The sequence below is a fragment of the Mycoplasmatota bacterium genome (genome assembly GCA_018394295.1).
In the GTDB taxonomy this organism is placed as follows: Bacteria; Bacillota_I; Bacilli_A; order Haloplasmatales; family Haloplasmataceae; genus JAENYC01.
In genome coordinates, this window is record CP074573.1 from 576,715 (window position 1) to 634,385 (window position 57,671).

60 protein-coding genes and 3 pseudogenes (2 of these 63 only partly in view) are annotated in these 57,671 nt (G+C 28.4%); 47 read left to right on the forward strand and 16 right to left on the reverse strand.

The window, feature by feature from the left end; genetic code table 11:
- From KHQ81_02385 to KHQ81_02400, 4 genes are all read left to right on the forward strand, one after another.
- A protein-coding gene (locus tag KHQ81_02385) for a bifunctional oligoribonuclease/PAP phosphatase NrnA (protein QVK18584.1) crosses the window boundary here: on the forward strand, positions 1-439 show its final stretch. The gene continues 515 nt to the left of window position 1, outside the view; only the last 439 of its 954 coding nucleotides appear in the window; the start codon falls outside the window, past its left edge; its stop codon occupies positions 437-439.
- Between the two features lie 19 nt (positions 440-458).
- The gene (locus KHQ81_02390; protein ID QVK18585.1) at positions 459-1,418 is read left to right on the forward strand and encodes a bifunctional oligoribonuclease/PAP phosphatase NrnA; all 960 of its coding nucleotides are present in this window, start codon (positions 459-461) and stop codon (positions 1,416-1,418) included.
- A 110-nt stretch (positions 1,419-1,528) separates the two neighbouring features.
- On the forward strand, positions 1,529-2,494 hold the full coding sequence (locus KHQ81_02395; protein ID QVK18586.1) for an MBL fold metallo-hydrolase: 966 nt from the start codon (positions 1,529-1,531) through the stop codon (positions 2,492-2,494).
- Positions 2,495-2,526: 32 nt separating this feature from the next.
- On the forward strand, positions 2,527-3,333 hold the full coding sequence (locus KHQ81_02400; protein ID QVK18587.1) for a metallophosphoesterase: 807 nt from the start codon (positions 2,527-2,529) through the stop codon (positions 3,331-3,333).
- A 122-nt stretch (positions 3,334-3,455) separates the two neighbouring features.
- Here KHQ81_02400 and KHQ81_02405 read toward each other — a convergent pair whose 3' ends face one another.
- Positions 3,456-5,180: a hypothetical protein gene (locus tag KHQ81_02405; GenBank protein QVK18588.1), complete on the reverse strand. Its 1,725-nt coding sequence runs from the start codon at positions 5,178-5,180 to the stop codon at positions 3,456-3,458.
- 113 nt (positions 5,181-5,293) lie between these two features.
- On the opposite strand from KHQ81_02405, the gene KHQ81_02410 reads away from it, so the two are divergent.
- On the forward strand, positions 5,294-5,950 hold the full coding sequence (locus tag KHQ81_02410) for a peptidoglycan-binding protein (protein QVK18589.1): 657 nt from the start codon (positions 5,294-5,296) through the stop codon (positions 5,948-5,950).
- 606 nt (positions 5,951-6,556) lie between these two features.
- Here KHQ81_02410 and KHQ81_02415 read toward each other — a convergent pair.
- The gene (locus tag KHQ81_02415) at positions 6,557-7,105 is read right to left on the reverse strand and encodes a hypothetical protein (protein ID QVK18590.1); all 549 of its coding nucleotides are present in this window, start codon (positions 7,103-7,105) and stop codon (positions 6,557-6,559) included.
- A gap of 88 nt (positions 7,106-7,193) precedes the next feature.
- On the opposite strand from KHQ81_02415, the gene KHQ81_02420 reads away from it, so the two are divergent.
- The 3 genes from KHQ81_02420 (at position 7,194) to KHQ81_02430 (ending at position 12,051) form a co-directional block, all read left to right on the forward strand.
- A complete protein-coding gene (locus tag KHQ81_02420; protein ID QVK18591.1) occupies positions 7,194-7,655 on the forward strand; it encodes a signal peptidase II in 462 nt (153 codons plus the stop codon).
- 173 nt (positions 7,656-7,828) lie between these two features.
- Positions 7,829-9,835: an ATP-binding cassette domain-containing protein gene (locus KHQ81_02425; GenBank protein ID QVK18592.1), complete on the forward strand. Its 2,007-nt coding sequence runs from the start codon at positions 7,829-7,831 to the stop codon at positions 9,833-9,835.
- An 11-nt stretch (positions 9,836-9,846) separates the two neighbouring features.
- Entirely contained in the window at positions 9,847-12,051 is a 2,205-nt protein-coding gene (locus KHQ81_02430; GenBank protein ID QVK18593.1) for an ATP-binding cassette domain-containing protein, read from the forward strand.
- A gap of 30 nt (positions 12,052-12,081) precedes the next feature.
- On the opposite strand, the gene KHQ81_02435 is transcribed toward KHQ81_02430, so the two are convergent.
- On the reverse strand, positions 12,082-12,744 hold the full coding sequence (locus KHQ81_02435) for an RDD family protein (GenBank protein ID QVK18594.1): 663 nt from the start codon (positions 12,742-12,744) through the stop codon (positions 12,082-12,084).
- Positions 12,745-12,895: 151 nt separating this feature from the next.
- Complete coding sequence (locus tag KHQ81_02440; GenBank protein QVK18595.1) at positions 12,896-13,741, reverse strand: DegV family protein; 846 nt, start codon at positions 13,739-13,741, stop codon at positions 12,896-12,898.
- 160 nt (positions 13,742-13,901) lie between these two features.
- On the opposite strand from KHQ81_02440, the gene KHQ81_02445 reads away from it, so the two are divergent.
- Both KHQ81_02445 and KHQ81_02450 read left to right on the forward strand, forming a co-directional pair.
- Positions 13,902-14,516, forward strand: a complete 615-nt coding sequence (locus tag KHQ81_02445) for a GNAT family N-acetyltransferase (GenBank protein QVK18596.1) — start codon at positions 13,902-13,904, stop codon at positions 14,514-14,516.
- Between the two features lie 197 nt (positions 14,517-14,713).
- Positions 14,714-15,520: a Cof-type HAD-IIB family hydrolase gene (locus KHQ81_02450; GenBank protein ID QVK18597.1), complete on the forward strand. Its 807-nt coding sequence runs from the start codon at positions 14,714-14,716 to the stop codon at positions 15,518-15,520.
- Here the strand turns inward: KHQ81_02450 and KHQ81_02455 are convergent.
- Positions 15,517-16,371 (reverse strand): DegV family protein, encoded by an 855-nt coding sequence (locus KHQ81_02455; GenBank protein ID QVK18598.1) that lies wholly within the window; start codon positions 16,369-16,371, stop codon positions 15,517-15,519. The genes KHQ81_02450 and KHQ81_02455 overlap by 4 nt on opposite strands.
- Before the next feature lie 124 nt (positions 16,372-16,495).
- Here KHQ81_02455 and KHQ81_02460 point away from each other — a divergent pair, with 124 nt between their 5' ends.
- From KHQ81_02460 to KHQ81_02470, 3 genes are read left to right on the forward strand one after another with little or no spacing between them, the layout of a single operon-like run.
- Positions 16,496-16,936 carry a hypothetical protein gene (locus KHQ81_02460; GenBank protein QVK18599.1) on the forward strand — a complete coding sequence of 147 codons (441 nt, stop codon included), beginning with the start codon at positions 16,496-16,498 and terminating at the stop codon, positions 16,934-16,936.
- 41 nt (positions 16,937-16,977) lie between these two features.
- A complete protein-coding gene (locus KHQ81_02465) occupies positions 16,978-17,811 on the forward strand; it encodes a hypothetical protein (GenBank protein ID QVK18600.1) in 834 nt (277 codons plus the stop codon).
- Positions 17,812-17,822: 11 nt separating this feature from the next.
- Positions 17,823-18,680: a hypothetical protein gene (locus KHQ81_02470; protein ID QVK18601.1), complete on the forward strand. Its 858-nt coding sequence runs from the start codon at positions 17,823-17,825 to the stop codon at positions 18,678-18,680.
- 51 nt (positions 18,681-18,731) lie between these two features.
- Here the strand turns inward: KHQ81_02470 and KHQ81_02475 are convergent, their stop codons facing one another.
- Positions 18,732-20,102 (reverse strand): bifunctional metallophosphatase/5'-nucleotidase, encoded by a 1,371-nt coding sequence (locus KHQ81_02475; protein ID QVK18602.1) that lies wholly within the window; start codon positions 20,100-20,102, stop codon positions 18,732-18,734.
- Between the two features lie 25 nt (positions 20,103-20,127).
- Entirely contained in the window at positions 20,128-21,066 is a 939-nt protein-coding gene (locus tag KHQ81_02480) for a magnesium transporter CorA family protein (protein QVK18603.1), read from the reverse strand.
- A gap of 314 nt (positions 21,067-21,380) precedes the next feature.
- Here KHQ81_02480 and KHQ81_02485 point away from each other — a divergent pair, with 314 nt between their 5' ends.
- The 5 genes from KHQ81_02485 (at position 21,381) to spoIID (ending at position 26,950) form a co-directional block, all read left to right on the forward strand.
- Positions 21,381-22,301 (forward strand): ABC transporter ATP-binding protein, encoded by a 921-nt coding sequence (locus tag KHQ81_02485; GenBank protein QVK18604.1) that lies wholly within the window; start codon positions 21,381-21,383, stop codon positions 22,299-22,301.
- Positions 22,298-23,047 carry an ABC transporter permease gene (locus tag KHQ81_02490; protein QVK18605.1) on the forward strand — a complete coding sequence of 250 codons (750 nt, stop codon included), beginning with the start codon at positions 22,298-22,300 and terminating at the stop codon, positions 23,045-23,047. Before KHQ81_02485 ends, KHQ81_02490 begins: the two co-directional genes overlap by 4 nt.
- 91 nt (positions 23,048-23,138) lie before the next feature.
- Positions 23,139-24,122, forward strand: coding sequence for a DUF1848 domain-containing protein (locus tag KHQ81_02495; protein QVK18606.1), 984 nt, complete (start codon positions 23,139-23,141; stop codon positions 24,120-24,122).
- A 71-nt stretch (positions 24,123-24,193) separates the two neighbouring features.
- The gene (locus KHQ81_02500; protein ID QVK18607.1) at positions 24,194-25,159 is read left to right on the forward strand and encodes a GNAT family N-acetyltransferase; all 966 of its coding nucleotides are present in this window, start codon (positions 24,194-24,196) and stop codon (positions 25,157-25,159) included.
- 84 nt (positions 25,160-25,243) lie between these two features.
- On the forward strand, positions 25,244-26,950 hold the full coding sequence (gene spoIID / locus KHQ81_02505; GenBank protein ID QVK18608.1) for a stage II sporulation protein D: 1,707 nt from the start codon (positions 25,244-25,246) through the stop codon (positions 26,948-26,950).
- Between the two features lie 55 nt (positions 26,951-27,005).
- Here spoIID and KHQ81_02510 read toward each other — a convergent pair whose 3' ends face one another.
- Positions 27,006-27,449, reverse strand: coding sequence for a hypothetical protein (locus tag KHQ81_02510; protein QVK18609.1), 444 nt, complete (start codon positions 27,447-27,449; stop codon positions 27,006-27,008).
- 134 nt (positions 27,450-27,583) lie between these two features.
- Between KHQ81_02510 and KHQ81_02515 the strand changes: the two genes are divergently transcribed.
- From KHQ81_02515 to KHQ81_02610, 20 genes and pseudogenes are all read left to right on the forward strand, one after another.
- On the forward strand, positions 27,584-28,000 hold the full coding sequence (locus tag KHQ81_02515) for a HutP family protein (protein QVK18610.1): 417 nt from the start codon (positions 27,584-27,586) through the stop codon (positions 27,998-28,000).
- A gap of 107 nt (positions 28,001-28,107) precedes the next feature.
- The gene (locus KHQ81_02520; protein ID QVK18611.1) at positions 28,108-29,079 is read left to right on the forward strand and encodes an ABC transporter substrate-binding protein; all 972 of its coding nucleotides are present in this window, start codon (positions 28,108-28,110) and stop codon (positions 29,077-29,079) included.
- On the forward strand, positions 29,079-29,939 hold the full coding sequence (locus KHQ81_02525; protein ID QVK18612.1) for an ABC transporter permease: 861 nt from the start codon (positions 29,079-29,081) through the stop codon (positions 29,937-29,939). The genes KHQ81_02520 and KHQ81_02525 overlap by 1 nt, the downstream gene beginning before the upstream one ends.
- Entirely contained in the window at positions 29,933-30,706 is a 774-nt protein-coding gene (locus KHQ81_02530; GenBank protein QVK18613.1) for an ATP-binding cassette domain-containing protein, read from the forward strand. Before KHQ81_02525 ends, KHQ81_02530 begins: the two co-directional genes overlap by 7 nt.
- 253 nt (positions 30,707-30,959) lie before the next feature.
- Positions 30,960-31,358 carry a hypothetical protein gene (locus KHQ81_02535; GenBank protein QVK18614.1) on the forward strand — a complete coding sequence of 133 codons (399 nt, stop codon included), beginning with the start codon at positions 30,960-30,962 and terminating at the stop codon, positions 31,356-31,358.
- A gap of 142 nt (positions 31,359-31,500) precedes the next feature.
- The gene (locus KHQ81_02540) at positions 31,501-32,460 is read left to right on the forward strand and encodes a 2-hydroxyacyl-CoA dehydratase (GenBank protein ID QVK18615.1); all 960 of its coding nucleotides are present in this window, start codon (positions 31,501-31,503) and stop codon (positions 32,458-32,460) included.
- Positions 32,414-33,529 carry a CoA protein activase gene (locus KHQ81_02545; protein ID QVK18616.1) on the forward strand — a complete coding sequence of 372 codons (1,116 nt, stop codon included), beginning with the start codon at positions 32,414-32,416 and terminating at the stop codon, positions 33,527-33,529. Before KHQ81_02540 ends, KHQ81_02545 begins: the two co-directional genes overlap by 47 nt.
- Positions 33,501-34,481, forward strand: a complete 981-nt coding sequence (locus KHQ81_02550; protein ID QVK18617.1) for a 2-hydroxyglutaryl-CoA dehydratase — start codon at positions 33,501-33,503, stop codon at positions 34,479-34,481. Before KHQ81_02545 ends, KHQ81_02550 begins: the two co-directional genes overlap by 29 nt.
- A 121-nt stretch (positions 34,482-34,602) precedes the next feature.
- Positions 34,603-34,995: a hypothetical protein gene (locus KHQ81_02555; GenBank protein QVK18618.1), complete on the forward strand. Its 393-nt coding sequence runs from the start codon at positions 34,603-34,605 to the stop codon at positions 34,993-34,995.
- A gap of 106 nt (positions 34,996-35,101) precedes the next feature.
- Positions 35,102-35,344 (forward strand): hypothetical protein, encoded by a 243-nt coding sequence (locus tag KHQ81_02560; protein QVK18619.1) that lies wholly within the window; start codon positions 35,102-35,104, stop codon positions 35,342-35,344.
- 1 nt (position 35,345) lies between these two features.
- Positions 35,346-35,630: an acylphosphatase gene (locus KHQ81_02565; protein ID QVK18620.1), complete on the forward strand. Its 285-nt coding sequence runs from the start codon at positions 35,346-35,348 to the stop codon at positions 35,628-35,630.
- 31 nt (positions 35,631-35,661) lie between these two features.
- A complete protein-coding gene (gene hypD, locus KHQ81_02570; GenBank protein ID QVK18621.1) occupies positions 35,662-36,717 on the forward strand; it encodes a hydrogenase formation protein HypD in 1,056 nt (351 codons plus the stop codon).
- Positions 36,718-37,080: 363 nt separating this feature from the next.
- Positions 37,081-38,862 (forward strand): glutamine--fructose-6-phosphate transaminase (isomerizing), encoded by a 1,782-nt coding sequence (gene glmS / locus KHQ81_02575; GenBank protein QVK18622.1) that lies wholly within the window; start codon positions 37,081-37,083, stop codon positions 38,860-38,862.
- Positions 38,863-39,201: 339 nt separating this feature from the next.
- Complete coding sequence (locus KHQ81_02580) at positions 39,202-39,675, forward strand: transposase (GenBank protein ID QVK19529.1); 474 nt, start codon at positions 39,202-39,204, stop codon at positions 39,673-39,675.
- Positions 39,665-40,018 (forward strand): annotated as a pseudogene (locus tag KHQ81_02585) (transposase). The gene KHQ81_02580 and the pseudogene KHQ81_02585 overlap by 11 nt, the downstream one beginning before the upstream one ends.
- A gap of 524 nt (positions 40,019-40,542) precedes the next feature.
- On the forward strand, positions 40,543-40,716 hold the full coding sequence (locus KHQ81_02590) for a DNA-binding protein (GenBank protein QVK18623.1): 174 nt from the start codon (positions 40,543-40,545) through the stop codon (positions 40,714-40,716).
- Positions 40,717-40,728: 12 nt separating this feature from the next.
- Positions 40,729-41,343 (forward strand): helix-turn-helix transcriptional regulator, encoded by a 615-nt coding sequence (locus KHQ81_02595; protein QVK18624.1) that lies wholly within the window; start codon positions 40,729-40,731, stop codon positions 41,341-41,343.
- A gap of 163 nt (positions 41,344-41,506) precedes the next feature.
- Positions 41,507-42,427 (forward strand): ABC transporter ATP-binding protein, encoded by a 921-nt coding sequence (locus KHQ81_02600; GenBank protein ID QVK18625.1) that lies wholly within the window; start codon positions 41,507-41,509, stop codon positions 42,425-42,427.
- Complete coding sequence (locus KHQ81_02605) at positions 42,420-43,169, forward strand: ABC transporter permease (protein ID QVK18626.1); 750 nt, start codon at positions 42,420-42,422, stop codon at positions 43,167-43,169. The genes KHQ81_02600 and KHQ81_02605 overlap by 8 nt, the downstream gene beginning before the upstream one ends.
- Positions 43,170-43,196: 27 nt before the next feature.
- Positions 43,197-43,385 (forward strand): annotated as a pseudogene (locus tag KHQ81_02610) (undecaprenyl-diphosphatase).
- Here the strand turns inward: KHQ81_02610 and KHQ81_02615 are convergent.
- From KHQ81_02615 to KHQ81_02625, 3 genes are read right to left on the reverse strand one after another with little or no spacing between them, the layout of a single operon-like run.
- Positions 43,378-43,890 (reverse strand): Tn3 family transposase, encoded by a 513-nt coding sequence (locus tag KHQ81_02615; protein ID QVK18627.1) that lies wholly within the window; start codon positions 43,888-43,890, stop codon positions 43,378-43,380. The pseudogene KHQ81_02610 and the gene KHQ81_02615 overlap by 8 nt on opposite strands.
- A gap of 3 nt (positions 43,891-43,893) precedes the next feature.
- The gene (locus tag KHQ81_02620) at positions 43,894-44,043 is read right to left on the reverse strand and encodes a Tn3 family transposase (GenBank protein ID QVK18628.1); all 150 of its coding nucleotides are present in this window, start codon (positions 44,041-44,043) and stop codon (positions 43,894-43,896) included.
- Positions 44,009-44,248, reverse strand: coding sequence for a hypothetical protein (locus tag KHQ81_02625; protein ID QVK18629.1), 240 nt, complete (start codon positions 44,246-44,248; stop codon positions 44,009-44,011). Before KHQ81_02625 ends, KHQ81_02620 begins: the two co-directional genes overlap by 35 nt.
- A gap of 861 nt (positions 44,249-45,109) precedes the next feature.
- On the opposite strand from KHQ81_02625, the gene KHQ81_02630 reads away from it, so the two are divergent.
- From KHQ81_02630 to KHQ81_02670, 9 genes are all read left to right on the forward strand, one after another.
- Positions 45,110-45,367, forward strand: a complete 258-nt coding sequence (locus tag KHQ81_02630) for a hypothetical protein (protein QVK18630.1) — start codon at positions 45,110-45,112, stop codon at positions 45,365-45,367.
- A 280-nt stretch (positions 45,368-45,647) separates the two neighbouring features.
- On the forward strand, positions 45,648-46,184 hold the full coding sequence (locus tag KHQ81_02635; protein ID QVK18631.1) for a sigma-70 family RNA polymerase sigma factor: 537 nt from the start codon (positions 45,648-45,650) through the stop codon (positions 46,182-46,184).
- The gene (locus KHQ81_02640; protein ID QVK18632.1) at positions 46,181-47,137 is read left to right on the forward strand and encodes a hypothetical protein; all 957 of its coding nucleotides are present in this window, start codon (positions 46,181-46,183) and stop codon (positions 47,135-47,137) included. Before KHQ81_02635 ends, KHQ81_02640 begins: the two co-directional genes overlap by 4 nt.
- A 95-nt stretch (positions 47,138-47,232) precedes the next feature.
- Entirely contained in the window at positions 47,233-47,649 is a 417-nt protein-coding gene (locus KHQ81_02645; protein QVK18633.1) for a protein-export chaperone SecB, read from the forward strand.
- 124 nt (positions 47,650-47,773) lie between these two features.
- Positions 47,774-50,872, forward strand: a complete 3,099-nt coding sequence (locus KHQ81_02650; protein QVK18634.1) for a PQQ-binding-like beta-propeller repeat protein — start codon at positions 47,774-47,776, stop codon at positions 50,870-50,872.
- Between the two features lies 1 nt (position 50,873).
- Positions 50,874-51,818, forward strand: coding sequence for an ABC transporter ATP-binding protein (locus KHQ81_02655; GenBank protein QVK18635.1), 945 nt, complete (start codon positions 50,874-50,876; stop codon positions 51,816-51,818).
- Positions 51,819-51,827: 9 nt separating this feature from the next.
- The gene (locus KHQ81_02660) at positions 51,828-52,754 is read left to right on the forward strand and encodes an ABC transporter permease (protein QVK18636.1); all 927 of its coding nucleotides are present in this window, start codon (positions 51,828-51,830) and stop codon (positions 52,752-52,754) included.
- Positions 52,755-52,973: 219 nt separating this feature from the next.
- On the forward strand, positions 52,974-53,420 hold the full coding sequence (locus KHQ81_02665; protein ID QVK18637.1) for a transposase family protein: 447 nt from the start codon (positions 52,974-52,976) through the stop codon (positions 53,418-53,420).
- Positions 53,407-54,717: an ISL3 family transposase gene (locus KHQ81_02670; protein QVK19530.1), complete on the forward strand. Its 1,311-nt coding sequence runs from the start codon at positions 53,407-53,409 to the stop codon at positions 54,715-54,717. Before KHQ81_02665 ends, KHQ81_02670 begins: the two co-directional genes overlap by 14 nt.
- A 126-nt stretch (positions 54,718-54,843) precedes the next feature.
- Here the strand turns inward: KHQ81_02670 and KHQ81_02675 are convergent.
- From KHQ81_02675 to KHQ81_02695, 5 genes and pseudogenes are all read right to left on the reverse strand, one after another.
- Positions 54,844-56,399, reverse strand: a pseudogene (locus KHQ81_02675) (IS66 family transposase).
- A gap of 76 nt (positions 56,400-56,475) precedes the next feature.
- Positions 56,476-56,829 carry an IS66 family insertion sequence element accessory protein TnpB gene (gene tnpB, locus KHQ81_02680; protein QVK18638.1) on the reverse strand — a complete coding sequence of 118 codons (354 nt, stop codon included), beginning with the start codon at positions 56,827-56,829 and terminating at the stop codon, positions 56,476-56,478.
- Positions 56,826-57,143, reverse strand: a complete 318-nt coding sequence (locus KHQ81_02685; protein ID QVK18639.1) for an IS66 family insertion sequence element accessory protein TnpB — start codon at positions 57,141-57,143, stop codon at positions 56,826-56,828. The genes tnpB and KHQ81_02685 overlap by 4 nt, the downstream gene beginning before the upstream one ends.
- A gap of 109 nt (positions 57,144-57,252) precedes the next feature.
- A complete protein-coding gene (locus KHQ81_02690; GenBank protein QVK18640.1) occupies positions 57,253-57,654 on the reverse strand; it encodes a hypothetical protein in 402 nt (133 codons plus the stop codon).
- A gap of 1 nt (position 57,655) precedes the next feature.
- On the reverse strand, positions 57,656-57,671 hold the end of the coding sequence (locus KHQ81_02695; GenBank protein QVK18641.1) for a helix-turn-helix transcriptional regulator. Its footprint extends 182 nt past the window's final position; 16 of the gene's 198 nt are visible here — the last part of the coding sequence; the start codon falls outside the window, past its right edge; it ends in the stop codon at positions 57,656-57,658.

The following is a 57,671-nucleotide window of genomic DNA, read 5'->3' on the forward strand; positions in this document are numbered from 1 at the left end:
TGGTGCTGAAGTTTATCAATTTGGATTCGATAAACAAGACTTATATGCTAACTTATATTATAAATCAATTGAAGAGTTAAAATTCACAGGTTATTTGATGGCTAATTTTCAAGTAACAGAAAATGGACTTGGCTATATGAAAATTACCCAAGAAATATTAGATGAATTTAAAGTACCAACTGATTTTGCATCAGGTATGGTAAATACCCTTGCTAATATTAAAGAAATCATAATGTGGATGTTTTTTACTGATGATAAAGAATTAGGGAAAATTAGAACTAGTTTTCGCTCAAGAGGACCTATTGTTAATAAATTAGCAGCGAAATATGGCGGTGGTGGTCATATTTGGGCGAGCGGAACATTAGCTGATAGTTGGGAAACAGTGGATCAAATTATTCAAGAAGCTGATTTATTGTGTATAGAATTTAAAAAACAGTAAAACTTTAGGGAGAGATAAAATGATTCAAAAACAAATAATTAAGTTAATTGAAGAATATGATACAATTATTATTCATCATCACATTAATCCAGACCCTGATTGTATAGGTTCCCAATTAGGATTAAAATATATGATTAATCATACCTATCCTAATAAATTAGTGTATGCCGTAGGAAATCATGCAGAGAGAACGGAATTTTTAGGGGATTTAGATGATGTATCAGATGATACATATTCTGAGGCTTTAGTAATCATTGTTGATGTAGGTGACAAAGCAAGAATTGATGATAATCGCTTTTTAAATGGGAAAGCACTGATTAAAATTGATCATCATCCACAAACTGAAGTTTTCGCTGATATTGAATGGGTAGATACCTCATTTGCTTCTGTCACTGAAATGATAATTGATCTCTATCTTCGTAGCAATAAAAAACTAAAAATGACGGAAGAAGCTGCTAGAGTACTATATGCTGGTACATTAACTGATACTGGAAGATTTTATCATAGTAATGTAACAGCTCGTTCACTTAAATACGGTGCTGAATTATACCAATACAACTTTGATAAACAAGCTTTATATGCTGATATCTATTATCAATCAATTGAAGAATTAAAGTTTAAAGGCTATATATTAAATCGTTTTAGTCATACAACAAATGGATTAGGTTTTATGAAACTAAATGATGAATTATTAGAAACGTTTAATATCAAACCAGAATATGCTTCATCAGAAGTAAATGTTTTAGCGAACATTAAAGAAATTATTACCTGGATTTTCTTTATTGAATATAAAGAAACAGGTAAAATTAGAGTTGAATTTCGCTCAAGAGGACCAATTGTTAATGGTCTTGCTAAAAAATATGGTGGCGGTGGTCACAATTGGGCAAGTGGTGCTCTAGTTGATTCTTGGGAAAAAGTCGATAATATTATTAAAGATGCTGATGAAATTTGTTTTGATTTTACCCATTCTGGGGAATAATTGTTTATTAATAAAAAAGAGAGTGATTTTTAGTAATCACTCTCTTTATTTATGCATAAACTTATATATATAACGATTAATTTGTTGAACATGTTCTATAGGAGGGAAATATGAAAATAAAAGAGATTTGTGAAATAAGTTCTCGTGGTATTTTATTTACTTATGAATTTGGAGATTCAGTGTATTTAATAAATACACAAGATAAACTCATTTTATGTGATACTAGTGAAGGTAAAAAGGAAATGGAGTATGTCAAACAATATATTAAAGATAAAGAAATTTCTCATAAACCACTCTTCATTTTTAATTCACATTCTGATTGGGATCATATTAGGGGAAACGACTCATTTATAAATCCTTATATTATTGGTCATACTACTTGTCGAGAACGAATAAAAGAAAGAGCTGATTTAGATTTAGAAATATTTCCTCATTCTCCTGATAACAATATTGAAATTAAATTACCTAATATTACGTTTCAAGAGAGATTAGTTTTTGAAGAAGATGATATTGAATTTATTTATACACCAGGGCATACCGTTTGTTCTGCTACTTGTTATGACCATAAAGACAAAGTGATGTATGTAGGTGATTTAATGGAATATCCAATACCAGTTATAAATAGTTTATACCTAGAAGCATACATTCAATCATTAGAAACCATTAAACGATTAAGTCCTCAAATCATAATTACCAGTCATTCTAAAATTGTTTCAAATGATTTAATTGATAAACATATAAATTATTTACAGGATGTTTTGTCTGGAAAATACTTAACCTCCATAAGTGAAATTGCTCCCATTAGACATGGACTTAATCTCAAAAATTTGTTAATATTAAAATACGATGAAAAAGTGAAAGAAAAATTAGGGTATCAATTTGAATATAAATCATATAAATTGCATTTATGGGACTATATAAGTACTAAACACAAATTTCAGTATAAACAACTGTGGGATATTTCAGATATAAGTATACATGATTTAAAACAAGATTTAGAAGAGTACCTAGAAAATATCCAGGAAAATTCTGAATTATATTATAGAAAGAGTAATCAACAAGACCAATGGTCTTAATTTAAATAGCTTAAACGAAGAGTGGAATTGATATGAATTGGATTAATGTAATTTTTTTATTAATAATTATATTTCTATTAATGTTTTTATATACATTTATTGAACGGTATTGGATACAAATAAAGCATTATAAGATTAAGATGAGGAAGAAATCATTTGCTGGGTTCAAAATCGTTTTTTTAAGTGATATCCATCATTCTAAAATCGTGACAAAAAGATATATCAAAAATATTGTTGAAAAAGTAAATGAACTAAAACCTGATATAATTATATTAGGTGGCGATTATGTAAGTAGTGAATTAAAATATGTTGGACCTGTATTTGATGAATTAAAGCGATTGAATGCTTCAAAAGGTGTTTATGGAGTCTTAGGTAATCATGATATTTATGTGTCTAAAGATAAGGTTTTAACTGCGATGAAAAACGCCAATATTAAACCATTAGATAATCAGTCTTATTGGATTAATCATCTAAATGATCACATTAAATTAGGTGGGGTTTCAGATTTTTTATATGATAAACCTGATATATCTAATACGATTAGTGATGTTTCATCAGATGATTTTGTTATTTTAGTTTCACATAATCCTGATTATATAGAAGAAATTAAAAATTATCCAATTGATTTAATGTTAAGTGGGCACACACATGGTGGGCAAGTTACTATTTTTGGAATGTATGCTCCTTATATTCCTTCGAATTATCATCAAAAATTTCGTTCTGGTTTAAAGACAATAAATGAGATAAAACTCATCATTACCAACGGAGTAGGGGTTGTGGGGTTACCAATTCGTTTTTTTGCCAGACCCCAAATTGTGATGATTGAATTAAAAAATTAATTTTATATCCTTTCATAATCCAAAAAATAATACACATGAATTCATGTGTATTATTTTTTTAGATTGAGGATGAAATATAGAGATATAACATTTATATTTAAATAATATAATAATCATTAAACTCATCTATGGTGTTGATTGAATTGACCAATCTTGTTTAATAAATGATTCATAATTTCTGTCTTCATTTCATCAATTGAAGCATCTAAATCTATATCTGATAAAATCATGTGTCTAATCATTTCTTGTCTTTCAACAGATAATCTATTCCAAATCTCAAGATCTAATTCAGAGACGACATTATTGAATAAGTCAATCACTTCTTGTTCAATGATAAATTCATGATCATCTTTATGTTGGTGACTACGTTCTTGATATCGGTCTTTATATTGATTTAGGTTATCAAATAAATCTGCATGTTCTTTCCCTAACTCTTCTTTTATTACATCAGTAATTTGTTTAAGAATTTCATCATATTCTTCTATGTCAAATTCGCCATTTTCAATTTGTTCATTAATTCTAGTTTGTATAATTTCAATTTGTTCATCAGTTAAAGTAATACCAATAAATTGTAGTCTTTGAATAACTTTATCGATTGTTACATTAACAGTTTCTTGTGGATTTCCTAATAAGCAACTTATTACTTCAATGGTTTCTTCACTTAATTGACTAGTATCTATAAGTGATAGGTCTATAGAAACTAATTTATCTTGTAACTCTGTTTTAATGTATTTTGTTATTTCTAATTTCATTTGTTCGTAGTCATTTCGATTTAATTCATTTTCTTCAATTTTAGTAATAATAGCTTCTTTCATATCATTGACTTGTGATACTATTGTTTCTTTGTCTTCAATGGAAATAAATTCTTGTTCAACAAGTATATCTAAAACTTCTAGATGAAGAGTTGTTTTATTGTTAATTAGTACTATGATTTCATTTTTTCTTTCTTCTAGTCGATTGTTAATATTTTCTTTAACTCTGTTTTGGATTTCTTCTCGTCGTTGTTGAACTTGTTCTTTGATTTCATCTTTACGATCTTGTATCATATCTATAATACGAGTTCTCATTTCATCTCTTACAGTGTCGCGATATTCTTTTATCTGTGTCATAACCTCTTCTTCTGTTATATATAACTCAGTTGCTAGTTTAGAAAAGTCTATTTCACCTAAATCATTATAAATATCTAACATTTTTAAATCTTCAATTGTTTTCCCAGTTATTGTTGATATACAGTTTAATTTTAAAATCTCTCCATAACCATAACCTTGCTCTTTTAAAGCATCAATCTCATCATTTGTTAATCCTGATGCTATAGCAGTTAAATACGTTTTATTTTTAATCTCACTTATCTTAGCTTTTATTTCAGTGCTTATTTTTTCTTTTACTTTGTTTTTTAAAGCTTCGTCAGTATCTACTGTATGATTTAAACGGTCATGTAATTTTAACTTAGTTTTTTCAGATATTTTATTTTTAAAAATTAAGGTATTCATTTTTTTGTTTGCCTGATTTATTTTATCACTATAATCATCAAGAAGTTTATCTACATATTTAGTTACCTTATCTTCTGGTAGATCATTTAATTCACTCATTCTTTCTTCAGCGAACTTTAATAATAAATCAGCTTTTTTTGCTTCGTCTTTTGTTAACCATAATCGGATATTTTCAAAACCCCTATCTAGAAAATAAATTGGACTATCAGGATTTATTCCTGCTTCAATCTCTATTTTTATCTCGCTATTATTTTCTGAATCTTGTGTTTCAGTTGTTGATTCTTGATTAGCACTAACACTTAACCCACCAGTTAAAAATAAACTACCGATTAGTAGACTAATAAATAATTTTTTCATGATTATTCCTCCACTCTATTTTATAGTTTCATTTTAGTGAATAAGAGTGATGATTAGGTGATGAAATAGTGTTTATTTTGTGATAAATAAATTGTGTATTAATATAATAATAATTGAAGGAGATAATTGGAGGGATTATTATCGATTACTATCAATATGGTAATACAGGTAAAGAAGTAAAGAAAATTCAATCTTTATTAGATAAATTAGATTATGAACTTAAAGTTGATGGTATTTATGGAAAAAAAACAAAAGATGCGGTAATTCTATATCAAGTGAATAAGCAGTTAACAATTGATGGAATAGTTGGACCTGAAACATTAGAGCATTTGTTAATTGATAATGGAGTAAAAAAGGATGTAGCATATATTAATAGTCGTGATTTTTATAGTCAAACAGATTATCTAATTTATTCTAATTTAGAGAAACATTTAGTATCAATTTTTAAAGGCTCTAATAAAAGTTGGGAACTTATTAAAACATATTTAGCAACCATCGGGAAACCTTCTACACCAACAATTAAAGGGATATTTACAATAAAAGCAAAAGGTCCTGGATATGGAGGGATTAAAAACGGATTTAAAGTGAAATGGTATACACAATTTTATCGTAATTATTTATTTCATTCGATATTATTTAATTTAAATGGGACAGTTTTTGATGATAGATTGGGGATGGATTTATCTGATGGATGTATTCGTTTAAAAGCAGAAGATGCTAAATATATATATGATAAAATACCCTATGGTACTTTAGTCATCATACAATAGAAACTTGTGATGACAACTCAAGTCACAAAATTAATAGCTACATTTCTCTTAATGCATTTAAAATCTCACTTAAAATTTTGGATTCTACGTAGCTTTTTATTATATATTTATATTCTAAATTCTCTTATTTTTACTATTATAAATTCAAACATTCCGTTAATAAAAAACAGTGTAGTACAAAATCGGAAGTGAAAAATGGATTAATCAAAGTCTAGCAATTTGCTGAGTATTAACTTTAAAACATCTATTAATAATAGTAAAAAAAATAATAGGATGGCTCAATTGTCATCCTATTTTAACTAGTATAATTTTATATTCTGTTATTGAATTAATATTTATCGGTGCTATATATTCTTTATTAAAGCCCATTTTTACTAGTTTTATAATTATATTAGTAATTAATCTAATTAAAACTGGCTCTCTTATAGATAATACTAAAAAATAGTTGTTGTTTTGATTTAACTTTTTTATTTACCTTAATTAAATAAAAAAGCTCATTGAAATTAATTAGATTTCATATGAGTTTTATAAGTGTTAATTATCCAATTTGAGTAATAAAGATTTTCAACTAAAGTATGGTGTTAAAAATACTAATTTATAAACGATTTATCTTTGTTCTAATGTTTGTCTAGCATCAATTATGACGAATAATTCATATATTGTAATAATATATATTAATATACTATAGATAATGGTTGGTAAAACCATAATGGCAGGAACTGAAGTAATAATCGTATAAAATAGGATTAAAAAACAAAGATTTTTGCTTCTTTCAGCTAATCCATTATAACCAAACTTCGAAGCATTTTCGTGAATTCCATAATATAATAATAAAGCAAAAATTGAGTAAATGATAGAATAATCCTTAAACGGAAGTAAAAATAAAATATAGTTAAAGTTAGATGTCAGTATGTGAATGAGAATTGAATCTTTATTAATCAAGTAAAAGATAGAATCAATAAATAGAAATGATGAAAAGAGTAATAAAATAAAAACAGGAATCATCGCTAGCTTAAATTTAAAATTAAATTGCCGTATGAGGTATAATCCATAAATAATAAATGCATATCCTAAAAAATCTGGTAAAATATCTAATCCAAAAATATTAATCGGTAGTAAAAATATTAATCCAATTAAAATCCATTTAAATTCCATGTATTTGCTCCTTTATTTTTATAATATTATAACATATTTTTTTTGTTTTTTATCTTTTTTAATAAATAATTTTGAAATGAGGAAAGATATGAAACGTCCATTAATTCTAGCCCTAATATTACTTTCTATTGATCAATGCTTAAAAACATTTTTTCAATTATCAGGCGTAGAGTATGTATCTTCAATTAATTTTGGTTTCACTTATGCTGTTAATTATGCTTTATGGATAAATCCTAATATAACAAGTGATTTAATTTTTCTCCTTTTTGTTTATGCAGTTATAATATGGTGTTTAGTAATTAGTTTATTAAAGAGATATCAAAAAAGATATAGAAAAAGTATAATTGTTGATTTAGCTTTTGCATTTTATACGGTTGGAATATTAGGGAATATGATTGATAAAATTATATTTGGATATATTAGAGATTTTATATTAACACCTGTTGCAATCTGTAATTTAGCTGATATATGTGGATTCATTGGATTATTTACATTTTTATTAGAATTTCTATTTTATCCTAAGTCGAGGGAATTATTGAAATTTAAATAATATATTTTAATAAGTTGAAAACGAGAATAATTCTCGTTTTTTTTTATATTTGATTGAAAATCAGTTTATAATATTGTCGAAATATATTAATAATTGAAAATATATCTTATATAGTTTTAATATTTATGGTAAAATTACAATGAAATGATAAAGAGGGTAGGAGGTTTTAAAAATTGAAGGATACATTATGTATTAAGGACGTTAATAAATATTATGGTAATTTTCAGGCATTAAATAACATTAATTTAAAAATTGATGAGGGTGAGTTTGTTGCTATTTTAGGAGAGTCTGGTAGTGGGAAATCAACTTTATTAAATGTTATCAGTGGATTAGATAAATTAGATTCTGGTGAAATTACGATAAACGGCATTACAACAAGAGATTTTTCACAAAAAGAATGGGCTATTTATCGAAATCATTATGTTGGTTTTATATTTCAAGAATACAATTTAATTGACCATTTATCAGTTGTTGAAAATGTTGAATTACCTCTATTACTACAAGGTGAAAATGCCTCAGAGGCACGTAAAAAAGCAATTGAAAAATGTAAATTATTAGGCTTAGGAAATCATACGCATAAATTACCAAAAAAAATATCTGGTGGGCAACAACAAAGAACCGCAATCGCTCGAGCACTTGTCACAGAACCAAAAGTAATTTTAGCGGACGAACCGACTGGGGCCTTAGATAGTGAGAATGCGACAATTATTTTAGATATTTTAAAAGTATTATCAAAAGACCACATTGTTTTACTAGTAACACATGATGAGGAATTTGCTCAAAAATATGCAACGAGAATCGTTACATTAGAAGATGGAGAAATTATTTCTGATTCACAATTTAAAGAAATGAATTATGAAAATACTTCAAATTTAGATTTAAAACGACCAAATATGAAATTGAAAGTATCTTGGAAATTTGCTCGTAATAATTTAAAGAAAAGGGTAATTAGAACGTTATTTACCTCACTGACCATGTCATTTGGGTTAATCGCTATTTTCTTAATTATGTTCTTAGTTAATGGTATTCGTACAGAAGTTACGGATATAATTGAAAAAATTATACCTAAGGATCAATACTATGTTAAATCTGAAATTAAAAGTGCTGAAATAACTAACGAAGAGGTTTTAACTGTTCAAGATCAATCAATTGTTAGTGAGGCTTTCTTCCAAACATCTTTAAGACCTTTGGTAAATGTTCCAATTAGTGATGAAAATTCTTATTATCCGGTAGAAAATTATACATTAAATTCGATTCCGACATTAGAGAAAAACTTTTATTATCGTCGTAATCTAATTGGCAATTATCCTAAACATGAGAATGAAATTATCATTACTTCAGAACTTGCCGAACAAATATTAGGATTTTCTATCAATGAAAAAGATTTGAAAAAAGCATTATTTCATATTCAATCAAAGAACAAAAACTTATTAGTTGAAAGAATATCAACTGACTCTACAATTAATGAATCATTTTCTATAGTGGGTATTGTTTATAGTAATCAACGGATAGCTTATGTTTTACATACTAAAATAGATAAATTAAAAGAGGATATCTCTGAAGATGATATTAACCTTTATTATGGTTATTCTCTAGAGAATAAGACAAGTTTAACAGTTTATTTAAACACAGATGATAATAAGAAAATAGATCACTTAGATGAACTACTAAGGAATAATGGACTTGTTTTAAGTAACCCTGTGAAAATGATTTATCGTTCAATTAACAATTTCTTTGATACTGTTTTATATATTTTATTAGGTACTGCATCTGTCTCATTAGTCGTTTCAGGTATTTTGGTGGGGTTAATGATTTATATCTCAGTAATTGAAAGAATAAAAGAAATTGGTATTTTAACTTCACTTGGAGCTAGAAGGTCAAATATACGACATTTGTTTATTTTTGAATCAGCATTTATTGGCTTCTTAAGTTCATTAATTGCAGGTGCTTTTTCAGTATTAATAACTTTGATAATTAATGAGATATTTAATAGAACTATAGGAAGTCTATTTAGATTGTTTAAAGTAGAAATATTTGATACATTTAAATTACTTCATATTAATGTCCTATCGATAGTGATTGTATTTGGTATTTCTATTATTTATTCAATTCTATGTGGATTGATTCCTGCCTATTTAGCTTCTAGATTGAATGCCGTAGAAGCACTAAGAAGAGAATAAGGGGTGATATTATGATTAAATTAGTTGGAATACATAAAATATATGAAGATAATAACATTGGTTTTTTAGCATTAAAAGATGTGAGTTTAGATTTTAAGGATGATCATTTTGTTTGTGTATTAGGAAAATCTGGTTCAGGAAAAACAACTTTATTAAATATTATTGGTGGATTAGACACTCCTAGTACTGGGCATATGGTCATTAATGGTGAACTGACCACTAAGTTTAATAAAACACAATGGGATTATTTCAGAAATTATAAGATAGGGTTTATCTTTCAGAATTTTAGTTTGATTGAGCATTTAACGGTTTTAGATAATGTAATGTTATCAATTAAACTACAAGGAGTTAAGGAAGAGGAAGCAAGAAATAGAGCAAAAGATATGTTAAAACGTGTTCATATATTGGACCAAGCAGATAAATTACCAAAAAAATTATCCGGTGGACAAAGACAACGAGTTGCTATTGCTAGAGCTTTAGTGAATAATCCAGATGTAATATTAGCGGATGAACCAACTGGTAATTTAGATAAGAAAACATCAAAAGAAGTATTAGAATTATTAAAAGAAATAAGTCAAGATAAATTAGTTATTATGGTAACACATAGTAAAAAAATTGCTAATAAATATGCTGATAGAATTATTGAATTAAAAGATGGTATTGTATTAAGTGATACGAAACCGTATTTAAATGAACGAGTACATATTTTAAAGCCTAATATAAAGCATACAACTTTTAGATTTACTGATAAAATAAAACACGCGATAAAAAATATAAGAATGAAGAAGTGGCGTTCATTTTTACTTGCATTAGGATTAGCTATAGGTGTTACTAGTTACGTTTTAATAGATGGCATATCTAATGGGATTAAAATTAATGTTAAAAAGCATTTAGTAGGTCAAGTTAGTTCTCCAGATTTAAGTTTTCATGTTGATGGAACACAATTAAACAGTTTAGATAAAGATGCAGATGAGTATGTTGATTACCTATTAGCAAATGATGATATTAAAGCAGTTCGATATGATAAAAACCTATATGCTAATATAATAGAAGTTAATGGAAAGAAGCTTTCATTTCAACAAGATTCATTAACCTATAAATTCACTAATTTAAAAGATGAAGAATTAAGATTAATAGGAAAACCTTATGGTGATGGTACTTGGCCATCAAAAAATAATGAAATCTTATTATCTTATTCATATGCATCTAGTCTATATGAAATAGACAATATTAAGACTTTATGGAGTAAATTAAAAGGAGCTAATATTACAATCGCAAGTGATTATTATTATCAATTTCCTTATGAGATATATGATTTTAATAGTGAAATTTTTCAGTCCTATCCTTATATAGATGAAGAAACAGAACCAATGGGTTATGATCAAGAAAAATTTGGTAGTTATTCACAGCAAGTTGCTACCCAAATGAATTACTATAATCAGTTACTCATTCGTGATAATAATATATACTTTTGTACTGATTATGATTTGTTGAAAAATTATTATTCAAGTGAAGTTAAAGATTCAAAAGTATATTATGTCGTAGGTATAAATGATTCTACCCAAATTAATAGTTCTATTATTACAAAAGAAGAATACTGGAATTTACCTAGTTCATATAGGGGTCATGGTGAAAATATTCTACATATTTTCGATGTTTATTTAACTGAACATGGCAAAAATCATACTTTTGAAATGAATGTAAAATATCCTGAGGCAAGGATTGTAGGTGTTCCAAATAACCTAAATAATACATCCATGGCGATTGATATATTCGTTGGTATAGTACAATTTATTATTAGTTTAATTCTTATTGTATCTGTTGTCACTGCCAGTTTTATGTTACTAATGGTTTTATTAATTTCTGTCATGGAACGTAGTCGTGAAATAGGAATATTACGGTCTCTAGGGGCTACACGAAGTGATATTCTTGCTGTATTTGTTTCTGAGAGTGCCGTTATTGGCTTCTATGCAGGGATATTAGGTATTATATTATCCATAGTCCTTACATTCGGTGGTAATCTATTTATTAGATATCAATATAAAAATATTTTAGAAGAAACGTTTAATCACTCAAATATCAATCTCATTGTATTAAAACCAATTTCTTGTATAATTGCTGTTATAATATGTATTTTATTAGCAATGATATTTGGTTTATTTCCTGCGATTAAAGCAAGTAAAAAAACGCCAATCAATGCTTTAAAACGATTATAAGAAGAAAAGAAACGCATCAATTGATGCGTTTTAGTCTTTATTATTTAATATTTCAATTTGGTCCCCATTATTATTATAATTTATATTTTCATCACTTTGGATAGGGTTTGAATCTTCAAATATAGCCCAATCCATCTGACTTCTTTCTAAAGCATTGGCTTGATTAATTTTATCAATATCGAACTGTCTACTTACGACACATGTTTTTGCGATATAATCATGTAATCCTCTTTCATCTTCTGTTGAGATAATCATAATGAACATCGCAACGTTGATGCCTAAACAAATTAATCCTGTTAATAAAGTTAAGACGACACTTAGTGACCCCCCTAGCATTGTGAGTGTAATAAACGTGATAGGGACATTAAATAATAGAATTTCAAAGAAGAAGATATTTCTAAGGAATAAATGTTTAAAAGAAGGTGCTTTGTAATCAAGTGATACTACTTTAATTCCTACAATTAATTTACCTATTGTACTTCCTTTTGTCAAATAAGGAAGGCAAGTATAGTAAATAAAATAAATTAAAAGTGGTAATATAGCATTCGATAGTATAATAATTAATCTTATATTAATTGCGGAATAGACATGTGTTGAATATGTTAGAAGTGAAACTAGTGTATATATAATACTAATTCCAGAACTAATAATAATACCATCAATAATGGCAGCTCCTATTCGTTTTCCTTTCATATATGGTCGTTTCCCCTTTCAAAGATTTTTCTCATATTACTATTATACTATATTTTTAAAAAGATTAAATATAATTTTGTAATTATAAGTTATTGTTTGGTGTTTAAATAAGATATTTAATGAAAAAAGAGAGTTCTTTTTGAACTCTCAATTACTTTGTGATATATAAAATACCTATTGTTCCTCTGCCACAATGACTTGATATGACACAACCTGCGGTTGTTTCATAAAGGTTTGTAATCTCTAGATTTTGAGATAGTTTTTCTTTTAAGTACTTAGCAGCTTTAAAATTTAAAGAATGTGTAACCATGACAAAATCAGGATCTAATTTATCCTTATCATTAAATATTTTATTGAGTAATAGGTCATATGCTTTATTAATTCCTCGTGGTTTTGCGCCAACTAGCATACCACCATCTACGACATGAATGATCGGTTTTATTTTTAAAACAGTTCCAACAAAATGGGCAATACCAGAACATCTTCCTCCTTTGTATAAATACTCCATAGTATCAATCACAAAAGCAGTTTCAACTTTTGGAACAATTTCTCTAACTTTTTCAGCAACCTCTTTAGCACATAAACCCATTTGGGCAAATTTAGCCGCTTTTAAGGCAACTAGCCCAACACCAGTAGATAAGTTTAATGAGTCAACGATATGTACTCTTCCTTCTTCAAATTCAGAAGCAGCAATTTTCGCACTCTGTATCGTAGAAGAAAATTTAGAAGATATTCCTACAAAAACAATATCATAGCCCTCATCTATATAGGGTTTAAAGAAATCATAAAATTCTCCTGATGATGCAGCTGCAGTTTTAGGTAGTTTATTTTTTCTATTTACTAAATCATATAATTTTTCCGTTGTGATATTTACTCTATCATAATAGACTTCATCATCAAAAATAACATGTAAAGGGATTAATTTTATATTATTTTCCTCCAAAAGGCTATTTGATAGATCACATGTACTATCTGTTGTAATAAGAACTTTATTCACATCTATTCCTCCATATCATAATACCTAACCTTATTTTACTTAAAAAACCAATTTCTGTAAACATTATTTGACAAAAATCAATAAATTAAATAATTATCTATGGATAATCATATTGTTTCATTGTATAATAATCATTAATAAATCGTCAAGGAGGTATAAGATGGAATCTCTAAAAAAATTACCAACATTAATCAGTGAACGGATTATTTTAAGACCTATTAATATGATTGATTGTAGTGATATGTATGATTATTCTAAAAGAGAAAATGTCGGTCCTAAAGCAGGTTGGATGCCACATCAATCAATAGATGAGACAAAAAAAATTATTGAAATGATGACAAGTGAAATGTTAACTGAAGATAATATTGGAGTATTTTCTATAGTGGAGAAAAAGAGTTTAAAAATGATTGGGACCGTGGGGTTACATCGTTTAAATAAACATAAAGGTTGTGTAGAACTAGGTTATGTTTTAAATCCTGATTTTTGGGGATGTGGGATAACCTTAGAAGCAGTAACTACAATTATCCCTTGGATATTTGAGGATTTAAATTTATATCGCTTAGAATGTAATCATTATGATTTTAATCATCAATCAAAAAGAGTAATTGAAAAAGCTGGTTTTACACTTGAAGGTGTTTCTAGAAAGAAGATTGTTTTACAAGATGGAAAACGTTGCGACTTATTGAATTATTCTATATTAAAGGATGAATATGATAATAGAGAATTACCTTGGCAAAAAAAGTTGGACAAGACAGATTGTGATCAAACAATTTAAAAAATATAAGAAATCTAATAAATAGGGAATTAACCCTATTTTTTTATAATAATATAAAAATCTTTTCAATTTTACTAATGAACTTAAAGATATTAATCCACTGTTATTACTTGACAAGGGATTAGAAAAACAATATGATGATTATGGAAATAACTACCATTTGGTAGTATTTAATAAAGGGATGTAGGTGGAAGTAGATGGAAAAACATTTAATATTGATTGATTTAGATGGAACATTATTAAATAGTAAAAGTCAAGTTAGTGAAATGAATAAAATTATTTTAGGGGAAGTACAAAAACAAGGTCATGAAATTATTATTACAACAGGAAGAGCTTATTACCGTTCACACATGTTTTATGATGAATTAAATTTGCGGTCGTTAATTGTGAATCGTAATGCAAGCATTATTCATGGGCCCTATGATAATCAATTTAAACACATTTATGAGTGGATAGACCCAGATACAGTTGAAAATATTTTAACTTGTGAAATAGCACATTTTATGAGAAAAATGTATATTGAACATTTAAATGAAGTATACGTTGTAAAGGGTGAAAGAGATTTTTATGAACCATATCCACTATGTAAATTAATTGATTACAATAATCAAGCATTATTTAATTGTACCAACTTATTATCTATATCAGTTGAAAAAAAGGATGTAGAAAAGACGAAAACAATTTTAGAGCGTTATTCAATGGTTAAATATGAAAAATATTCAATGGGAGAAGAGTTGACTTTATTTAATGTTTATCCAATACAATCGGATAAAGCGAATGCTTTTTCTTATTTAAGTGATTATTATGGAGTACCTCAACATCGTATTATCGCTTTTGGTGATGGGGGAAATGATGTCAGAATGATTAAAGAAGCAGGCATAGGAATTGCGATGAAAAACGCAATTGATGTAGTAAAGAAAAATGCTCAGTTAATCACCGATTATTCAAACAATGAATCAGGAGTAGGTTTATTTTTAAAAAAATATTTTGAATTAAATATTTAGATTTTTTTGTTAAAGAAAAAGACACCAACGCCACCAATTCCTATATGGGTACCCATTGCACTACCAATTTGATCAATTATAAAATCTTTGTGGCCAAGTCTTTCTATTAATTTTTGTTTGATTACTAAAGCGACTTCTAAATCGTTCGCGTGCATAATCGCTATGGTTTGGTCTGGATAATTTTTAATTCTTTCTTCAACAAGATCAACCATTTTGTTGAAGGCTTTGTTTTGTCCTCTGACCTTTTGGAGTAGTTTTATTTCACCATGTTCAATATGAAGGATGGGTTTAAAATGTAATAGGTTTCCAATTAAAGCGGTTGATTTTTTTAATCGTCCACTTTTAAATAAATATTTTAGGTCTTTTACAGTAAAAATATGTTCACTATGGTTTGTCATCTCTTCTAATACTTGAATGATATTAGGAAAAGGTGTATTATTTTCAATTAGTTGAGCTGCTTTTATCGCCATGAGTCCTGGAATACCAGAGCCTCCTTTAGAGTCGATGATTTTAATTTTTATATCAGGATATTTTTCTTTTAGTTCCTCGACTACCATAAAAACAGTTTGATAGGTTCCTGATAATTTTGAAGAGATACTTATAAAAATGATGTCATGATTATTTTTAGCTTCTTTTTCAATGGCTTCATAGACATCAAATGGATTAGGTTGACTTGTTTTTACATCATCACCTTTTTTTAATGATTGATATAATTCATCAACCGCAATGGTTTTTTTATCTTTGTATTCTTTATTATTAATGTTTACAATAAGTGGAACTACACCAATTTGATAGTTGTCAAAATAATCACTTGGTAAGTCTGCTGTGCTATCAACAATTAATTTAATCAAATTATCTACCTCACTTTTAATCTTTTATTATATTTTATCACTAAAAGAAATAATTAATCAATAAAATAATTAATGTATAGATTATAAAATAGTATAATAAAATAAAATGATGAAAGGATATTATATGAAAGAGAAGACGTTATATTTATGTTTAGTAATAATACATTCGTTTGTAGGAATTGGTGGTTTATGTGGTGGATTTGGGATTATTTTAGATCCTAGTGGAGAATGTAATGGTGTCACAACTGATCTTTTAAAAAACGCACCATTTGATGATTTCTTTATTCCAGGATTAATTTTATTCTTCTTAATTGGTTTTTGTGATCTAATTGTAGCAGTTTTTGCTTATAATCACTATAAATATCAACCTTGTTTAAGTGGTTTTATGGGTATAACACTTATGATATGGATTATTGTTCAATGCTTCATGATTGAATCTGTAAATGGGTTACATGTTCTATTCTTTTTATTTGGATTAATAGAAGCATTACTTGCTTTTGTCTTGGCATATAAAAAAGATACCTTTCCATTGCCTTATATTAAAAAGAAATTATTACGAAAATGAGATATAAATTTATCTCATTTTTTTCTTTTTGGTGGTTAAGAATGAAAGAAAAAAACATAATAAGAATAAGAAGGGTGATGTTCATGCTTAATTTAAATGGATATCTTGCAACAGAAATAAATAAGACAAAAGAAAAAAATTATAAAGAAAATCAAGCATTATTTGATTTGTGTATAGAAATCAATCAATTTTGTCAAATATTTAAGTATGAGTTAAAAGTAGATGATACAGATAATATTGGAATTGTTTCAACACTTCTTTTTTTTAAACTATTGGATACTTATCAGAGTGTTATATTATTATATCGTTATGGTCTAGATACACAAGCACGAACGGTGAATAGAACGATATTAGAAGGACTGTGGGTAATTAAAAATTTGTATTTAAATCCTAATGAAACTTTTCAACTACTAATAGAAGATGAATATTACAAAAAAATTAATATGCTTCATGATATAAAAAATAATCAAGATAGTTTTTATGAATATATCACCAAAAATAATATTCTTAACGTAGAAGAAGAGATGAAAAAACTAGAAGAAAGTATGAAAAAATATGGTGTAAAGAAAATACGGAAAATTAATGTGAAAGAAATGGCTTTAAAATCAGAATCAGCATTAGAATATTATTATATTTATAAATTACTATGTCGTGATGTTCATGTCGACTCAGGTCAATTAACTAACTATTTTATGAGTGGGGTAGATGGAAGTATTCAAGGATTTGATGACTCACCAAGTACGAATAACATTGAAGAAGTATTAATAACTACTTCAGATTTAATTCTAAAAGCAGTTATTTTCGTAAGTAAGATTTTAAAGATTGATAAAAAGGAAGATATCAAGTATTATATAAATAGAGTACATACTTTTTAAGAGGTGATATAATGGAAGCAGGAAAGATGACTCAATTTACAGTTGAACGAGAAACTGATATTGGCTATATATTAAGTGATGGTCATAAGGAAAATGAGATTTTCCTTCATTATAATGATTGTGATGGAAGAAATCTTCAAGATGGAGAAGTAGTAGATGCCTTTTTATATTTTGATCACAAAAATAGAATTGCAGCTACCCTACAAAAACCTAAAATTACTGTTTTTGATTGTGATTGGGTTGAAGTAGTGGATGTTGTTTACTTTGGGGTATATGTTAACATCGGTATTAGAAAGGATATTTTACTATCTAGTGATGATTTACCACTTGATGCGAACCTTTGGCCTCAAATTGGGGATTTATTGTATGCAAATTTATATAACGATAATGATAAAGGATTATTATTAGAACTTGCTAGTAAAGATGATTTTCTTGAAATTAAAGTAAATGCTCCTAGTGAAATCTATGGAAATAAAATTCAGGCACGTGTATTTAATTTAGGTAAACATGGCGTAAATGTTATTACGAATGAAGGATATTTAGGTTTTATTCATCATTCTGAATATAAAGAAGAACCTCGATTAGGAGGTCTAGTCGAAGGTAGAATTATTAATGTTAAAGCCAATGGTGAAATTAATTTATCCTTAATTCCACAAAAGGAAATCGCTATTAATGATGATACAGAGCTTATTATGGATTATTTGAATTCAAATTCAGGGAACATGCCTTTAGGAGATGCATCTAGTCCTGATGAGATTAAATCATTATTAGGTATCAGTAAATCAGCCTTTAAACGGGCTATGGGAAAATTAATTAAAGATAATAAAATTATCCAAAATCAGGAAAAAAAAATAACAAGTTTAAAATAATTATAATAATAAAAAATACACATCAGTTCAGTTTGATGTGTATTTTTTTTTCTAGTTTTCACTTATCCATCTATTTATAAAAGCATTGTCCACAAATTCTTGTTTAGGTAAATAAATTTTTAAAACATCTCTTATATATTCTACATGATAATTAGGATTAATATTATTATTTAATGGGGTATAGACTTGGTTACGTTGTAAGTAATCACTACTACCCACGGTGTAATATTTCTCTTCATTTAATTCTTCATTTCCAATTAATATTTTATTTATGGTTTGGTTTTTATAAATAATAGTCATGCCAGAAACGTGAAGTCTACCTAATGCAATTCCTCTAAACCCCGGTCCTTTTCCATTATGTAAACAGTTTTGCGGGTCTAATGAAATTTGTAAAGCAGCTTTTATATCTTTTCCTTTTACTTCAAATGAGGTAGCATTTAATGGAGAAGGAGCGATTTCAATTAATTTTAAATCAGTTACAAATCCTTTTTTTATTCCCCCATTAATAATTCCACTATTAATAAGTCCAATATCACATTTAAGTAAATCTCTTAAACTGTCAGCTAGTAAATTACCAATCGGACATTCTTCTAAATAATCATGATATAAGGTTTGATTTAATGGATATAGAGCTTGACTTAAATAATTAATCGCTTCAATTTTATTTTCAGCTAATATTTTTATAATACCAGTGTCTTTTTGAATAGTATTTGTGCTTATAACCTTTGAATTACTTAAGGATAGTTTATTGTCTTGTAGTTCAAATTCTATCACACCTAGGTTTTCTCCATATTGTCCGGCACTATGATTTATGACTCCATTAATGATTTTGGCTTCAGGATATAATTTGTGATCATGGCTAGAAATTATAATGTCAATCCCATCGATTGAATTTGCTAGTAGTTCATCGTTTTTAGTACCAATATGATTGACTAAGATACAGACATCATGTTTGTTTTCTTGTATTATTTTTGTTATTTCTTCTCTATAGTCAATGAAAGAGAATCCCATTAATTCATTAAAAATTGGGATATTAGGGCTTGTTCCTATGATTAAAAACCGAACATTTTGTTTTATTAGGAAAATAAATGGATTAACATCATTTAAGGGTTTTCCACTTTTTAATAAATTACAACTTAAAAACGGGATAGGAGAAAGATTGGTCATAGATTCAAGCATTTTTATTCCTTGAAAAGTCTCGTTATTTCCGATAGTAATCGCGTCATAACCAGCCTTTTCTAATAATTGTCCTGCTAGTTTCCCTTTAGTCCCCATTAATTCTACTCTTTTAAAATCTGCAAAATCACCAGCATCTAAAATAATCGTATTTTCATCTTTGTTTAAATTAATCAATGTTTTGATTTTCGCAAAGTTTTCATAATTACTATGAATATCATTGGTGTGTAAAATTTTAAATTTCATTTTCCCCTCCACATGCATTTATAAATTAAAATAAATTCTTTTTACGCATAAATATCGCAACGATTAGTGCGACTGTAAATGATAAAATGACTATAATTAATAGTCCGATAGAATTATCACTAAAAGGTAAAGGCACGTTCATTCCAAATAGACTCGCAATTAAAGTTGGTATCGCTAAAACGATGGTTATTGATGTTAAAGTTTTCATGACCATATTTAAATTATTAGAAATAACAGAAGCAAAGGCATCCATCATTCCACTTAGGATTCCACTATAGATGTTTGACATTTCAATTGCCTGTTTATTTTCAATAATAACATCTTCTAGTAATTCTTCATCTTCTGGGTAATGTTTTATATGTTCTACACGGTGTAATTTATCTAATACCACTTCGTTAGAACGTAATGAGGTGCTAAAGAAAACAAGTGATTTTTCTAAATCTAATAATTGAATAAGTTCTTTATTTTTTAATGATTTATGTAATTCTTTTTCTATACGACTTGATTGTCTATCAATTAATCGTAGATATTGTAAAAATAGAGCTGCATTTTTAAATAGAATCTGATAAATAAATCGTGTTCTTTTATAGGTAAAAAAACCTTTTACTTTATTTTCTATAAAATAATTCAATATTTGTAACTCATTAAGGCAAACTGTTATGATATGATTACTTGTTGTTACGATAATCGCTAAGGGGATTGTCATATAAAATTCTGAATTTTCTTCTCTTTCAATGGTTGGCACATCGACAATTATTAACGTGTAATCATCTTCTGTTTCTATACGAGCTGTTTCCTCAGCATCGAGTACAGACTTGATATCATTTTCATCAATATTAAGTTTCGTAGATATTGTTTCAATTTCTTCTTGCGTTGGTTTGACTAAATTAATCCAAGCACCATCTTGAATATCATCTAATTGTTCTAGTTGGTTTTGTTCATTTGTTTTATAATAGGTTAACATAGTATCACTCCTGTACTTCTCTCATCCTTTTTAATTCATGTTATTTTATGTAAAGAAGTCAAAAATACACTTTAACAATAAAAAAAAGAAGGAATGAATGGCTTCTTTATACATCTGATTAACATATTTAAAGGGATGTTGCTAATTCTATTTTAAGTATATTTTATTAAAGATAGTATGTCAATAAGTTTAATCTCAACGTAACTATTAAATAAAAGGATATTCTTCAATTTTCTTTTATTTTTTTACAATTTTTATTTAAATAATAGTAAAATCACGCTATAATAGAAGAAAATGAGGATAGGGAGGTTTAAATGAAACCTACAATTGAAATTAAAAATTTTACAAAGTATTATGGTGATTTTAAAGCAGTAGATATGAAGTATCTAAGCGTGTATCCTGGTGAAATTCTTGCTTTACTAGGTCCAAATGGTGCAGGTAAAACAACAACATTAGAAACATTAGAAGGATTACGTGAGGCTAGTAGTGGGGAATTAACTCTAAAAGGTTTAAATGTTAGGACTGATTATCATAAAATACGTAAGTTAATTGGTGTCCAACTTCAATCACAAAGTTTACCACCATCTATAACGATTAAAGAAGCGATGGAACTATTTTGTGGTTATTATCAGGTTAAACCTAGAGTTGATTTATTAGAGCGTTTTGGTTTAAAAGAAATTGAAAATAGACAATTTGGTAATCTATCGGTTGGTCAACAAAGAAAATTAGCACTAGCAATCGCAATGGCACATGAACCTGAAATATTAATCTTAGATGAACCAACAGCAGGACTTGATGTGAATATCAAGGCTGAGTTACATGAAGTGTTAAAAGAATTAAGAAATAAGGGTTGTTCTATTATTTTATCAAGTCATGATATGTTTGAAATAGAAAAATTAGCTGATCGCATTGCGATTTTATTAAAAGGTGAAATTATCACAATCGCAACACCGACTGAAATAAAAAATACTTATAATTTAATTAAGATAAATGTTAAAACAGAAAAAAGTACGCTTCTTAATGGTTTTAGTAGTGAATTTCTAATTAATCCTATCAATAATCAAGAATACATAGAATTTTACATCGATATTAAAAATGTTCATCAATTATTAAATGAAATCATGGGTTACTTAGATGAACATCATGATGAGATTGTTGATATTAATATTGAAAAATCTTCATTAGAAGAGCGATTTATCGCACTAACAAATAAGTTGGAGGAGGGAGCAGAATGAAAAATTTTTTGAAACATCTAAAAATAGACTATAAAATTAGCATACGTGATAGAACTTTATTTTTAATGAGTTATTTATTCCCACTTACCTTTTTCTTTTTCATGGGACTTGTGATGACCTCAGTAAATCCATCATATAAAGCTATTTTATTTCCAAGCATGTTGATGTTTTCAATACTAACTTCAACGGTTTTAATTGTCCCAAATGTCATTGTTTCTAATCGAGAAACAGGGATTTATCGTAGCTTTAAAATTTATGGAATTCAAAAACGCTCAATCATAGCCCTGACTATTATTAGTAATTTAATTAATATCTTAATTGTTAGTTTAGTAATTGGCTTCGCATCAGCTTTTGTATTCAAAGTATCAATGCCTAATGGGTTAAAAGAGTGGGGATTATTGTTAGTATCAGTTTTTCTTGTTTGGTTTTCATCAATCACAATTGCGATATTATTAGGGAATGTGGTTAAAAATAGTAAACACACAGTGATGTATACACAACTTATTTTTCTACCATCTATATTATTAGGTGGGGTAATGATTGAAGTGAAAACATTACCTACTATCATGCAATCGATTGCCATGATTTTTCCAACAACACATGCGATGAATATGATTAGTGTTTGGAGTTATCATCAAGAAACAACGATACAAGCCATTGTCAGTATGATTATTTTAATCATATTAGGATTACTCTTTCTAGTATTAGATTTTGTTTTATTCAGATATGATCATAAAAATAAGTAAAATAGATTCATTAAAAATACTACAATATTGTGTATTTTTATTTCTTGTTTGATAATAGTAATTTGACTGGTATTAAGTATGAGGTGATTAAATGACTGGAGATAAGGTAATATCTGTTTCACGAAGGACCGATATACCAGCATTTTATACTGACTGGTTTATTAATGGTATTAAAAGAGGATATGTTGATTCCATTAATCCTTTTAACCGAAAGTATGTTAGTAGGGTTAGTTTATTACCTGAAGATGTGACATGTTTCGTCTTTTGGACAAAAAACCCTAAGCCAATATTTAAGTTTCTTCCAACTTTAGATAGATTAGGATACAAATATTATTTTCAATATACTTTAACTTCATATAGTAATGATATAGAGAAATTGGTTCCTAATAAGTCTAATGATTTAATTAATACATTTAAAATGTTATCTGATCTCATAGGAAAAGATAAAGTTATATGGCGTTATGATCCAATTATTCTAACTGAAAAATATAATAAAGAATATCATTATAAATATTTCGAAGAAATAATGAAAAGACTTAAAGACTGTACGAATAGAGTTGTTATTAGCTTTGTTGATTTGTATAATAAAACCGAAATCAATACTAGACATTTGAATATAAAGAATTGGACGCCTTCTTTAATGAGAGAGGTTGGATATGAACTTGCTAAAATATCTAAAAGGTACAATTTAGAGATACAAACATGTTCTGAAGAAGTTGATTTAAGTGAATTTGGAATAGAACATGGAAAGTGTATTGATGATAGGATTATTAGCAAAATAACGAATAAAAAAATAACTAAGCTTAACAAAGATAAAGGACAACGAAAAGCTTGTGGTTGTGTAGAAAGTATTGATATTGGATCAAACAACACATGTAAACATTTATGTTTTTATTGTTATGCAAATATTAGTGAAAAAACTGTATTAAATAATGTATTAAAGCATAATCCCAATTCAGCATTATTAGTGGGAGAATTAGTAGGTGATGAAACAATTCATTGGAGAAATGGTATAAAATACTTAAAATCAAAAGAACAAATTAAAAACAAAAGTGACGATTTATTAAATCTATAAAAATTTAATATAAAAGTTTTAAATTTATATAATGTTACTTTGAAACAACTACAAAAAAAGGAGGGGGATGCATGATAAAAATTATTCCATATAGCCCTATATATTTAGAGGAAATGACAGAACTTTTTATTAAAAAATATCAAAATGTTGTAAAAAAAATTCCATTGCTCCCAAATAAATACTCGATGGTTGAAGAGATTAAACCTAAAATTGAGAAGATTAGTTCTACTTATGATACAGTTGTCGCGGTGAAGGATAATCATGTTGTAGGTTATTTATCAGGGTTTTTGATTGATTCATTTAAAAGCTCTCATTCAGGGATATATACACCAGAGTGGTCACATGCTACATTAAATAATGATGTAAATATTTTTAATGAAATGTATCAGAGATTTTTTTCGATAGTATCTAAAAAGGGTTGCAAGGCACATGCAATCACGATTTTAGGTGATGAACTGGAATTAAAAGAAAATCTAAATTGGAATGGTCATGGTTTATTAGTTATTGATGCCATTAGAAAAGCACAATTAATTAATGAAAGAAATCAAAACATTAAGATTCGTTTTGCTTGTTTAGACGATATACCTAAATTAATCAATATCATAGAAGAAAATCATGGTTATATGTCAGGGTCACCAACATTTTTACATATAGATAAAGGTAAGAATATCAGTGAGATGTTAAATACGTGGTTAACCGATGTGAAAACAAAAATATTAATCGCTTTTGAAAAAGAGAAAATTATAGGGATGATGAAAGTAGTGATTAATAGTTGCAATTCTGCAACCATTGTTCATGATAAGAAAATTTTAAAAATTTCAACAACCCATGTTCTAGAAGCTTATCAAAATCAAGGGATAGCTAAAGCTTTGTTAAATGAAGCCAATCGTTATGCATTAGATAATAATTTAGAAAGTGTTGCCGTTGATTTTGAATCAACCAATTTTAAGGCAAGACGTTTTTGGTTAAAACATTTTGACATTGTTTGTTACTCATTAATCCGTTATATTGATGATAGAATCCTAGAAATTAATTAATAGATTCCTTCTTTTTTACGTTTATTATTAAGTATTATTTTCCTATTAATGGTAAATAATAAAACGAAAAAAGGAGGTAACATGATGATTGTTAAGCATAAAATTATCGTTGAAAATAATGAAAAAGTATTAGTGGTTTACTTAGATAATAATTTAGAAGAATTTGCGAGTGAATTAGGAGATAATGCGGAAGAGAGTGAAAAAAACTTAAAGGAACAAATACAAGATTATATTAAAAAACATAATATTAAATTTAGTGGGAAGGTAGTTAAAGTATTGGCAGGGGCTCTTTTAGTAGCGACTCTAGCTTTTGCGCCTGGAGGAGATTATAGAGCAAGCGCAGCCTCTTTAACTCAAGCAAATAATCAATCATATGTTGTAGAACCTGGTGATTCTTTATGGAGAATTGCAAATAATTATGGGATTAGTGTTGATGATCTAAAAGAGATGAATGATTTAACTACCGATACCATTCAACCAGGGCAAACACTTATTGTTAATAAAACAACCGCATTAAGTAGTGTTTATATTGTTTCAGAAAATGATTCTTTATATAAAATAGCACAAGTAAGTGGTTTAAGTATTTCTGATTTAAAATCTTATAATCATTTAACCAGTGATACCATCCATCCAGGACAAAAACTTTTGTTAATTCCTGATGCTGAGGTTGGAACTTATACGGTTAAATCTGGTGATTCCTTATGGCATATCGCTAAAAATTATAGTATGAGTGTTGAGGATTTAAAACGATTGAATGATATTTCAGAAACTATATTTCCAGGTCAAGAATTGAAAGTTATACAAGCAGCCTCTCCTGATACTTATACCGTTCAACCAGGAGATTCATTGTGGGGACTTGCAAGAGGATTTAATACAACTGTAGATGAGTTAAAATCAATTAATAATTTATCAGGTGATACCATTTATCTAGGTCAAACGTTATATATTCCAAATGTTTCTGAAACGCCTCCAATAACGGAGATACCATCTGAGACTAAGATGACTGTAACAATAAAGCGGTATAATGGCACAATTCAATATATTTCACTAGAAGAGTATGTAACTGGGGTAGTAGCTGCTGAATTAGGTGCTGGTTTTAATGATGCTTCGTATAAAGCGCAAGCACTTGCAGCTAGGACTTATGCTGCGAAACGGGTTGTAGAAGGTAAAATTATAACAGATACCGATAGTCATCAGGTTTATAAGGATGAAAGTCAAATAAGACAATTATGGGGAGAAAATGATTATAATACCTATTATCCACAAGTTGAAAAAGCGGTTAATGATACAAGAGGAGAAGTGATTAAATATAATGGAGATTTTATTGATGCTTTATTCTTTTCAACGAGTAATGGAAAAACAGAAAATCCTGTTTATGTTTGGGGTGGAGAATTAGATTATTTACAATCGGTTGATAGTCATTGGGATACCAAATCACCCTATTTTTATCGGGTAAATACCTTTACAACTAGCGAATTCGCCGCTAGATTAGGTGTTTCTTCCTCAAACTTATACGCTAATGTGTTATTTAGAACGGCCAATGGTAGTGTAAATACCATTAATATATCAGGAAGATCCTTTTCTGGGAATTATGTTAAAAGTCGTTTGGGATTACGTTCAACAGATTTTGATATCAGGATTTCTGGTGGAAAAGTAACCATTGAACAACGTGGCTGGGGACATTCAGTGGGAATGAGTCAATACGGTGCATATTTTATGGGAGAAGAAGGATATACTTATGATCAAATCATCCATCACTATTATCAGGGTGTTGATATTAATAGAATATAGAAGAACTCAGCTGAGTTCTTTTTTTATGTAAAAAAGTATGATGAAACCATCATACTTAGGGATTTATTAATTCTATTAAATTTTCTAAATTATCGATTTTTTCTTGTATTTCTTCATAAGCTATTTTTATATCATTGATTGTTGTCTCTTTTGTATTTGTTATTTGTGAAAGTGGATGAACAAAAATATCATGATATTCTTGTTCTGTTAAATCAGCTTTTTCCATAATATAATTTTTTCTAAATTCTTCTCTTTTTTCATAATCTAAGATTTCAGCACTTTTTTCTTTTAAATCAATGGGATCTATTCCATGGGCTATCATTAATTTATCATTATATATTTCTTCTAGTGACAGTAATTGTTCATAAAGTTTATTAGAATTTTCTTTAGTGTTCGTCTGATTAGGAAAAATCAATTTTTGAATATCGTCTTTAACGTCTGTTAAATGATTAGATTGAAAGAGATATAGACATAATAATACGAATAGATATTTTTTCATTATGATCCTCCTTTGTCACTTTTTAGTATTTCCTATAGTTTGTGATTCATTAGAATATTTCATAAAAAGGTTGACAGATTAACAGTTTAGGATTATTATAAAATATATTGTAGGTTAGAAGCATGGTGATATAGATGAAATCAAGTAGTTTAGAGATTTCTAAGGCTGCTATTTTAGTGGCAATGACGAGTTCTCGAGAAGAAGAACATCAAAAAATTGAATTATTGAAAAAAGAAGGCGTAAGAGCAGTTGCGGTTGATATTGGTGGTAATTTATTGGATTCAATTCCAAAAATTGTAGAACGCGCTGTTATTGCCGCAAGAAGAAAAAATGTCATAAAGGAATGTCATGTTAGTGATGGTGCTGTTGCTGGGGCAACAAGGGATGCTATTATGCAAGTTGCAAGTAGAGCAACCGGTTTAAATGTAGGTGGCAAAATAGGGATTGCTAGATTAGGTGAACATTTAAGTGTTTGTATATTTATGAGTATTGGTTTACTTCATTTAAATGAAGTCTCTATTGGTTTAGCACATCGCTCAATTCCTGAATAAAAATGTAGAATGGTAGAATAGTAGTTTATAATCGTGTTTTTTGTCGCACAATAAACTCCTAACTATTAGGAGTTTTTTATTTTTTGAAATTTATGGAGGATGGAAGAATGGTAGGAAAAAAAGTAGTTATTTTTGGTATTTGTGCATTCTTTATATTATTAATGGTAGGGTGTACAAAAGTTGATGGAAAAATTCGAATAGGTATCACACAATATGTAAGTCATGTTGCTTTAGACAGTAATCGTAAAGGTTTTATGGATGGACTTGCTAGTCAAGGATTTGATGATAAAAAAGTTCATTTTATTTTTTCTAATGCCCAAGGTGATGTGGCAACAACTAATATTATTGCCAATGATTTAATCTCAAAGAAAGTAGATTTAATTATGGCGATTGCAACACCTTCTGCTCAAGCAGTTAAAAATGTGGCAGAAGATGTGAAAATTCCAATTTTATTTTCTGCAGTTACTGATCCTGTTGAATCAGGACTTGTTGAATCAATAGATCATCCAGGAGGGAATGTGACAGGTACAAGTGATATGGCACCAATTGATAAACAATTGGCTTTGATTAAGGAATTGCTTCCTGAAGCAAAGAGAATAGGATTTGTCTATAGTTTAGGTGAAACGAATTCAATCATTCAACTTGCACAAGTTCAAGACGAAAGTGATAAATTAGGACTTTCAATTGTTTCTAAGGGTGTGACAACATCAACAGAATTAGCGGATGTACTTGATCTATTACTTAAAGAAGTGGATGTTTTATATATACCAACTGATAATTTAGTTGCATCATCAATGCCTATTGTTGTTTCTAAAGCAATTGAGAAACAAATTCCTGTCATTGGAAGTGAAAAGGCACATGTTGAAAATGGGGCACTGTTAACTAGTGGAATTGACTATTATAAATTAGGATTTCAAACTGGCTTAATGGCAGCTCGTATATTAAATGGTGAAGTACCAAATGATATTCCAGTAGAGAGTCTAAATGAAACAGAAATAGTTATAAATATGAATACAGTAAAAGCACTTGGTTTAACTATTCCACAAGATTTATTAGATCAAGCAACGATAATAGACTAATGATTATTATTAATGTATTAGAACAAGGATTCATATTTGCCTTACTTGCTTTAGGTGTTTATATTACTTATAAAATTTTAGACTTTCCTGATTTAACAGTGGATGGTAGTATCGTTTTAGGAGCAAGTGTAACAGGGATGTTAATAACGAAAAATTTTGATCCACTGACATTAACCGTTTTTTCTGTATTCAGCGGTTTAATTGCGGGATTTCTAACAGGTATAATCCATGTTTATTTAAAAATCAGTCACTTACTTTCAGGAATTCTTATTATGATTAGTTTATATTCAATTAATTTGCGAATAATGAATAGTCCTAATATTAATTTTTTTCAATATGATACTATTTTTAATCACTTTTGGATTAAAAATAAACTAATCATATTAGGGGTAGTTGTTTTACTTGTTAAATTACTTTTAGATTTATTTTTAAAAACGAAATTAGGGATGCTTTTAAAAATAACAGGTGATAATCCACAATTAATAACTTCATTAGGAATTGATATTGGTAAGATGAAAATATTTGGATTAATGATTTCGAATGGTTTAGTCGCTTTATCTGGTTCGCTTTTAGCACAATATCAACGATTTAGCGATATTAATTCAGGTGCAGGAACCATTGTTATTGGGTTAGCAGCTGTTATTATTGGGCAAGCACTTTTTAAATTCAAGTTTATTTTTATTAAGGACACAACAGCCGTTATACTTGGGGCGATTACTTATAAACTAATACAAGCCTATACTTTACAGCTTGGTTTACTCGCAAATGATTTTAAATTAATTACAGCACTTATAATCATTTTAATTCTCGGACTTCATCACTTTAAATCGAATTTAAAAGGAAGTGATGTAAAATGTTAGAATTAAAAAATGTTAGTAAATCTTTTCAAGATAAAAAAGTTTTTGATAAGTTTAAATTAACTGTTGATAAAAATGATTTTATTACGATTATTGGTAGTAATGGTGCAGGTAAATCGACATTACTAAATCTTATCTCTGGAGAATTAAGTGTTGATCAAGGTGTAATTAGTTTAAACGGTGATGATATTACTCATTTAAAAGCATATAAAAAAGCAAAAAAAATGAGTCGTGTCTTTCAAAAACCACTTTTAGGAACGTCACCTTCTTTAACTATTATTGAAAATCTATCAATTATTTTAGCCAAAAGAACAGGTTTTGGATTAAGGTATGCGGTTAAAAAGAAAAATATAGATTATTTTAAATCTTTATTAAAACCATTAAATTTAGGATTAGAAAATCAGTTGAATACAAAAGTGGGTTTATTATCAGGTGGGCAAAAGCAAGCATTATCACTTATAATGGCTACTTTATCAAAGCCTCAGTTACTTTTATTAGATGAACATACAGCTGCGCTAGACCCAGAAACAGCAAAAATTATTTTAGAGTTAACTAAAAATTTAGTTGAAAAACAAGAAATTACCACCTTAATGATTACGCATAATTTAAATGATGCCATAACTTATGGTAACCGTCTAATTATGTTAGATAAAGGAAAAGCGTTACTTGATATACATGGTAAAGAAAAACAATCTTTAACAAGTAATGATTTATTAAATTTATTTAAACAAGCTAAAAGTAATATAAGTTCAGAAACATTTTTTAGTTAAAAAAACTATTTATTTTTAAGTATTTCTATAATTAATTAAAAATCTAGTAATCATTGGTTACTAGATTTTTTTATATCTGAGATTGATTGTTGTAAATATTGGAAAAAAATAGTTTTCAAAAAATTATTTACTTTTGAAAAGAAGAGACTTATTTAAGTAATTGTCAAAAAAAGCTAATTAAAAAAAATTATACTTTCTTAAAAAAAGTTAAAAATATAAATGTCATCAATATAATCAAATAGGAGGATTATTAATGCACAAAAATAACCAAAACCAAAATATGGCAGGTATGTCTAAAAAAGCTAAAGCAGCTAGTCAAGCAGCAGCTCAAGCTAGTCGTAACCAAAGTAATATGGCTAATCAAGGCCAAGCAGGTTCTTCACAATTTATGGCTGAATTTGGTGCAGGTTCTGGAGCAATGGGTTCACAAGGGTATAATGCATACTCAGCTGAAGCTAAAATTGGAACAGACGCAGCAAAAAAACAATATAAGAGCGCATCTTCAGCAAATGCTTCCTCTCCTACTGAATTTGGTATGGGTACAGGAGCAATGGGACAAAGCGCAATGAGTCAAGAAGCAAGAATGAAATCACAAGAAACAGCAAAACAATTGAAAAAAAGTAATATGCCAAACCAACAAACAAATAAATAATTCTATTTAGAAATAAATTATATAAAGACTTCTAATTGATGACCCTAATCTGTCAGTGTATACTGACAGATTTTTGGTTAATGTTGAATAATTGTTTGTAAATTACATAATATATGGTTGATATTTATTTCGGAGGCCTTGTATGAGTATAAAAATTGGTATTCCTAGAGGATTATTATATTATGAATATTCACCGATGTGGATTTCTTTTTTTAATGAATTAGGTACTGATGTTATTATTTCACCTAAAACAAATAAGAAAATATTAAATGATGGAACAATTTCTACCGTAGAAGATGCTTGTATTCCAGTAAAATTATATAATGGTCATGTCATCAATTTACAGAAAAAGGTTGATTATTTATTTGTTCCTAGAATTATGGGAGTCTATAAAAACGAATATATTTGCCCAAAATTTTGTGGGTTACCAGAAATGGTTAAGTATTCAGTGAAAGACCTTCCGAAAATGATTAATACAAAAATTGATTTAATGAAAAAAGATAAGCTGAAAGAGGCAATGATGGAAATTGGTTCTTTTATCACAAAAGATAAAAAGAAAATAATAAAGGCTTATCATTCTGCACAAGATAATTATCTAACACACAAAAAAAATCAAAAGAATAAATGGTCAGGTAGTAATAAAAATATTTTGTTAATGGGACATCCTTATGTTTTAGATGATGATTATCTAAATATGAATATAAAAAATAAATTATTAGATGAGGGTTATCAGTTTATAACTCCAGATATGATTGATGAAGAAATAATTAATGAATATGCCTTAAAATATCATGGGAAACTATTTTGGTTATTTTTTAGACAAATGATTGGTGCTTGTCTTTATATGATGGAAAAAAATGTGGTTGATGGTGTCATTTATATTTCTTCATTTGGATGTGGTATTGATTCTGTTGTTGCTGAAACAGTTGAAAGGAAAATAAGAAGAGAAAGTGATATTCCTTTTATGCTTTTAATAATTGATGAACATAGTGGAGAAGCGGGATTTAATACCCGCCTAGAAGCATTTATTGACATGTTGAAATGGAGGAATCAAAATGAAAATCACCTTTCCACACATGGGAACTACGTTTATTCCCATTAAAATGATATTAGATGAACTAAATATAGAGGTAATATTACCACCGAAAAGTAATAAAAGAGCCTTAGAATTAGGGGTAAAGTGCTCACCGGAGGCTATTTGTGTTCCTTTTAAAATAATTACTGGAAATATTTTAGAAGGCATTGAAAAGGGCGCAGATACAGTATTTATGTTAACGGGATGTGGACCATGTCGTTTTGGTATCTTCCATGCTTTACAAAGAGAAATAATTCATGATATGGGCCATGATGTTGAATTTCTAACGGCTGATCGATTTAGTAATTATGAGGGGTTAAGAGAATTCTCACAACGATTAAAAGAAGCTTCTCCTCAAAATAGTTATATAAAAATCATACGTACGATTAAAAAAGGATTAAAAGTTCTAGATGAAGTTGATACACTTTATGAACTTACTAATAAGTTAAGACCTAGAGAATTAAATAAGGGGGAAGTGGATTATATTTGGGCTCAGTTTGAAAATGATATTAGAACTTCTTATGGATATAAAGAAGTAATGCATGTGATAAAAAAATATCATCTACAGTTAAAAGAAATTGAGGTTGATTATAAGAAACCCTGTTTAAAAGTAGCGATTGTAGGAGAAATTTATACGATTCTAGAAAATTATATTAATCTTAATATTGAAAGAAAATTAGGAAATATGGGGATAGAGGCTATTCGAACAACATCAGCTAGCGAGTTTGTTCGTGAACAACTTGACTTTATCCCATTTATGCGTTCACAGAAGAAAAAGATATATAAAGCAGCTAGTAAATACTTAGATATACCGATAGGTGGACATGCGATTAATTCAATTGGAAATATCATGCGGGCAGTTAAAAATGATTATGATGGTGTTATTCATTTATTGCCATTTACTTGTATGCCAGAGATCGTTGTTCAAAGTATTTTACCAACCATTGAGAAAGAACAAAATATTCCGATAATGACATTAGTATTAGATGAAATGACAGGTGAAGGTGGTTATATTACACGCCTTGAAGCCTTTGTTGATTTAATACAAAAAAGGAGAGAAATGAAAAATGAAGGAAAAAGTTTTTCTTGGTATTGATGTTGGTTCTGTTAGTACCAATATCGTTTTAGTAAATGAAAATAAAGAAATCATTGAAAAATTATATCTACGGACGATGGGAAACCCCATCAAGGTCTTAAAAGAAGGTTTAAACAATATAAGAGAACAATATGCTGATGATATTCAGATTATGGGAGTTGGAACCACTGGAAGTGGGCGTACTTTGGCAAGTTTTATGGTAGGTGGTGATGTTGTTAAAAATGAGATTACATCCCATGCAGTTGCGAGTTCAACCTATGTACCTGATGTAAAGACAATTTTAGAGATTGGTGGACAAGATTCAAAAATCATTATTTTAAGAAATCATGTTGTTTGTGATTTTGCGATGAATACGGTATGTGCAGCTGGTACTGGTTCTTTTTTAGACCGACAAGCAGCACGTTTAGGTGTTCCAATTGAAGCATTTGGAGATTTGGCTTTAAAGTCACAGACACCTGTAAGAATCGCTGGAAGATGCGCTGTGTTTGCCGAATCAGATATGATTCATAAACAACAACTTGGTTATAGTCAAGAAGATATTATTAATGGGTTGTGTGAAGCATTAGTTCGTAATTATTTAAATAATGTTGGAAAAGGGAAGGAAATTTTATCTCCTGTTGTGTTTCAAGGTGGGGTAGCAGCGAATAAAGGTATCAAAAAAGCTTTTGAAAGGGCATTAGGATGCGAAGTTTATGTTCCTGAACATTATAATGTTATGGGGGCACTAGGTGCTGCGATTTTAGCTCAAAGGGAAGCTCAAAGAAAACATCAAACTAACTTTTTAGGTTTTGATATCGCTGATATCGATTTTCAGGTAAAAGGATTTGAATGTCAACATTGCCCAAATGCTTGTGAGGTAGTAGGAATCTATAAAGATGATTTATTAGCAGCAAGATGGGGAGATAAATGTGGACGATGGACAAATATAAATTTAGAAAGTCCAGTGGCTTAAATCGAGTGAAATAACATAATATTAATGTATTTATTTGGATAAATTGAATTTGAATATTGAAATTATAATTCTTTTCTTTTATAATTATAGTTAAATAAATAAGGTTATTTGGGAGTTTATTATGTTATTTAAATCAAAATTAAGAAAAATCCTTAAAAACGAAATACATAGTTTAATTGCTTTTTCATTTATACTTATACTGGGGAAATCTTTAATATGCTGGTACATCATTGAAAGTATTTTTTTTCATTATAATCCAACGCTAATATGGAACTTATTAGGAATATTCATTGTTTATTTTATATTCGGTGTTATAGGATATAAAAAAGCAAAAATAATAAAAAAATTAAAATGGTCACTTTTAAATTTTGAAGATTTTCCGCATGAAGTTCATAATATATTAAAAAATCGTAAAGCAACCTTAAAATCTTCAAATGGGTATATCAGTTTATATTCACTATATGATGAAGCGTTACAATTATTTCATCATTCAGAATTAAAGAAATGTGCTTAAATTATCAAAAAGAGTTTACAGATTATGTAAATTCTTTTTTATTTTGTAATAATAGAAAAAAATTTTAAGTATATATAATTAAGAATAATTTATGAGGTGAATGATTATGCAAGATATCTTATTTAAAAAAATCGCTGACACCTTATTTGAAATGTGTAAAGAAAATCAAATAGGGGTAATTACCTATTTTGAAGTAGAAATTCAAGTCAATTCACAAGTGAATAAACAGAGTTTACTTAATTATTTAATTGAAGAAATTCCTGAATTAGTAAATTATAATACAAAAATAAAGATTAATGAAAGTAAATTTAATGTACAAACAGTAATGAAAACTGTTGAGGGTGTTTAAGATGAAACGGTATGTGCTTAAAATTTATGGGGTGGATCAAAGAGATAGCTTTAGTCAATTGATTTATCAACAAGCAATAAAAAATCAGTTAAAAGGGTTTGTGAAAATATGTAGTGGTTATGTCCTTTTGGATTGTGAAGGGGATAAAAAGAATATCTGTTCATTTTTAATAGAAGTAATAAAGAAGCCAATGCTTTTAGTTAAGATTGAAAAGGTGAAGGCATTTTTACTAGTCCCTTATCACTATACGAAATTTACGATGATTGATCGTAAGAAGAATAAATGATTTGGTGATAAATTAGAAAAGGATGATTTTGATGGATGAAAGGAAACTGATTGATTATATTAATCAAAATGTGAAGCGTAAAATAAATATAATGGATGTATGTGGAAAGCACACAAATGTGATTAAAAGAATAGACTTAGAGTCTGTCTTATCAGATAAGATTAATCTTGTCTCAGGTCCTGGATGTCCTATTTGCATCACTAGTTCACAAATAGTAGATTTAGCTATTTCACTAGCTAAAAGTAAAAAAACAATCGTTACTTATGAAGATATGTTAAAAGTAAGAGGGAGTAAAAATAGTTTAAATGATTTATTACTAGATGGATACAAAATAAAATTGATTAAATCACCACTGGATTTATTTTTATTCATTGAACAAAATAAAAAGGATGAGATTGTTTTTTTAGGTGTTGGTTTTGAAACAATTGTACCTGTTTTATCATCTGTTGTGAAGACAATGAAAAGGTTAAAGATAGACAATGTATCTTTTCTATTATCTATAAAACGGATGGAACCCATTATAAGAAAACTATTAGTAGAAAATAAAAAAATAGATGGGATAATTGCTCCTGGTCATGTGGCATCAGTTACTGGTAGTGATTATTTTAAATTTATAACAGATCATTTTTCTTTATCATGTGCTATCTGTGGGTTTAAAGCACATGATATTTTATCAGCAATTTATTTTCTTATAAGACATGTTGATAAACCAAGTTTTATCAATTTGTATAGTCATTTTGTCCGTCCTTTAGGAAATAAAAAAGCATTAAATTTAATCAATCAGGTATTTGATATTAGGGATTCTTATTGTTTTGGGTTGGGGAATGTTTATCAATCAAGTTATCAATTAAAAGAAGAATTTAGTGCTTATAATGCTTTCAAAAAATACAAATTACGACTTCTTAATAAAAATGAAGAAATTAAAGAATGTTTATGCAAGCAGGTAATATTAGGTTTTAAAAAGCCAACCGACTGTCGTTCATATCAATCAGAATGTAACCCTACGAATCCAATAGGTTCTTGTATGGTATCATCTAATGGAACCTGTTTAGCGTATTTTAATTATAGAAAGCGTCGTAAAAAGTAGATTAGATTTTACTTGTATATATAGGGAAATGGAAATATTTGTCTATAAATATTATAAAAAAATATTGTGGTTTAAGACAGTATTTAATAGGTTTATGGTATAATAGTAGTCACATGTATTATTATTTATAATAAAATATATGTGTAGTATTTGTTGGCACAACTTAGATAAGAGAAAAGCGCCTGGACTTAATATTTTAAGTTGACGAGGAGAAGGTTATCGAAAGATTCGGCGGATGCCTTCTAGTGTCCATCTACGCTAAAAGTTATTTTCAAAACCATTTGGTAACAAATGAGACAAAAAAGTAGCAGGATGAAGTTGTGTCACACACATTAAATAAATAATTGGAAGGAGCGATTTTTTGTGTGTGGAATTGTAGGATATATCGGTAAAAAAGATGTGAAAAACATCTTACTTACGGGTCTACAAACATTAGAATACCGTGGTTATGATTCTGCGGGACTTGCTTTATATACGGATGAGGGGATTGCTGTGTATAAAGAAAAAGGAAGAATTGAGCAGTTACGTCAGATTGTTGGAAGTGAAGTAGCTTTTTTAGGGATAGGTCATACCCGTTGGGCAACCCATGGGGTACCGAATCAAGTGAATTCTCATCCACATCAAAGTTTAGATGGCAGATTTGTTTTGGTTCATAATGGTGTTATAGAAAATGATGATGAATTAAGAGAGAAATATTTTGTTGGTCATCCTTTTAGAAGTGAGACTGATACAGAAGTAATTGTTGAATTACTCAGTTATTATGTTAGAAAATATCAGGTAGTTGATGTTGCATTAAGACATTTAATGAATCAGTTACATGGATCCTATGCATTAGCTATTATAGATAATGATGATCCTGATACTTTTTATGTAGTTAAAAATAAATCACCTTTATTAATTGGTAAAGGTGAGGGATTTAATATGGTAGGATCTGATGCAATTGCGATGTTAAAGGAGACTAACCTATTTTATGAATTAGACGATTTAGAGTATGCGAAAATTACAAGAGATAAGATTGAAATATATGAGATTACTGGTGCGCTTATAGAAAGGGAACCATTTGAAACGAAGTTAGATGCAAATGATATTGAAAAAGGAACCTATTCTCATTTTATGTTAAAAGAAATTGATGAACAACCTTTTGTATTAAGACGTATTATTAAAGAATATGAAAAAGATGAAAAGTTATTTATTGATGAATGTATTATTAATGAGGTCAGAAATGCTGATCGTTTATATATTATCGCAGCGGGAACAAGTTTTCATGCCGGATTAATTGGCAAGCAATTATTTGAAACATTAGCGCAAATTCCAGTTGAAGTTCATATTTCAAGTGAATTTGTTTATAATATGCCTTTAATTAGTCAAAATCCATTGTTTATATTTATTTCTCAATCAGGTGAGACAGCGGATAGTAGAGCATCACTTGTTAGAATAAAAGCAATGGGTTATAAATCATTAGCGATTACAAATGTTGAAGGTTCAACATTGTATCGTGAGACAGATTATCAATTATTATTGCATGCAGGACCAGAAATTGCGGTAGCTTCAACAAAAGCTTATTCAGCTCAAATCGCGGTGTTATCTATTTTAGCGTACTTAGTAGCTGATGAGAAAAAATTTGATTTAAAACATGAATTATCATTAGTTGCTAATGTGATTGAAACCTTATGTGATGATAAAGAATTATTTGATAATCTTGCGAAAGAGTTATTTACGAAAAGAAATTGTTTCTATATTGGTAGAACAATGGATTATTATGTAGCCCTTGAAGCAGCATTAAAATTAAAAGAGATTTCTTATATTCAAACAGAAGGATTCGCATCAGGTGAATTAAAACATGGGACAATCGCCTTAATTGAAGAAGATACACCGGTTATCGCAATCATCTCACAAGAAAATACGAATTTAAATACACGTTCAAATATTAAGGAAGTCAAAGCAAGAGGTGCGAAAACCTTAATGATTTCATTAAAATCAATGAGTGCTGAAAAAGACCAAATCGTTATCGATGATGTCTATCCATTATTAACACCACTTGTGACGATTATTCCAACACAATTATTAGCATACTATGCAGCACTTCATAGATATCTTGATATTGATAAACCAAGAAATTTGGCTAAGAGTGTTACCGTAGAGTAGAATAGTTTAATATTAGTTTTGAGTTGTAAGTTTATAAAAAAGATTAGACAAAATGATTAAAATCACCTAAAGAGTAAATTATATTTTTAGGTGATTTTTTCATATAATATAACTTATTATTTATTTCCATTATTTAAACGAGGTGAGTTATTATGGCAAAGAGGAAAAGAATAGTAAATATTGAAAAGTTTATACACGAAGGTAGAGGTCATGGTATTCTTGAATGGAGAAGAAATATTTACTGATTCTACTCATGTTAAAGCGAATGGCAATAAGATAAAATTTGATGAAGTAATGGTTTAAGTACTCCATGAGAAAAAACAATCATTTGAGGATGAGATAAATCTCCAGCGAGAAAAATTAGGTAAAAAAAGAAAATTAGTATTAAAGAATAAAAAAGAGGGCAAAAAGATTAAGGTTAGTCGAACTGATCCAGAATCGGGATATTATTATCATGATGAAAAAGAAAAGGGATTTAAGTATTGCTATCATCGAACTGTTGATGGTAGACATAATATCATCATCGATACCTATGTAACTCATGGTAATGTACACGACAGTGTTCTATTAATTGATAGACTGAAATATATAGAAGAAAATGTCTTTAATTTTAATCAAATAGTTTTAGATTCAGGATACTTTAATTATGATATTATGAAATATTTAGAAGATAATGACAAGTTTAGTGTTATAGCTTACCGGAGATATCCTAGAAACAAAGATATTTATCCCAAAAGTAAGTTTATTTGGGATGTAGAAAAAATAGTTATATTTGTCCTAAGGGCTACGCTAAAGAGCAAAAACAGTAAATAAACAAGGTTATGTAGAATACCATTCAGATAAAAATAATTGTAAGAATTGTCCTTTAAAGAAGGAATGTATAGGAAAAAAATATAAGAAACGTGTCATTAGAAGACACATCTATGAAGACTATAGAAAAAGAAACCGTGAAAGAAGATTAAGTCCTCAAGGTAAAGGATTATATAGACGTCGAGCATGTACGGTTGAAAGGTCTTTCCCGGATTCTAAACAAAATCACGCATACCATTATGCTTATTTTCGAGGTTTAGCAAAGAACCAAGACTGGGCATGGCTACTTAGTTCTGCTCAGAATATGAAAAAGATAGCCCTTCTAGATTCAAGAAGGATATTTTAATACTAGTGAAAAGTTATTTTCTTAAAATAAGTTTGAAAAATCAATTAAAAAGGTGAAATTCTTTTATTAAATGAAAGTTTCACCTTTTTTAATATGTTAATTCAATAGACTTTGTCTACACTTTGAAGTAGCTAGTTATCTGGCTACTTTAAATTTATTATTCAATTATTGTTCCTGAATCGTTTATATTAAAATAATATCCTCCATTTTCCTTCCATGGAAACAAGATAACGGAGTGCAAGGTCTAATTCCTCCCCCAGTCTGTCCCGTGTATATATATCCTCTTGCTTTTTCGTGCTACCTTTATCGCCTGTCCGAAAGTCATGAAGTCAAAAACTTCTGTCGGTTTTCTCATAAATATATCACCCTATTACATTGTACAGCTCACTTTCCTTTATTTAAATGAATACACATATCATATACATGACCTAAATATAGCAAAATATTTACAAAAAGTTTCTTGCGATTATTCGGCTAGCCGTATATAATTATGATGAAAGAGTGTAGAGAGGACGGATTAGCTTATGGATTACATTTCTGTTCAAGAAGCTGCTATAAAATGGGGCATCTCTGAAAGGCGTATACAAAAGCTCTGTGAAGAAAATAGGATATCAGGTGTTGTTCGATTTAGCCGTATGTGGCTTATTCCTAAAGATGCAAAAAAGCCTGTTGATGGGCGAAAGAAAACAAAAGATTAACGGGAGGATTATATGGAATTTTGTGAGAAACTACAGCAGTTTAGAAAACAAAAGGATATGACACAGAAACAGCTTGCTGAACAACTATTTGTTTCCAGAACTGCCATTTCCAAATGGGAAAGCGGTAAAGGCTACCCGAATATTGAATCGCTAAAAAGCATATCGAAACTTTTTTCAGTATCTATTGATGATTTGCTATCAGGCGAAGAACTAATCAACCTCGCAGCATCTGAAAACCGTTCCAATATGGGCGAGGTGTTAAGCTTGATTTATGGTATACTTGATTTGATGGCTATTGTGTTTATCTTCCTGCCCTTTTATGGTCAACTAGACGGTGAATTTATTCGTTCGGTGACGCTATTTGCGTATCATGATGTTTCTGCAATGACCCGCACATTATATTTTGCATTGTTAATTATGATGTCGGTATTGGGGATAGCAGAACTAATCATACAATTTTTTGAGAACGAAAAAGGCTTAAACATCAGCAAAACCTGTTCTGTAATTTTACATGCTTTAGCGATAATGTTGTTTGTGCTGACCCGTCAGCCCTATGTAACCTCGTTCCTTTTTATGTTTTTTATGATAAAAATTGTACTTCTGATAAAGAGCAGCAAAATAAAGTGAAAAAGTTCATAAACACCTTGAAAACAGGCCTCTGACACGAAAAGTGTCGGGGCTTTTTTCTGTTGTGACGATAAGTTTCTTGATTATTTCCGCTTTTGGCTTAACAATAACACTGTGGTTGTAAGCAGATGGCAACCAGCAAAAAACGAAAGGAAAGATTTATATGGAATATATCATTGAAACAAAAAATCTCACCAAACAATACGGAACATCTACTGTTGTTGATAACATCAATATTCATGTTCCGAAAGGTAAAGTCTATTGTTTGCTCGGTAGAAACGGTGCTGGAAAAACCACCGCAATGAAAATGATGCTGAAACTTGTTCAGCCGACAGGAGGAACAATCCGATTGTTCGGAACAGATTACAGAGAAAATTCAAGTAAGCTTTTTTGTAAAATAGGCTCTATTATAGAAACACCGGGATTTTATGAAAATCTGACCGCCTATGAAAATTTACAGCTCTTGGGTTGTCTGCGAGGACAACGAAAAGAAGATGATATACACAGTGCTCTGGAAGTTGTCGGTCTTCAAAATGAATACAGTAAACCCTTTTCAAACTATTCTTTGGGAATGAAACAACGTCTTGGTATTGCAGCCGCTGTTATGCACGAACCAGAATTGCTTATCCTTGATGAGCCGATTAATGGGCTTGATCCTATCGGCATATCTGAAATTCGTTTGTTTCTATTAGAATTAAGTCGCAAAAAAGGAACAACTATTTTTATTTCAAGTCATGTTTTGAGTGAAATCGAGCAAATTGCAGATATTGTCGGTGTTATGCATAAAGGACATTTAATCGAAGAAGTTGATATGGCGGAATTGCATAAACGCAAGCACACATACATTGAATTTGACGTATCTGATATAAACGCTGCTGTGAAATTGCTGGAAAACAAGTATCATATTGCGGATTATACTGTGTGCAACGACAACACAATTCGGATTTATGAATGTAATCATAACCATGGTGATATCAATAGAACTTTTGTGGAAAATGGTCTGTTGGTAACAAAAGTTAATATAAGTGAAGAAAACTTAGAAGACTACTTTTCTGATTTGATTGGGGGTGGCGGTATTGCTTAATTTAATTTACTGTGAGTTGTTAAAACTAAAACGTTCAAAAATGCTCCCACTCAGCATGATAGGAGCATTGGCTACACCGATTATGATGCTCTTAGAAGCCTTGCAAACACATTTTGAATATCCGGAACGCATTTTTACCTTGAGTGATATATACGACAGCAGCCTGCTTTATGTGATGTTATTGATGAATATGATGGTCTATGTGGCTATTACTGCCTATTTATTTAGTCGGGAATATACGGAAAAGACTCTGAAAACCATACTGCCAGCGCCTGTTTCAAGAACGAAATTTATTGTTGGGAAGTTTTACACGTTGTTCCTTTGGATTATAATGTTGACTGTTGTCACATGGACAGGGATTCTCGTATTGTCTGCACTTTATCATTCCATTTTCGGTTTAGAGGGCTTTGACATTACAATTGCATTGCAATGGCTTTTGAAATTGCTCTTGGGAGGAGTGTTGATGTTTCTAACAATTTCTCCATTTGCTTTTTTAGCTGAAAGAACAAAAGGATTGGCCGCACCTATGATTATTGCGGCAGTTATGGTTATGGGAAGTGCTGCCCTTTGTAATCAAAAAATTGGTGCTTTATATCCGTGGACAGCAACATATTTTCTTATTAAAGGTAAGATGGCAAGTACGGGATACTCAATTCCATTAACAATTAGTATTATCATTTTGGTATCTGCTATTGGATATTTTGCGACATTTGCATATTTCAAAAAGGAAGACTTGAAATAATGGTATTAAATTTTATAAAATCCTGGTATAGTGGAGGGAATTACGGAGTGGTTGCCTACTAGCAGCACAGGACATATGTTATTAGTTGATGAGTTTTTACAGTTCAATATGAGCGAATCGTTCAAGGAAATGTTTTTTGTTGTCATTCAACTTGGGGCTATTTTAGCGGTTGTAGTGATGTTTTGGAACAAGATGTTTCCGTTCCAGTTCAAAGATTCAATATCTTTTCTTGTACTGGTATACCATCATTTATTAACTTTCTTATAGCATCACTTATGTCAATTACGTTATGTAGTATTACTGTATTTGCCAGTAAATCATTGTATTTTATAATTTTACTTTGTTCTTCCGGATCATTTTCACACATGATGCCTTCACCTCCAAAGAAGAACCATTTTGAAAATCCAATATAGGCTTCTGTCTTCTTAGTATCTTCAGTTATCTTTTCTCTTAATTGAAGGTTTGATATAAATTCTAATAGATATATAGTTCTTATAACATTGCCGAGTTCTCTAAATACCTGAAATAACTTGTTTTTTCTATTGTAGTTATTTAGCTTTCTAAGAAGTGTTGAAGGAAGAATTTTACCTAGCTTTATGGATAAAATAACTTGAAATAAGTCTTCATAATGTGTTTCTATAAGATTCCAATTGATTGCATCCTTGAACAAGACTTCTATATAATTATATGTCAGGCTATTATCAGCTTTATAAAATTTCAATTCTTACCACTTTCTAATTCGAGGCATAAATTCTATCCCTAACAGGTATGTTAGTGCAAATACTGGTGTAGACTGTCCTTGGGTGTCTGCGTGAATTTTATCAGGTTGGATATTTGATTTATCTGTCTTCAATAGCCTTAGATGAAAGTGCAAATACAAGGGACGTTCCTGATAAAGCTAATGAGCCACTAAGAACACTCAATGCCCCTGCTCCAGTGGTAGTAGCTAAGGTACCACCTCCAGCAGCAGCAAATACTGGCGCAGCGGCTCCTGCTGAAACCACAACAATAGCAACTACTGCTACAGCAGTAAATATTGTACTTAATTTAGGCCAATATCTACTAGGATCAATCATCATAACCGGATTATTCTTTGCATATCATACATGTTATGGTATAAAATATCACCAGTCTCGTCCTGATTTATCAACTATTTTTGTAATATCTCGTTGGATATTGCGAATTAATTAGTTAACTGTCTACCTTCCCATTCTATTGTAATATTCAAACCAATTGAAACAGGGTTGCCTAAATCATAATAGGAAATAATTTCACCATTAAAATCAGTTAATGATATTTTCAGTTATTTTCATAATTATAATCAGTTTCTTTTATAACTGCTCCAAATCAATATGGAGTATAAGGCTGTTTTGTAGTACATTGTGTCACCTGAATATTACTAGCAGAAAAATTACCATTTTCATCTGTTTTGACTCGTAGATAAATATATATTGTAGCTCATGTATGATGTTGGAATATGTATTTAAGTTGACGAATTAGCTTAATTATATCAAAACTTATCTCAAAATCAAATTTTGTTCAATCTTTTTTATAACCTTACATCTATTAAAAAATCTAAACATAATTGATTAAAATCACCTAAAGTAGTATATTATACTTATAGGTGATTTTTTACGTTTTATTGAATTATTTTATACTATCTAAGAAAACAATTAAGACAAATTAATAATTGATAGTTTTTACTTATATATAAAGAGTTCTTTATAACCTATCTTAGTCAGACATACTAAAGTTTTTTAGATAATTTGAATATAATATTAACGGTAAGGAACTTTGAAATAATTTTTAAACTAAGAGATAAATCTATTACAATAATAGTAAATAGGAGATATTATGTGGAGTAAAACAAAAAACAATTAGAAAGTTTTTTATGTGATTCATTAAAAGGAAGAATCCAGTTTCACTGTTCAAATTATAGAATGCAAGATGGAATAGGAAGAACTTATATAACTTTAGATGGAAAAGAAATCTTTAATATGTGTACATTAAAAAGTGATTATTATGGAAATCGTAAAGAAGGATTAGTATCTCAAGTTGAATTCATGGAAGTTTTAAGAGAATACTTCGATAGTTCAATAGAGAAATCCTTAAAATCAAATGATTTGATAATAAATATATTATTGATTTTTGACAGAAGGATTGGGAAAAGAACTTTATTGAGTATGAAAGAAAAATAGACAATAATGTGGATATAATTGAATATTTATATAAAATTAGATGTAATGTAGAAGGACTTAATATTTCATAATCCATTTTTTATGTGAATTTATAACATTTTTATTAAATATTTAAATATGATTGATAAAACTTACTTCAAGTTGTATAGTATACTCAATGAAGTGAGTTTTTTGGTTTATAGAAAAAAATGAAACCTTTTCAATTAAACTTAATATATTTAAATTTTTTTGAAACTATATTTAACTTTCTCTACGCTTATATAGTGAAAGGTGGTAAGTTATGGTCGACCAAAATGTTACAAACCTTTTCAATGATATATACGACTCCACAAATAGGAAGGTATTAATTTACATCACAACAAAATGTAATAATACTGCTGATATTAGCGATATTTTTCAGGAAACTTATATGGAACTTTATTCTGTGTTGATAAAACGAGGCGTGAACTATATTAAAAACTATGAAGCATTTGTTTTGAAGATAGCGAAGCAAAAGATTTATCGTTATTATTCAATTCTTGATCGGTTGAAAATGATGGTTTCACTTAGTGAGAAAGATAAAGCGTTTAATATCACAGATTTGAAAGCTGATTCGTTTATGATAGAGGATACTATATGTGAAAAAGATTTAGTGGAACAAGTGAATGAGTTTCTTTCAAAAAAGAGTGAGGATGTAAAGAAGATATTTTATCTGTTTTACTATTTCAATTTATCCATACGAGAGATTGCAAAGTTACTTCGTTTAAATGAGTCAAATGTCAAGAATAAACTATATCGGACACTTAAAGAGTTACGTGAAAGGTGGTCTATCAATTGAAAGAAAAAGATATAATCACTAAAGCGGTTAGTATGAATATGCCAGATATTGAGTCTATAAAAGAGATATGCGTTAATCAAACAATAATGATTAATAAAGATAAATATCAAAAATGTATTTGGATAAAAAGATTAACGCCTATCGTATTTATATTATTATTTGTTTTTATATTAGTATTAAGTGGTGGTACCATAAATCATCGATATAATCTTATCGCAACAACTACAGAAGAAATTTATATAGTACCTCATTGGGATGATTTGAGTATTGAAGAGAAATATGGTGAAATTGAGTATAACAATTCTAGATATACATCTGCGATAAGTGAAATAAACAACTCCGAAATTGTTAATTTATTAGGGGAGACAACCGCAAGTGGTTATGATGTATATAATGACAAGGAGTATACAATAAATTGTTCAGTATATTCAATAAAATCAATCGCATCAAATGCTGTTGTTGCGGTTAAATTCGATGAATATGAAGGGTATTATTCTTATATAAATAATAGTTATAATCCTGAAAGTCTTGGAAATCTAATAGATGATTTAAATTTGCATAAAAATCTTGGTTTTAATAAAATTTATTATAGTTATTGGAAAGATGGTATTTTAGAAAATGGTAACTATATTCAAATGGAATATACATTATCCGATACATCGGTGATTTGGGATATACTCCTATCTGATACTTCGCTTAAAAATGAGGGTGATACATATTATGGTGCTACTAAAATGGGTATATCTATTGATGTGAAAAATGTCGGTCATAAAAATATTTCTCTTGCGGTTAATGATGCGGGTTATTTACAGACAAATATTCTTAATACAGGAAAAACATTTTTTATTGGAAAAGATAAAGTAGAGTACTTTATTGATTATGTTTTAACGAATGGTACTGGTACAAGAATTCAAAGAGATTCAGAAACAGCTGATACAACCAAAAATGAATAAGGAATGATTATAAATATATTTATATAAGCACTTAAGTAAATTGGTAAAATGTTGTATAATAAGAGTATTAATTATTGTGCACTGGAGGGAAGGTAATGGATAAAATTGAAGAAACTAAAATTCAATTTTTAGGCTATTTTGTAAGAGAAATGAATTTTTTAAGAAATGATAACTTTAAGAGTGAAAAAATTAACTTGAATATGAAATTTTCTAAAAACACAACTTATTTAGAAAATAATAAAGTTAAACTAAATGTAAATGCGAAGTTATTTGAAGATGCAGTAACAAAGAACTATCCTTTTAGTTTATCCTTAGTTGTTACGGGTGTGTTTCAATACAATCATATCAATATAGATGAAGATAAGAAGAGAGAGATGTTAGAACAAAAATTATTAGATATTCTTTATCCTTATATAAGATCAATTGTATCAACAATCACCATGACTTCTAATTTACCACCATTATATCTGCCAACTTTAAATATTAATCAATTTATTAGTGTTAATAAATAAAGATGACAGCTCGTATGAGTTGTCTTTTTTACTTGGGTAAAGTTAAGGAAATTATTTTGATATTAGAAATATCTTGAAGATTGTCAAATTATGGTATATTATGTAGAAAATAAGAGGTGAAATGATGAAAAAATTTATAGCACTATTATTTAACATTTTAGTTTTAGTTATTATTTTCAACTTGTTTTTGTGTAGTAAAGTTAATGCTCAGATTATTAGCGATAATCATATACTTGGACAAGTAAATAATATGAAATTAGAATATATAAATGATAATTCAGAGTATTTATTTGTATCAACTAATTCTGGTATCTACTTAATAAATCCTGAAACTTTTAAAGTAGAGAAGTATATTAAAATTGAAGGAGATATTTCAGAATTCTTTTTAATTAATAATATTGAAGATTCTAAAAGTCCAAATAAAGATCTAGTAATTTTTATTGATGACGATAATTTACCAAGTGTTATCGTTTATAGTATGGATTCATTAGAAAAAATTTGGTCATTCACTGCGATTACGACAGGATATAATAATGAAAGTATTAAAATTGAAAAGAAAATGCCTATTTTTGATTATGATCTAAATGAAGATAGCATATTACTAGTTTCAGGATATAATTTGTATAGTCTTAACATAAAAACAGGAAAACAAAACTGGGTTTATAAACATGAAGACAATATTTGGGCTGTATCTTATATGAGTGATATTAATAGTGATAATAAAGATGATATCGCAATCAGTGTACAACCGTCTAATGTAATTGGTCTTAATGGAAAAGATGGAGAAAAACTATGGGAAAAAAAGATTGCGAAATCATATAAAGTAAAAAGAAATGATAAAGTTATTGGAACTACTAAACTAAATATATGGGATTTAATGTATGTTAATTCAAATTTGATTGCTACTGGGGAAGATGGCTATCTCTATCAAGTAAATCCTAATAATGGTCAGATATTAAAAGAGAAGAGTATTTTAGAAAATATACCAAATATTTTAGCGTTTCAAATATATTTAGAAGGAAATAAAGCCAAAGATTATAGTGAATTAGTAACTAATGGTAAAAGTGCATATCAAATTATCAATTCAAAAAAAGTGAATGATAGTGATATATTAGTTACAATATTTGAAAACAATCAATATGCTAATTATAGTGGGCTAACTCCAGAAATGTATTTAGTTGATGGAAAAACATTAGACATCATTTGGCAAGAAGAATATAGCGGGAAGCAATTACTGGATATTAATTATTATAATAATGGATCTATAAGTTTTTTTGATGGAAAAAAAATCAATATTTTTAGTATTAATAATCATAATAATGTTAAAGAAATTAATTTAGGAAGTAACTCAAATAAAGAAAGTAATCCTATATATTCAATATTAAAAAATGATACATTGATTGTAAGTGATCATGATATAAGTAAACTTGATATTAGTGATAATACTAATCCAAGTGTTGTAAATAAAATTACTAGTTTTAATGGATATGATACGATAGTTAATAATGATTATATTTATAAACTCTATTATCAATATGATATTAATAATAGAGTAATAAAAAATTACAGTGCAGTTGAATGTACAGATAAAGTAGGGAATGTAATTTGGAAATATAATTTAGATAACATAGATGATTATTTTAATTTTTATTTAATTAATGATGGATTTATTTTCATTACTAATAAATATGAATTATATAAGATTAATTATACAGATAAATTAACAATTGAAACTTATCAGTTACCAAGTGATATAGAAAATCAACCAAAAGACTATGATTATAATAAAATACATGCTTTAACAACTTGCTCGGATTTTAATAATGATAATACATTGGATCTATTAATCGTTTTAGAAAATGGTAATTTCTTTATTTTAAATAGTAAAGATTTTAATGATGTAATAATAAAGGATAATTTAAATTCCATTATTAACTTAGAAAATCAATGGTTTTCCTATGCATTTCCTATCTTTAATGAAAATGAAAAAAAATTATATGTTATGAGTGAAAATAAAATTGAAATCCTCTCATTTGATGATCAATTGACTACTTCAATAGAAAAAGAAGTTTCTTTAGAAAATTTTAATTTCTGGAATGATGGTCAAAGTATAAAAAACAATATTGATTTTGATAATGATGGGTATAAAGATTTTGTTTTAAGAATAAATAATAATGATTTTAATGAAGCATTAATATTATATAGCGATGGGACAATTGGAAAAATTAATATAGGATGGGATTTTACATTGTACCCTACTTATATAGACTTAAATGATGATAATAAATTTGAAATAATAGTTACTAGTAGTCAAGAAGATGGTGAAGGGAATTGGCAAAGTGTTTGTAAAATTGTCGACCCATATACAAGTATTAATGAAGAAGATAATGTATTATTTCATAAAGTCTTTTATGAAGGAAATGAAATTACAAGTAATTCAAAATATAAACCATTAGAAATAGTAGATGATATAACAGGTGATGGAATAAAAGATGTTGTTGTTTTAGTAGATAGATGGGGTGATAATTACTTTCAAGTTTATAATGTTAATGATGATACAAAAGTTGTTAAAGTAATTCCTATAAGTGTTCGATTTACTGAAAGGGAGGAGATGAAAGATTCTAAAATTGGAGCACCTGGTGCTTTTATAGATACTTTTACATATGACGATAATCAATTTATGTTTTTAACTTTTAATCAAAATGAAAATATGGTTACAAGTATGTTTAACATAAATGATTTTTACGATACTCAAAATCTATTAAATATAAATGGTAGAATTTTAAATTATTATATTGAAGATAGTTTTGTTTTATATAATTTATTTAATAAGAAAAATGAAGAAAATTTTATATCAAATACTTTGGATCTAAATTCTAAAATTAAAATAAATATTGATGAAAATACGGTATATAAACAATCTAATATAAACATAAATTGGGATAAAGATATTAGTGCTGTTTTTTACAGAATATATGTTGATAATAGATTAGTTGAAATTACATCCAAAAATGAAGTGAATGTTTTTTTGAAAGATGGCTTAAATAATGTAGGAATTGGGTCGGTTTTAGAAAATGGAACTGAGTTAATCACGAATTTCCATGTTAAAGTTGATTTAGATAATTCAAATAATTATATGTTTTATTTGTATTCAGTATCATCCTTATTTGTTGTATTTGTGCTTCCAGTTAAATTCTTTAGATATAGAAAGAGGGGGCATTAATATGATTGAATACATAATTCAAACCAAAAAATTAACTAAAAAATTTGGGAACTTTGTTGCTGTTAAAGATTTAAATTTAAAAATATCAAAAAATAAAATTCATGGATTTATAGGTCCCAATGGCGCTGGAAAAACAACAACAATTAAAATGTTAACTGGAGCAATTTATCCAAGTCAAGGTATTGGATTGATTGATAAATATGGAATTGGAACTAAAAGAGGACGTTCTCTAATAGGCTATGCACCTGCAGAATCCTTGTTTTATGATAATATGACAACGATTGAATATTTAGTGTACATTGGACAAATAAAAGGATTAAGAAGAAGAAAAGCAATTAATAAAGCATATGATTTAATTGATTATTTTGATTTAAATGATGCTATTAACAGGAAACCAATAACATTTTCATCAGGTATGAAGAAGAAAGTAACGGTTGCTCAAGCTTTAATAAATGATCCTAAAGTATTGATACTTGATGAACCAACCGCAAATTTAGACCCAACGGCAAGAATTCAAATAATAGATATACTTAGAAAATTAATTAGTGAAAATGATCTTAGTATATTCATTAGTTCACATATTTTATCTGAATTAGAAACTTTAGTTGATGAGGTTACATTAATTCGTAAAGGTGAAATTGTTTTAAGTGGTAACTTAAATACTGTAAAAAATAAATTTAATAAAGGTCAATATACAATAGATACATCTAATAATAAGGTATTTAAATATTATTTAGATAAGTATTGTCATTCATTTATTAATTCTATTGAAGAAAATGATAAAGGATATGTCATTGTAAATGTTGATAATGTGAATAAATATAAGTTAGAAAGTGTAGTTCCTCCGATATTATCAAATTATAAAATACGTTTATTAAAGTTTAATCAAGAAGAAATCTCACTTGATGAAATATATAAAAATATTTATGACCAAAAAAATAAATAGGAGGAAATGATGACAATTTTTATTAATACATTTAGAAGCTTACTAAAATGGAAATCTACACTTATTTTTATCGTAATAATGTCAATATTACCTATTATATTAGGGTTTGTTTTAAAAAATGAGATATATGGTAAAGATATGGCTTTTCAATCTCAATTAGATTTTACAATAGGAATATATTATATATTAGTTTTTATGTGGGGGTTAGGAATACCATTTTTAATTGTTATAAGCGCAAAAGGGATTAGTTTAATAGCGAATGAAATTACTGAGGGGACTTTAGGACTTTTAGTATCTATGAAAATATCACGATTTCAAATAGTATTATATAAGTGGTTAGCTTTATATTTTGTTGTTGTATTATTAGGAATATTAAGTATATATGAAAATATAAGTATCTTATCTTTGATTTCAGATATGGATAAAAATATTTTAAATAAATTAATTGAATCTATTCCTTTTTTAATTCAACATATATTGATAATGGGATTTATTTTTTCTAATATCGCAATCTTATTATCTTTATTAATTAAGTCAAAAATATTTGCGACCATTAGCATGACTTTCTTTATAGTGATTGTTTTTTTAATTATTCCATTATTTAAAAACTTTTTAACATCATATTATGAAAAATATAATCTATATCTCTATGATTTAAATTATCATTTTAGTTTAATATATTATCATTTTATTAGTAAAAGTAATATTAGTATTTCACCTACATTACAAACTGTGATGGGTACTTTTATTGGAATATTCGATATTAAGAAAATTACTGATAATGACATGTCTGTTTTATTAAAATCATCTCTTATGAAAGATGCAGCTATTTATTCATATCTTAGCTCAAATATTTTAATCTTATTTTGGTTATTTATAAGCATTATTTGTTTATTTTTATCAATGAGAATTCTGACAAAAAGGGATATTACATAAAAAATTTTATTTTATGATTATTTAATTTTTAAATTACATATATATAAAGTATGAAAACTCATGAAATTACACTAAAAAAGTGTATCATGAGTTTTTCAATATTTTTTATTGTGGATATCCTTTACTTACAAAGTAAGCGTCAAATAGGTTCTTTCCAAAGTTATTGGAATTTTATGTAAAAATATGTTATAATAAAGGTATCAAAAGTGGAGGTACCTTATGGACGAAATAATTAAAATGCTTGACGAAAGTCTTGATTACATATCACATGAGTTAATTGATGATACTTTATACATTAATGTAAAATCAAATAAGGAGTCACTCCCATGTCCTCTATGCGGAGAGGAAAGTACAAAAGTACATTCTAGATACAATAAAAGCTTTCAGGACTTGCCATTACAGGGGAAAAAAGTTGTTATTGCACTAAAAAATAAAAATATGTTCTGTACAAATCCAAATTGTAAGAAGTATACATTTTCAGAAAGCTTTGGTTTTATTGATCAAAAAGGCAAGAAAACGAAAAGATTAATTGATGAAATTATACGAGTTTCTTTGACTCAAAGTTCTATATCGGCGGCAAAATACCTTTCAGATACGACCGTTGAAATCAAGAAAAGCTCAATTTGTAATTACCTAAAAAAAAACTCTAGTCATAAACAAGAGTGAAGTTAAATATGTCTGTATAGATGACTTTGCGATAAAAAAGAGAAAATCATATGGAACAATTATGGTAGATATTGAAACTAAATGTATTATAGACTTATTAGAATCAAGAGATAGTATGAAAGTTACGGAATGGCTTACTACGTTTCCAAATATTAAACTCGTCTCACGTGACGGCTCAACAACTTATCGCTCGGCTATTGCAGACGCTCATCCTAAAGCCACTCAGGTAAGTGATCGTTTTCATTTAGTTAAAAATTTAGTGAAATCCATATCAAAGTATATGAAACGAATAATTACAGGTCGCATTGAAATACCACTCATATCACAAGATGGAAAGAAACGTTATGATTATCTTTGTGGTTTAAGCCGTAGAGAAAAAATTATTGAAGCCAGGCGTTTATATGCAAAGGAAGGAAATAGCTATGATACGATTGGAAATAAGTTAGGTGTTTCACCAACAACAGTTGCTAAATATATAAAAATGAAGGAAGAAGATATACCTAAAGAGAAAATAACTGTACGTGGAAAAGAGCACATCAACGCCATTTCGAAAGTGGAACAGAAAAGAAATAAGGTGCTAGAATTATGGAATAAAGGGTATACAAAAAGAGACATATCAAAGAAAACAGGATATAGCACTACAAGCATTGATACTTATCTCAAAGGTGAATTCAATCCTGTGCACGGACAATATGGAACAGGCCGAAATGGTAAACTAATGCCATTTAGAGATGAAGTTATTGATATGCGTGCTAATGGGATAACATATAAGAAGATTACAGAACATATAAGGGAAAAAGGATACACAGGAACTGTAGATGGATTGAGATTTTTTATCTCAAAAGAAAAGCGTTTAGCTAAAGACACCTCGTCTACAAAAGAACCTACAGAATTTTTAGACAAACGTTTGATCAATAAATTATTATATAAACCACTTGAAAAGGTAAAAGGGATCACGGAGAATCAATTGAATGAATTTTTCAAAAAATATCCAGACATAAAAGTACTCTTTGAAAGACTAAAAGAATTCAGACTTTTGTTACTTGAAGATACAGAAGACAGTTTAAGTAAATGGATTAAACGGGCAAGAGAATCTGAAATTCAGGAAATTGATAGTTTCATTAATGGTATACAAAATGACCAAGATGCCGTAGAAAATGCCATAAAGTATAGTTATAATAACGGTTTAGCAGAAGGAAGTGTTAATAAACTAAAATCTATAAAAAGGATTATGTATGGCAGAAATAAATTTGATCTACTGAGGTCTAAAGTATTATTATTGGAATCATTAAAATGATAGATTTAAGTAAAGTAGGCAAATAAAGTCTACTATTAATTTTTACTATAAATCCAATAACTTTGGAAAGAACCGTCAAATATAACACACATAAAAAATCCTCATTTACTAAAATGAGGGATTTTTTTATGTGTTCAATTTACAATTTTTAGGGAGTTCATCTGACCAAGGTAATAATGTGTCTAGAATTTGTTCATCATTCAAATCTACATTTGGTAATCTATCAAATAAATAGGTTAGATATTCAATTGGTTTTATATTATTCTCCTTCGCGGTTTCAATAACACTATATATGATGGCACTTGATTTTGCTCCTTTAGGAGTATTAGAGAATAACCAGTTTTTTCTTCCAATCACGAAAGGTTTAATTGATCTTTCAGCTCTATTATTATCAATTTCTAATCTCCCATCAAGTAGGTATCTTCCAAGATTATCCCATTGATTGAGACAATATTTAATAGCTTTACCAAGTTTACAATTAGGTAAAATTTCTTCTGCTTGATTTTTAAGCCATACTAAAAAATCATCCAAAATCTCTCGACTGTCATTATTTCTTATTTCATACTTTTCTTCAGGTGTTAAGTCCATTATTTTATGCTCAATTGAGTATAACTGATTACAGAAAGTTAATCCCTCTTTCGCAATGGACACATCATCACTCGATAGAGCTTTTACTATTTCGGCAAATCCTCTCCTCGCATGTGCCCAGCACCCAACAAGTATTACATTAGGAATATTATGATATCCAGTATATGCATCCACCTGAAGATATCCTTTAAATCCTTCAAGAAACTCTTCGGGATGTTTACCTGCTCTTGTCGTCTGATAATCATATAAAACAATTGCTTTCCCCTCTGAACCTGTTCGATAAAGCCACATGTAGGACTTTGATTTTGCTTCTCTCCCGTTTTCCTTCAATACTTGGGTAGTTGTCTCATCTGCATGTAGGATATCTTTTTGAAGTAATAATTTATGCATACGATTATATAAGATTTCCAACCAAGCAGCACCTTTAATTACCCAGTTAGAAAGATTTTGTCGCGGTAAAAATATTCCCAATCTTTCAAATTGTTTCTCTTGTCTGTAAAGAGGTAACCCATTTGTATATTTTTGATCCATTATATACGCAATTAAAGATGATGAAGCTAAGCTTCCTGGTATTGCAGGATAAGGCATATTAGCTTTTATTATAGGCGTTCTAATTTCACTTTTCTCACATAATCGACAGGATACTATATGACGGATATGTTTCTTGATTTTTACTTTAGGCGGAATAACTACAATTTCAGTTCTTTCTTCAGTACTCATTTCATGAAGTAGAAAACCACATTGTGGACAATCTTTTTCTTCAGGATAATAATGTATTTCTTCAACAGGAAGAGTTTTTAAATAATCAGTACTTTTTTTCGTCCTTTTTTATTTCTAGTATAGGTAATTTTTTCAAGTTTAGGTTCTTCGCGATTTAAATTTGATTCCTTTTCAGCTTCATTAAATAATTCTAGACTTTGTTGATTAGGATCAATTTTCTCGCTAGAAGATCCAAAACGCTTTTGTTGATATAATTTAAAGAACTCTTCATAATTTTTCACTTTATTTTGAAGTTCTACTATTTTAGAATCTTGTGATGAGATATATTCAATTAATTCTTCTTTAGTTAGTTTATTTAAGTCTACTTTTTTCATTGCTTTTCTTACCTTTTTTCGATACTTTATTTTACCATAAAATGAGAAAAAAGTCTAATTATATAAAGAAAAGGGACTATATAATCCCCCTTTGCTTAACCTCTTTAAAGGCCTTTCCATTACGTATTTCATAACCATCTAAAAACCAATAAAATTCTTTTAAAGACGAACTTGTAATCTCCTGTTCACTTTTAGGCCAATTAAATTTACCACTTTCTAATCGTTTTTTATATATCCAAAAACCATTATAATCCCAATGTAAAATTTTTAAAATTTGTCTACTTTTATTACAGAAAACAAATAAGTTATTTGAAAATGGATCTAAATCAAACTGTTTTTTTACAATAAGAGATAGTCCATCAATTGATTTTCTTAAATCAGTATATCCTGTCGCGAAATAAACTGTTTTTACATCCTTGAGTTTAATCATAATTCTGATAACACCTTTACCACATCTTTTAAATGATTCCCATTGAACCCTGGTTCAACCTTTATATTGCATTTTCCTATTTTAATCGTTATACATTTTTCTTCATTCATTTCAACCATTTCATGATTAACAGGAATGGGTATCCAATTAATTTCTTGTGCTTGATTTTCATTTTGATTATTCTTTTTAATCCAATATAGAAGTTGATGTAATTTATACCCATTTTCCCTACACCATTTTGATTTTGATAATCCACTTTTTTGATATTCTTCAATTCTTTCTTTCCATTCAGATCTTAACTTATTATAATTCATTATAAAATCCTCCTAACATATTAGCTAAGAGGATTATCTCATATTATTTTCATAAATTAAATGTGTGCTATATTGTACGCTTACCTTACAAACAGTATCAATAATATTATTAGAACTTTCTATTGAAATGAATCAAATAAAAGAAGTAAATGACAGACATTGACAAGATAAGTAGTAAAAATAAAAATACTAAAGTAAAATCAATAAAATAGTGTAATGAAAATAAGGCAAATACTAACCAAAAAGTTGTCCAAAATGCATAATATCCTGCTTTATCATTAATCATTACCCCACGTTCATCTTCTTTATTCTCCACTTTTTTGACAAAATCTTTGTTTTTATTTCCAATAGCATAAGTAATCAATAAGAGAATTCCAGTTGGTAAAAAAGCGGCTGATAATCCTATAAATACAGGGTGGAAATCAAAAATAAACATAAGCGTTAGAAATACGATCCCTAGTATAATATATAGAATTGAAAAATTAATTTGTTTTTTAATTGATTTATTCATTTTAGTCCTCCTCAAAA

Coding starts and splice junctions, on each gene's coding strand:
- KHQ81_02660 (QVK18636.1), top strand. CDS start 51,828: ATGACAATTTTTATTAATACATTTAGAAGCTTACTAAAATGGAAATCT.
- KHQ81_02405 (QVK18588.1), bottom strand. CDS start 5,180: ATGAAAAAATTATTTATTAGTCTACTAATCGGTAGTTTATTTTTAACT.
- KHQ81_02395 (QVK18586.1), top strand. CDS start 1,529: ATGAAAATAAAAGAGATTTGTGAAATAAGTTCTCGTGGTATTTTATTT.
- KHQ81_02690 (QVK18640.1), bottom strand. CDS start 57,654: ATGAATAAATCAATTAAAAAACAAATTAATTTTTCAATTCTATATATT.
- KHQ81_02685 (QVK18639.1), bottom strand. CDS start 57,143: ATGAATTATAATAAGTTAAGATCTGAATGGAAAGAAAGAATTGAAGAA.
- KHQ81_02480 (QVK18603.1), bottom strand. CDS start 21,066: ATGTTAACCTATTATAAAACAAATGAACAAAACCAACTAGAACAATTA.
- KHQ81_02550 (QVK18617.1), top strand. CDS start 33,501: ATGAAGGAAAAAGTTTTTCTTGGTATTGATGTTGGTTCTGTTAGTACC.
- KHQ81_02515 (QVK18610.1), top strand. CDS start 27,584: ATGAAATCAAGTAGTTTAGAGATTTCTAAGGCTGCTATTTTAGTGGCA.
- KHQ81_02520 (QVK18611.1), top strand. CDS start 28,108: ATGGTAGGAAAAAAAGTAGTTATTTTTGGTATTTGTGCATTCTTTATA.
- KHQ81_02600 (QVK18625.1), top strand. CDS start 41,507: ATGGAATATATCATTGAAACAAAAAATCTCACCAAACAATACGGAACA.
- KHQ81_02450 (QVK18597.1), top strand. CDS start 14,714: ATGGAAAAACATTTAATATTGATTGATTTAGATGGAACATTATTAAAT.
- KHQ81_02630 (QVK18630.1), top strand. CDS start 45,110: ATGCAAGATGGAATAGGAAGAACTTATATAACTTTAGATGGAAAAGAA.
- KHQ81_02555 (QVK18618.1), top strand. CDS start 34,603: ATGTTATTTAAATCAAAATTAAGAAAAATCCTTAAAAACGAAATACAT.
- KHQ81_02390 (QVK18585.1), top strand. CDS start 459: ATGATTCAAAAACAAATAATTAAGTTAATTGAAGAATATGATACAATT.
- KHQ81_02635 (QVK18631.1), top strand. CDS start 45,648: ATGGTCGACCAAAATGTTACAAACCTTTTCAATGATATATACGACTCC.
- KHQ81_02625 (QVK18629.1), bottom strand. CDS start 44,248: ATGATGATTGATCCTAGTAGATATTGGCCTAAATTAAGTACAATATTT.
- tnpB (QVK18638.1), bottom strand. CDS start 56,829: ATGATTAAACTCAAGGATGTAAAAACAGTTTATTTCGCGACAGGATAT.
- KHQ81_02510 (QVK18609.1), bottom strand. CDS start 27,449: ATGAAAAAATATCTATTCGTATTATTATGTCTATATCTCTTTCAATCT.
- KHQ81_02465 (QVK18600.1), top strand. CDS start 16,978: ATGAAAGAAAAAAACATAATAAGAATAAGAAGGGTGATGTTCATGCTT.
- KHQ81_02525 (QVK18612.1), top strand. CDS start 29,079: ATGATTATTATTAATGTATTAGAACAAGGATTCATATTTGCCTTACTT.
- hypD (QVK18621.1), top strand. CDS start 35,662: ATGGATGAAAGGAAACTGATTGATTATATTAATCAAAATGTGAAGCGT.
- KHQ81_02490 (QVK18605.1), top strand. CDS start 22,298: ATGAAAAATTTTTTGAAACATCTAAAAATAGACTATAAAATTAGCATA.
- spoIID (QVK18608.1), top strand. CDS start 25,244: ATGATTGTTAAGCATAAAATTATCGTTGAAAATAATGAAAAAGTATTA.
- KHQ81_02595 (QVK18624.1), top strand. CDS start 40,729: ATGGAATTTTGTGAGAAACTACAGCAGTTTAGAAAACAAAAGGATATG.
- KHQ81_02560 (QVK18619.1), top strand. CDS start 35,102: ATGCAAGATATCTTATTTAAAAAAATCGCTGACACCTTATTTGAAATG.
- KHQ81_02565 (QVK18620.1), top strand. CDS start 35,346: ATGAAACGGTATGTGCTTAAAATTTATGGGGTGGATCAAAGAGATAGC.
- KHQ81_02445 (QVK18596.1), top strand. CDS start 13,902: ATGGAATCTCTAAAAAAATTACCAACATTAATCAGTGAACGGATTATT.
- KHQ81_02430 (QVK18593.1), top strand. CDS start 9,847: ATGATTAAATTAGTTGGAATACATAAAATATATGAAGATAATAACATT.
- KHQ81_02655 (QVK18635.1), top strand. CDS start 50,874: ATGATTGAATACATAATTCAAACCAAAAAATTAACTAAAAAATTTGGG.
- KHQ81_02435 (QVK18594.1), bottom strand. CDS start 12,744: ATGAAAGGAAAACGAATAGGAGCTGCCATTATTGATGGTATTATTATT.
- KHQ81_02475 (QVK18602.1), bottom strand. CDS start 20,102: ATGAAATTTAAAATTTTACACACCAATGATATTCATAGTAATTATGAA.
- KHQ81_02460 (QVK18599.1), top strand. CDS start 16,496: ATGAAAGAGAAGACGTTATATTTATGTTTAGTAATAATACATTCGTTT.
- KHQ81_02545 (QVK18616.1), top strand. CDS start 32,414: ATGAAAATCACCTTTCCACACATGGGAACTACGTTTATTCCCATTAAA.
- KHQ81_02540 (QVK18615.1), top strand. CDS start 31,501: ATGAGTATAAAAATTGGTATTCCTAGAGGATTATTATATTATGAATAT.
- KHQ81_02665 (QVK18637.1), top strand. CDS start 52,974: ATGGACGAAATAATTAAAATGCTTGACGAAAGTCTTGATTACATATCA.
- KHQ81_02500 (QVK18607.1), top strand. CDS start 24,194: ATGATAAAAATTATTCCATATAGCCCTATATATTTAGAGGAAATGACA.
- KHQ81_02400 (QVK18587.1), top strand. CDS start 2,527: ATGAATTGGATTAATGTAATTTTTTTATTAATAATTATATTTCTATTA.
- KHQ81_02485 (QVK18604.1), top strand. CDS start 21,381: ATGAAACCTACAATTGAAATTAAAAATTTTACAAAGTATTATGGTGAT.
- KHQ81_02535 (QVK18614.1), top strand. CDS start 30,960: ATGCACAAAAATAACCAAAACCAAAATATGGCAGGTATGTCTAAAAAA.
- KHQ81_02530 (QVK18613.1), top strand. CDS start 29,933: ATGTTAGAATTAAAAAATGTTAGTAAATCTTTTCAAGATAAAAAAGTT.
- KHQ81_02590 (QVK18623.1), top strand. CDS start 40,543: ATGGATTACATTTCTGTTCAAGAAGCTGCTATAAAATGGGGCATCTCT.
- KHQ81_02645 (QVK18633.1), top strand. CDS start 47,233: ATGGATAAAATTGAAGAAACTAAAATTCAATTTTTAGGCTATTTTGTA.
- KHQ81_02470 (QVK18601.1), top strand. CDS start 17,823: ATGGAAGCAGGAAAGATGACTCAATTTACAGTTGAACGAGAAACTGAT.
- KHQ81_02650 (QVK18634.1), top strand. CDS start 47,774: ATGAAAAAATTTATAGCACTATTATTTAACATTTTAGTTTTAGTTATT.
- KHQ81_02415 (QVK18590.1), bottom strand. CDS start 7,105: ATGGAATTTAAATGGATTTTAATTGGATTAATATTTTTACTACCGATT.
- KHQ81_02420 (QVK18591.1), top strand. CDS start 7,194: ATGAAACGTCCATTAATTCTAGCCCTAATATTACTTTCTATTGATCAA.
- KHQ81_02495 (QVK18606.1), top strand. CDS start 23,139: ATGACTGGAGATAAGGTAATATCTGTTTCACGAAGGACCGATATACCA.